Annotated in this window: 33 protein-coding genes and 1 pseudogene; 18 read left to right on the top strand and 16 right to left on the bottom strand. The window is 58.7% G+C overall.

Annotation, left to right across the window (positions count from 1 at the left end; translation table 11 throughout):
- Positions 1-78: 78 nt before the first annotated feature.
- The 5 genes from KYK83_RS12700 to KYK83_RS12680 form a co-directional block, all read right to left on the bottom strand.
- Positions 79-2,811, bottom strand: coding sequence for a TonB-dependent receptor (locus KYK83_RS12700; RefSeq protein WP_067506369.1), 2,733 nt, complete (start codon positions 2,809-2,811; stop codon positions 79-81).
- Positions 2,812-2,977: 166 nt separating this feature from the next.
- Entirely contained in the window at positions 2,978-4,048 is a 1,071-nt protein-coding gene (locus tag KYK83_RS12695; protein ID WP_006834193.1) for an acyl-CoA dehydrogenase family protein, read from the bottom strand.
- 18 nt (positions 4,049-4,066) lie between these two features.
- Complete coding sequence (locus KYK83_RS12690; protein ID WP_063511641.1) at positions 4,067-5,278, bottom strand: acyl-CoA dehydrogenase family protein; 1,212 nt, start codon at positions 5,276-5,278, stop codon at positions 4,067-4,069.
- A 68-nt stretch (positions 5,279-5,346) separates the two neighbouring features.
- On the bottom strand, positions 5,347-5,673 hold the full coding sequence (locus KYK83_RS12685) for a 2Fe-2S iron-sulfur cluster-binding protein (protein ID WP_006834191.1): 327 nt from the start codon (positions 5,671-5,673) through the stop codon (positions 5,347-5,349).
- A gap of 28 nt (positions 5,674-5,701) precedes the next feature.
- The gene (locus KYK83_RS12680) at positions 5,702-6,964 is read right to left on the bottom strand and encodes a cytochrome P450 (RefSeq protein WP_063511642.1); all 1,263 of its coding nucleotides are present in this window, start codon (positions 6,962-6,964) and stop codon (positions 5,702-5,704) included.
- 210 nt (positions 6,965-7,174) lie between these two features.
- On the opposite strand from KYK83_RS12680, the gene KYK83_RS12675 reads away from it, so the two are divergent.
- From KYK83_RS12675 to KYK83_RS12625, 11 genes are all read left to right on the top strand, one after another.
- A complete protein-coding gene (locus tag KYK83_RS12675) occupies positions 7,175-7,894 on the top strand; it encodes a FadR/GntR family transcriptional regulator (RefSeq protein ID WP_225982198.1) in 720 nt (239 codons plus the stop codon).
- A gap of 50 nt (positions 7,895-7,944) precedes the next feature.
- Positions 7,945-9,087 carry an NAD(P)H-dependent flavin oxidoreductase gene (locus KYK83_RS12670; protein ID WP_063511644.1) on the top strand — a complete coding sequence of 381 codons (1,143 nt, stop codon included), beginning with the start codon at positions 7,945-7,947 and terminating at the stop codon, positions 9,085-9,087.
- Between the two features lie 80 nt (positions 9,088-9,167).
- Entirely contained in the window at positions 9,168-9,860 is a 693-nt protein-coding gene (locus tag KYK83_RS12665) for a Coq4 family protein (protein WP_063511645.1), read from the top strand.
- Positions 9,857-11,029 (top strand): thiolase C-terminal domain-containing protein, encoded by a 1,173-nt coding sequence (locus tag KYK83_RS12660; RefSeq protein WP_050599565.1) that lies wholly within the window; start codon positions 9,857-9,859, stop codon positions 11,027-11,029. The genes KYK83_RS12665 and KYK83_RS12660 overlap by 4 nt, the downstream gene beginning before the upstream one ends.
- A complete protein-coding gene (locus KYK83_RS12655) occupies positions 11,026-11,502 on the top strand; it encodes a Zn-ribbon domain-containing OB-fold protein (protein ID WP_006834185.1) in 477 nt (158 codons plus the stop codon). The genes KYK83_RS12660 and KYK83_RS12655 overlap by 4 nt, the downstream gene beginning before the upstream one ends.
- A 6-nt stretch (positions 11,503-11,508) precedes the next feature.
- Positions 11,509-12,759: an acyl-CoA dehydrogenase family protein gene (locus KYK83_RS12650; protein WP_151884730.1), complete on the top strand. Its 1,251-nt coding sequence runs from the start codon at positions 11,509-11,511 to the stop codon at positions 12,757-12,759.
- Complete coding sequence (locus tag KYK83_RS12645) at positions 12,759-13,850, top strand: acyl-CoA dehydrogenase family protein (protein ID WP_151884729.1); 1,092 nt, start codon at positions 12,759-12,761, stop codon at positions 13,848-13,850. The genes KYK83_RS12650 and KYK83_RS12645 overlap by 1 nt, the downstream gene beginning before the upstream one ends.
- Before the next feature lie 63 nt (positions 13,851-13,913).
- Entirely contained in the window at positions 13,914-15,524 is a 1,611-nt protein-coding gene (locus KYK83_RS12640; RefSeq protein ID WP_196847576.1) for an acyl-CoA synthetase, read from the top strand.
- The gene (locus KYK83_RS12635; protein WP_067505813.1) at positions 15,521-17,158 is read left to right on the top strand and encodes a flavin-containing monooxygenase; all 1,638 of its coding nucleotides are present in this window, start codon (positions 15,521-15,523) and stop codon (positions 17,156-17,158) included. The genes KYK83_RS12640 and KYK83_RS12635 overlap by 4 nt, the downstream gene beginning before the upstream one ends.
- Entirely contained in the window at positions 17,155-18,126 is a 972-nt protein-coding gene (locus KYK83_RS12630; RefSeq protein ID WP_050599570.1) for an alpha/beta fold hydrolase, read from the top strand. The genes KYK83_RS12635 and KYK83_RS12630 overlap by 4 nt, the downstream gene beginning before the upstream one ends.
- Positions 18,127-18,545: 419 nt before the next feature.
- On the top strand, positions 18,546-21,482 hold the full coding sequence (locus KYK83_RS12625; RefSeq protein WP_067506363.1) for a TonB-dependent receptor: 2,937 nt from the start codon (positions 18,546-18,548) through the stop codon (positions 21,480-21,482).
- A 440-nt stretch (positions 21,483-21,922) separates the two neighbouring features.
- Here the strand turns inward: KYK83_RS12625 and KYK83_RS12620 are convergent, their stop codons facing one another.
- From KYK83_RS12620 to KYK83_RS12610, 3 genes are read right to left on the bottom strand one after another with little or no spacing between them, the layout of a single operon-like run.
- Positions 21,923-23,410: an efflux transporter outer membrane subunit gene (locus tag KYK83_RS12620; protein ID WP_067506500.1), complete on the bottom strand. Its 1,488-nt coding sequence runs from the start codon at positions 23,408-23,410 to the stop codon at positions 21,923-21,925.
- Between the two features lie 37 nt (positions 23,411-23,447).
- Positions 23,448-25,001: a DHA2 family efflux MFS transporter permease subunit gene (locus KYK83_RS12615; protein ID WP_063511168.1), complete on the bottom strand. Its 1,554-nt coding sequence runs from the start codon at positions 24,999-25,001 to the stop codon at positions 23,448-23,450.
- 3 nt (positions 25,002-25,004) lie between these two features.
- Positions 25,005-26,132 (bottom strand): HlyD family secretion protein, encoded by a 1,128-nt coding sequence (locus tag KYK83_RS12610; protein WP_063511170.1) that lies wholly within the window; start codon positions 26,130-26,132, stop codon positions 25,005-25,007.
- A gap of 108 nt (positions 26,133-26,240) precedes the next feature.
- Here KYK83_RS12610 and KYK83_RS17625 point away from each other — a divergent pair, with 108 nt between their 5' ends.
- From KYK83_RS17625 to KYK83_RS12595, 3 genes are all read left to right on the top strand, one after another.
- Complete coding sequence (locus KYK83_RS17625; protein ID WP_119511589.1) at positions 26,241-26,786, top strand: MarR family winged helix-turn-helix transcriptional regulator; 546 nt, start codon at positions 26,241-26,243, stop codon at positions 26,784-26,786.
- Entirely contained in the window at positions 26,759-27,709 is a 951-nt protein-coding gene (locus KYK83_RS12600; protein ID WP_082837520.1) for an MlaD family protein, read from the top strand. Before KYK83_RS17625 ends, KYK83_RS12600 begins: the two co-directional genes overlap by 28 nt.
- A 539-nt stretch (positions 27,710-28,248) precedes the next feature.
- Positions 28,249-28,992 (top strand): Crp/Fnr family transcriptional regulator, encoded by a 744-nt coding sequence (locus tag KYK83_RS12595; protein WP_222828500.1) that lies wholly within the window; start codon positions 28,249-28,251, stop codon positions 28,990-28,992.
- On the opposite strand, the gene KYK83_RS12590 is transcribed toward KYK83_RS12595, so the two are convergent.
- Complete coding sequence (locus KYK83_RS12590) at positions 28,989-30,002, bottom strand: glycosyltransferase family 4 protein (RefSeq protein WP_346729467.1); 1,014 nt, start codon at positions 30,000-30,002, stop codon at positions 28,989-28,991. The two genes, KYK83_RS12595 and KYK83_RS12590, sit on opposite strands and share 4 nt — an antisense overlap.
- Before the next feature lie 102 nt (positions 30,003-30,104).
- Between KYK83_RS12590 and KYK83_RS12585 the strand changes: the two are divergent.
- Both KYK83_RS12585 and KYK83_RS12580 read left to right on the top strand, forming a co-directional pair.
- Positions 30,105-32,150, top strand: a pseudogene (locus KYK83_RS12585) (HAD-IIB family hydrolase).
- A complete protein-coding gene (locus tag KYK83_RS12580; protein ID WP_222828498.1) occupies positions 32,147-33,034 on the top strand; it encodes a glycosyltransferase family 2 protein in 888 nt (295 codons plus the stop codon). Before KYK83_RS12585 ends, KYK83_RS12580 begins: the two are co-directional and overlap by 4 nt.
- Here the strand turns inward: KYK83_RS12580 and KYK83_RS12575 are convergent.
- A complete protein-coding gene (locus KYK83_RS12575) occupies positions 33,027-34,127 on the bottom strand; it encodes a glycosyltransferase (protein ID WP_222828497.1) in 1,101 nt (366 codons plus the stop codon). The genes KYK83_RS12580 and KYK83_RS12575 overlap by 8 nt on opposite strands.
- Entirely contained in the window at positions 34,124-34,372 is a 249-nt protein-coding gene (locus KYK83_RS12570; RefSeq protein ID WP_222828496.1) for a hypothetical protein, read from the bottom strand. Before KYK83_RS12570 ends, KYK83_RS12575 begins: the two co-directional genes overlap by 4 nt.
- A gap of 243 nt (positions 34,373-34,615) precedes the next feature.
- Here KYK83_RS12570 and KYK83_RS12565 point away from each other — a divergent pair, with 243 nt between their 5' ends.
- Entirely contained in the window at positions 34,616-34,990 is a 375-nt protein-coding gene (locus tag KYK83_RS12565) for a YidH family protein (RefSeq protein ID WP_221597184.1), read from the top strand.
- Between the two features lie 63 nt (positions 34,991-35,053).
- Here the strand turns inward: KYK83_RS12565 and KYK83_RS12560 are convergent, their stop codons facing one another.
- From KYK83_RS12560 to KYK83_RS12540, 5 genes are all read right to left on the bottom strand, one after another.
- Positions 35,054-35,782, bottom strand: a complete 729-nt coding sequence (locus tag KYK83_RS12560; protein WP_222828495.1) for a PP2C family protein-serine/threonine phosphatase — start codon at positions 35,780-35,782, stop codon at positions 35,054-35,056.
- The gene (gene tagH / locus KYK83_RS12555; protein WP_222828494.1) at positions 35,773-36,783 is read right to left on the bottom strand and encodes a type VI secretion system-associated FHA domain protein TagH; all 1,011 of its coding nucleotides are present in this window, start codon (positions 36,781-36,783) and stop codon (positions 35,773-35,775) included. Before tagH ends, KYK83_RS12560 begins: the two co-directional genes overlap by 10 nt.
- A gap of 10 nt (positions 36,784-36,793) precedes the next feature.
- Positions 36,794-38,443: a protein kinase domain-containing protein gene (locus KYK83_RS12550; RefSeq protein ID WP_248284445.1), complete on the bottom strand. Its 1,650-nt coding sequence runs from the start codon at positions 38,441-38,443 to the stop codon at positions 36,794-36,796.
- A gap of 76 nt (positions 38,444-38,519) precedes the next feature.
- Entirely contained in the window at positions 38,520-39,263 is a 744-nt protein-coding gene (locus tag KYK83_RS12545; RefSeq protein ID WP_222828493.1) for a LysM peptidoglycan-binding domain-containing protein, read from the bottom strand.
- Positions 39,260-40,774, bottom strand: a complete 1,515-nt coding sequence (locus tag KYK83_RS12540; protein ID WP_222828492.1) for a putative bifunctional diguanylate cyclase/phosphodiesterase — start codon at positions 40,772-40,774, stop codon at positions 39,260-39,262. Before KYK83_RS12540 ends, KYK83_RS12545 begins: the two co-directional genes overlap by 4 nt.
- 344 nt (positions 40,775-41,118) lie before the next feature.
- Here KYK83_RS12540 and KYK83_RS12535 point away from each other — a divergent pair, with 344 nt between their 5' ends.
- The gene (locus tag KYK83_RS12535) at positions 41,119-42,795 is read left to right on the top strand and encodes a BCCT family transporter (protein ID WP_222828491.1); all 1,677 of its coding nucleotides are present in this window, start codon (positions 41,119-41,121) and stop codon (positions 42,793-42,795) included.
- Positions 42,796-42,864: the final 69 nt, after the last annotated feature.

Genomic DNA, 42,864 nt, shown 5'->3' with positions numbered 1-42,864 from the left:
GTCGTGAGCAAATAAAAGTTCGAAAAAGAGGGCTCGACACAGCGAAGCGCCGAACCCTCTTGCAATTAGCGAGTAAGTTTAAAACTTGCCGCGCACGGTGATGCCGTAAGTCCGGGGTTCCGCAAGAAAAGCGGAGAACGTTTGTTGCGGAGCCACGAAAGGCGTGTTGAAGGCCACCTGCGTATACCCAACGTCAAACAAATTATTGACCCATCCCTCGATCGCGAAGCGATCCGCAATATTGGTCAGACCCACACGCCCGTTCACTACGACGAAGCTGTCCTGTTCCTTGCCGAAGAGCAGGTCGGAGCCGGTGTTGTAATCACCAGCCATACGAGCGTTCACGAAGACCAGGCCTTCGAGCCCACTGTCGCCGATTGGCGGCGTCCACGTAAGCGACGATGTTGCCACGATCTCTGGTGCATTCGACAGGTTGTCGCCTGGCAGCAAGCGTAGTGCGGGGTCGAGCGGTGCCCCGGTATCGTCCCCGATAAGATTGTCTTCAAAGCTCGTATCAGAATAGGTGACGCCAAGGGTAATATCCAAATCACGAGCGGGCCGTAGATAGGTTTCGATCTCGACACCTTGAGCGATCAGACCTGGTGCAACTTCATCGGAAGAGCATGCACCGGTTGTCGCGCTTGCGTCTCTGTCGGCCCCGCCGAGATCGCTATCGCAACTATTGACCGTCTGCACAATGTAGAACGCCCCATTGAACGTGTTCAACTGGAAGTTACTGAACTCTTGCCGGAAGCCTGCAATGCTAACCCCGAACTCGCGTGTCGAGTATTTGAGGCCGATCTCATATGCATCGACTGTTTCTTCATCGAACTGCAGCGCGGCTGCCGAGATATTGGCCGGATCGAACGCAAGCGGATTTGACAGTGCAGACCTGTCGAGGTTGAAACCGCCCGCCTTGTAGCCGCGTGAATACGAACCGTAGACTAGCAGATCGGGAGTTGGCTTCCAGCTCAGGATAGCCGTGCCGGTAAACTCCTCTTCTTCGCGCGAGTCTTCGAGAGAAACTCCATCGAGCTCCGATGTCGAATTGCCTTGGCAGGAAAGGCTGATGATACCACCGGCCAGAGGTGCCAAAGTCGGAACACCCAGAAAGCCTCCGAGCAGATTGCGGTTTGTCGGACAAACCGTGTTGTCGTTGCGGAAAGTTGCGTCGAAGTCCTTGGTTTCGTTTGTATAACGAAGCCCCAGCGTCAAATCGAGCGTATCCGTGATCGCAAAGATATTATGCGTGAAGAACGCGAAGTTCTCACTCGTCTGATTGTAGACCTCGCTGACCGTTCCCAAATCGCTGATGCTTGCAAGGTTGTTGATACCTGCGAGGATCGCCGGGGTTGCAGCGCCGAATGCCGGGCTTCCGGTCAGCGTACCGTCCAATGCCGCCACGTTGGCACCCAGGCAATTGGAAGCCCCCGGATTGACCAAAGCCGGGTTGATCGCGATAGCGATGCGGCACGCTACGAAATTGCCGTACTGGGTGCCGAACCGCAGATTGTCACGCACCTGCAGTTCTTCATTGGCGTAATACGCGCCGATCAACCAATCGAGTTTGCCATCGAAGGCCTCACCGGTAAGGCGCAGTTCCTGAGTGAATGTTTCAAAGTCTCGAGCAAGAGCATTCTCGGTCGGAGCGCGGTAGAGAATATCGACAGTAGTGTAATCGGTGTCAGATCCCTGGCTGTTGGCATATTCACGGTAGCCCGTGATAGACGTCAACGTGACGTTCCCGAAATCCCAATTGATCTCAGCCGAAATACCGTAGTCTTCGGTTTCGCCTTCATAGCTTCTGCCCGGCGTAGGGTACAGGTCGCGGTTGAATGTATCCTGGGTGAGGGCACGCGGATCCTGCCCAAGCGCAAGCAACACGGGAACGATCGGATTTGCGGTACTCGTCAGGGCGGCCCCATCCGATGGCCTCGTAAAGGGATCAAATCCAGCGCTGATCCGTGCAAGCGGAGCAAACTCGGGCTGGACGAACGTCGCGGCACAGCACGCTTCGTCCTTTTTGGAATAATCCCCGACAAGGCGAATGGACAGGTCGTCATTGGGTTCGAACAGGAGCTGACCGCGGACCAGATAACGATCGCGATTGTTGATCGTCCCGCCGTTGGTAATATCGTTGTAGAAGCCGTCGCGCTCAAAGTAAACGCCGTCCACACGCGCAGCTACGGTGTCGCCAAGCGGAGCGTTTATGCCACCTTCGACGCGGATCGCATCATAGTTGCCATAAGTGAAGGCCCCGTATGCGCTGAAATCGAACTCGGGCGGTGCGGTGTAGATATTGATCAGGCCTGCCGATGAGTTCCGCCCGCCCAGAGTACCTTGGGGACCGCGAAGGATTTCGACCCTGTCGATAGGGCCGAGCTCACTCAGGGCGCTTCCCGAACGAGAGCGATAGACTCCATCGACAAAAACCGCGACCGAACTTTCCAGACCAGGGTTGTCGCCGACCGTGCCGATACCGCGAATACGCGCGGAACCGTTAGCTTCGTTGCCGGTGGAAGACACCAGCAGGGACGGTGCAACCTGGTTCAGCTCACGTATGTCGCTGGCGCCCGAATTCTGGAGGGTTTCTCCGGAAACAGCTGACACGGCGACTGGAACATCCGCCAAGACCTGCGATCGCCCTTGCGCGGTAACAATGATTACGTTTTGGTCTTCGACATCGGCCCCTTCAACCAGATCCGCATCGGGTTCGCCAACATCCTGGGCGAAGGCGGCTGTCGGTGTGAAGGCAAGTGCCGCTGCCAATGCACCAAGGGCGCAATGGTGGCGTGATGGAAATCTTTTCATGTGCCTCTCCTCTAAGAATGTGCCCCATCCTAGGCACTAGTCGATGTTAGAAACGATGCCGATAAGCGCGTTTCATTTCAAGACTTGGTAGATGAATTGACGGATTATTTCACATTGTCGACAAGCATGTGGCAAAAATGCCATGCAGGTCACTACATGCAGGTTTCTAGTAGCCAGACAGCTTGGAAAATCGGTCCTTTAACCAGCTCGACGAACCGAAGCTCTGCTCCAGCACGCGGGCGCGCTTGAGATAGAAGCCGACGTCGTACTCATCGGTCATGCCGATCCCGCCGTGCAGCTGGATGCCCTCGTTTGCCATGGTGTGCATAACGCGGTTGGCTTCCGCCTTGGCGATGGTCGCCGCGCGCGCCACGCCGAAGCCGGCATCGACGGCTTGCAGGCCCGCCTCGACCGCGCTGCGCATCTGGGCGAGATCGGCGAAGAGGTCCGCCATGCGGTGTTGCAGCGCCTGGAAGCTCGCCAGCACCTGGTTGAACTGCACGCGCTGCTTCAGATAGTCGAGCGTGTCGTCGAACACTTGCTGCGCCATGCCGAGCATTTCGGCTGCGGTGAGCACGCGCGCGCGGTCGAGCACGTCATCGAGCAGGTTGTCGCCGCCATTGGCGAGCTTCTCCGCCGCCGCGCCGTCGAAGGTGACGTCGGCATGGCTGCGCTGGTCGGTCAGCTTGCGGGTGGTGAGCGCGACGCCGTCGCCTTTCTCGACCAGGTAAAGCCCGTCCTTCGCCGCGACGACGAACAGGTCCGCACCATGCGCTTCATGGACGAAGGCCTTGGTGCCGCTCAGCTTGCCGTCGGACACACTGGTCTCGATCTTCGCAGGATCGTGGCTCGGCCCTTCGTCGACGGCGAGGGTGGCGATGGCCTCGCCGCTCGCCAGCCTGGGCAGCCACCTGGCCTTCTGCTCGTCGCTGCCGCCAAGAACGATCGCCGAGGCGGCGACGGTGTTCATCACCAGCGGGCTGGCGGTGAGCGTCTTGCCGAGTTCCTCGACGACGAGGCCCGCGGACAGGAAGCCGAAGTCCGACCCGCCATGCTCTTCGGGGATGATGACCCCGGCCCAGCCCATCTGCGCCATCGTCGCATAGGCGTCGCGGTTGAAGGCTTCGGGCTCGCCGCTGGCGCGGACCTTGCGGAATTCGGTGACCGGGCTTTCGTTGACGGTCCATTCGCGCGCCATGTCGCGCAGCATTTCCTGTTCTTCGTTGAGAACGGCCATTGTCCTTGCTCCCCTCTCTTACTGGTGGTCGAGCATGCCGAGCACGCGCTTGGCGATGATGTTGTTCTGGATTTCGGTCGAGCCGCCATAGATGGTGGTCGCCTTGCCGAAGAGCCACGCGCGCACGGCCTCCAGCTCGCCGTCCGAAAAGCCGTCGCCTTCCCAGCCGAGGCCCTGCAACCCGCGGATTTCGATCAGCAATTCGCTGCGTTCCTGGCTCAGCTTGGTGCCGAGCTTCTTGAGCACAGAGCTGATTTCGGAGACGCCGCCAGCTGCCTTGCTCTCTTCCATCGCGCGGCGCGCGGTGAGCAGGAAGCTGTTCCAGCGGATTTCGAAATCAGCGATCTTGTCGCGCAGCACCGCATCGGCGAGTTCGCCGTCGGCGCCCGTCGGCTGGTACTTCTTGGCGATATCGCCAAGGCTCTGGCCCATGAGACGGGCGAGGCTGCCGCCGCCCGAGATATTGGTGCGCTCGTGCTGCAGCAGGCGCTTGCCGATGGTCCAGCCCTGGCCTTCCTCGCCGACGAGGTTTTCCTTGGGCACCTTCACGTCGGTGAAAAAGGTTTCGCAGAACGGGCTGGTCCCGCTGATCATGGTGATCGGGCGAACTTCGACACCGGGCTTGTCCATGTCGATCAGCATGAAGCTGATGCCCTTGTGCTTGTCGCTCTTGTCGGTTCGCACAATTGCAAAGCACTTGTCGGCCCATTGGCCGCCGCTGGTCCAGGTCTTCTGGCCGTTGACGAGGTAGTGGTCCCCCTTGTCCTCGGCAAAGGTCTGGAGGTTGGCAAGGTCGGAGCCGGCATTGGGTTCCGAATAGCCCTGGCACCAGCGGATCTCGCCGCGGGTGATCGGCGGGATGTGTTCCTTTTTCTGCGCCTCGTTCCCGTATTCGAGCAGCGTCGGCCCGAACATCATGACGCCCATGCCGCCGATCGGGTTGTAGGCACCCGCCTTGGCGAATTCCTGGTCGATGATCTTGGCCTGCGCCTTGGTGAGGCCGCCGCCGCCGTATTCCTTCGGCCAGGTGGGGGTGCCCCAGCCGCGCGCGCCCACGGCTTCGCGCCACTTGGTCTGCGCCGGCGTTTCATTGGTGGGGCCGTCCACGCCGGCCAGCGCGTTCGACTGGCCCTTGAGTTCGGCGGGAAAATTGTCCGCCAGAAACTGCTGCACTTCCGCGCGGAAGGCGTCTTCGTCGGTCTGGGTTGCGGGCTCGATTTGTGTGGCCATGGGTGTTTTCTCGAAGAATCAAGGAAAGACAGATAAGAATGTAGGCTACGGGGACGAGGATCCCTCCGTCAGTATTGTTGTTCGGGTAGGTGAAGAACCAATCCATCCAGCATCGGCTTCATCGGAATCTGACAGGCAAGGCGACTGTATTCAGTGGTGCCTTCGGCGAACTGCAAGAGGTCGGCCTCCATTCCATCATGCATAAGCCGACCCACCTTGTCGATCCATTCGGGATCGACATGCACATGACAGGTCGCGCAAGCACATACCCCTCCGCAATCGCCATCGATACCCGGCACGTCATTGTATAGCGCCGCTTCCCTGGCTGTCTCGCCTTCTTCTATTTCGACCTCCCGTCGCTCACCATCGCTAGCCACGAACGTAATTTTGATCATCTTGAACTCCGCATTTCGATCTCGAGAGTCAGCGGGCGCGGAGCCGCACCGGCAGCCTGGTGATTCCGCGGACGAGGTTTGAAAAAAGACGCTCTGGTTCACCTGTAACCTCGACCCGGGAAAAGCGCTTGTGAATTTCTTCCCAGATGATCCGCAGCTGCAGTTCCGCGAGCCGGTTTCCCATGCAGCGGTGAATGCCATAGCCGAATGAGAGGTGATGGCGCGGATTTTTGCGGTCGATGATGAACTGGTCCGCGCGCTCGATAGCACTCTCGTCGCGGTTGCCTGACAGGTACCACATCACCACCTTGTCGCCCTTCTTGATCTGTTTGCCGCCGATCTCCCAATCTTCCAGCGCGGTGCGGCGCATATGAGTGAGGGGGGTCTGCCAACGGATGATTTCCGGAACCATTTTGCTAATGAGCGAAGGATCCGCGTCGAGTTTCGCGTACTCGTCCGGGCTTTGGTTCAAGGCGAGCACGCCGCCGCTGATGGAATTGCGTGTTGTGTCGTTTCCACCGACGATCAGCAGCATAAGATTGCCGAGAAACTCGAGGAACGGCATGTCGCGCGTGGCGGGAGAATGAGCCATCATCGAGATGAGGTCGTTCTTCGGCTCCTCGTTTATCCGTTCGTCCCACAGAGTCTTGAAATACATCGCGCAACCGATGAGTTCTTCGCGCCGCGCCTCGTAGGATTCGACGATCCCGGTTTCAGGTGCCGCAGTTGCTACATCGGACCAGCGCGTCAGCTTGCGCCGCTCCTCCCAAGGGAAATCAAACAAGGTTGCCAGCGTCATCGTCGTCAACTCGATCGCAACCTTATCCACCCAGTCGAAATCTTCGCCAATCGGGAGTTCATCGAGAATCTCTCCCGCGCGCTTGCGGATGATCGGCTCGAGCAGTTGCAGGTTGGACGGAGCCACTGCCGGAGTCACCGCCTTGCGCTGCTGATCGTGCTTGGGCGGGTCCATCGCTATGAACATTTCAAGTTCGAGCGCGCCTTCCACCGAATGCATGTCCTGGATTGCAATTCCGCCTAGCTTCGCTTCCGAAGAGAAGACCTTATGATTGGTGTCCACCGACATGATGTCGTCGAACTTGGTAATGGACCAGTAAGGGCCGACATAGCTCTCGCGGCAGTAGTGGACAGGTTCTTCGGCGCGCAACCTGTCAAAAAATAGACCGATGGTATCGTTCTGAAACAGGCTTGGCCGGGCCACGTCGATTTCCTCGATCGGAATTGACGCGATCCTCGCCGCGGCATCCGGCTCGGCGATCTGGCTGTCCATAAGAACTATTCCTTCTACATCTCAGGCCTGATCGGCCTTCAGTCATCCTTAAGGGAGACATCTCGTGCAGTCAATAAATCGTATACTCTTTTAGTCCCTTGCAGACACCAATCCCATCGGATAGTGTGCCGATCCAGCGAAGGTTTGCTAATATCCTTATACTGTTTATTCGAGAGGTGCGGGTGTGCTGATGAGTGGCGGATGCCGGCGATGAAGAAGGCCAAGCGTGCCCTTTCTCTTGCGCAAAGCATCGTGCGGGACATCGAGGCGGGTCGCCATAACCCGGGTGACAGGCTTCCGCGCGAGGATGAAATGCTCGCGCGTTACGAGGTTGCGCGCGCAACTTTGCGGGAGGCTTTGCGGTTCCTGGAATTGCAAGGGGTCATCCATCTCCAGCTCGGCCGTGGTGGAGGTCCCGTCGTAGCCCGTCCGCAGACCGGCGATTTTGCAAGCAGTTTGTCATTGATTCTGCATTTCATGGAAGCCGATTTGCGTGGTTTGCTTGAATTGCGCGAAGCAATTGCTCCCGATGTCGCAGGGTATGCAGCCCAGCGTGCAACTACCGCTGATCTCAGCGCGTTGGCAGGGTGTCTGGCGGAATTGAGGCATCATGAAGCCTCTGATCAATTCGAGGAACTTAATCGCAGATTTCACGACTTGTTGGGTTGGGCGAGCGGCAATCCGCTGTTCGGTTTGCTGACCTCTGCGATGCATCTGTTGACCCGCGAGTTTTCCCATTCGCTGGGATATTCGGCACAGGAACGGGCGGTGCAGATGAAGTTTCTGGTGCGGGTGCTCGAGGCAGTGCGGACTGGCGACAGCGCCGCGGCCCGTCAAGCAATGAGCCGGTTGGTGGCCGGCTCTGCCGTCTATCTTTCGGAGCGCAGTCCCGAGCTGGTCTCGCAGCGGGTGCGGTGGGGGCAGCTGTAGAATTTTCAATAGTTTGAGTGTGCGTTTAGGCAAGTGGCTGGAGAGGAAGAATGGCGTTGAAGAGCCGAATATGCGAAATGCTGGGGATCCGGTACCCGATCCTGCTTGCCGGGATGGGCGGAGCGAGCGTTCCGGCGCTGGCGGCTGCGGTTTCGAATGCCGGCGGGCTCGGGGTCCTGGGTGCCGCGGCGTGTTCGCCCGATCAGTTGCGTGACTGGATTCGCCAGACCCGGGAATTGACCGACAAACCTTTCGGTGTCGATACGCTGCTCCCCGCGTCGGTCAGGCGCGGCTCTGCCCCTCAAAGCGGTGCTGCACCCCAAAATCCCATGGATCTGATGGGTGAATATCAGCAGTTCGCGCGCGACTTCATGGATCGTGAAGAGCTTCCGGAGGTCGATGCTGCCGCCGCCATGCGGGCGGCGGGCGCGCCTGAAATGGGCAAGGGCGGCCCGCAGTTGTTCTCGAAGGAATTCTTTGAGGCGCAGATGGAAGTGGTGATCGAGGAAAAGGTGCCGGTTTATGCTGCCGGCCTTGGCAATCCTGAACCCTGGATGGATCGGCTCCATGCCAATGGCACCAAGGTCATGGCGGTGATCGGCAAGGTCAAGCACGCCGAACAGGTCGTCGGGTCGGGCATCGACATGATCGTCGCGCAAGGGCACGATGGCGGAGGTCACAACTCGCCGATCGGGACTATTTCCTTGATTCCCCAGGTGGTCGACGCCGTTGGCGATCGTGTTCCTGTCCTTGGGGCCGGCGGTATCTCGGATGGCCGGGGTGTTGCCGCTGCGATGATGCTGGGGGCAGAGGGCGCGTGGGTCGGCACGGCATTTCTCGCGACCGAGGAAGCGGGCATCGAGCGCTTCCAGAAAGAGGCGATCACCGAAAGCGGCGATACCGATACGGTCGTTAGTCGATCGCTTACCGGCAAACCGGCGCGCATGATCCGGAACAAATGGGCCGACGCCTGGGTGCAGGCCGGAAAGGAACCTCTGCCGATGCCCTATCAGTCGATGATCTCCGGCCCGGTCATGGCCTCCGGGATCAAGGCCGAGCGCAAGGATGTCATCCCCGGCTTCGCGGGGCAAGGCATCGGCCTGATCGATTCGATCCGGCCTGCCGCCGAAGTGATGCGCGACCTGGTCGATGGAGCCGAGAAGGCGTTGGCGTCCGCTGGTATCTACAAGTGAAGCGCAGGAGGCAAGAAGATGGCTTACGCCAAAGGTCATGAATTGCGCCGCCCCGTAGAGCCTCTCAGAGCGCTGGGGCAATGAGGCAGTTGATTGCCGACAAGGAGGATACGGCGCAGGTGTTCCGTATCGTCAAGGCATTGTCGGGCAATTCCTATTATCGGAATTTCAATCGCTTCATGAAGTCGAGCGATGGGCGGCGTATCGCTTCCGACCGGGCCGACCTACTTGAAACCTTGTGCGATCGCAAACGCCTTGCGACCTGTGCGTCTGGCACGCTTGGCCGAGCCTACCTCGATTTTGTTTACGGGGAGGGTCTGACAGCAGAAGGTCTGGCGGAAGCCAGCGAGGCCGGAGGTCTGGAGGACCTCGGCGACCCCGATGTTTCCCTCTATCGTCGGCGCCTTCGCGATTCGCATGACCTGTTTCATGTCGTCACCGGATACGGCAGGGACGCACTGGGCGAATTGTGCGTGCTGTCCTTCGGAAACGCGCAATTCTATAATCACGGGATCGCTTTCATCGTGGGCGTCGGCATTCCCAAGATGAAACTGGAAGCTGCCCAGTTGCCAGTGGCGCGCGCTGCATTTGAAGCGTGGCGCCGGGGCCGGGCTGCAGCCGATCTGACCACCTTCTACTGGGAAGAAAATCTCGATCGTCCGTTGGAGGATGTCCGCCGCGAGTTGCGACTGCGTCCGCCGGAGACCTATCAGAGGGTGCGCGCTCTTTCCGAACAGCTCGAACGCGATTACCAGGCGGTCAGGCAGGCATGAGCTTAAGCGACAAATCGGCCATCACCGGAGTGGGCGAAACCGCTTTCGTGAAAGGCACCGAGAAAACCGCGGTCGACATGATGCTGGAAGCATCGCGCAAAGCCATAGCAGATGCAGGGCTGAAGCCGTCGGATATCGACGGCATGGTTCCTCCGCCGATCTACACCACCTCGGAAGAGATGGCGGCTAACCTCGGTATCGAAGTTCTGCGCTATGCCTCTACGGTCCACATGGGCGGGGCGAGCCCTACCACGGCACTCCAGAACGCCGCGATGGCAATTGCCAGCGGCTTATGCGACCATGTGCTGGTGACGCTCGGGTGGAACGGTTATTCCGCCTTGCGGCCCAAGCCTGGCGCACCGCCGACGCGGCCGATGAACATGAACACCCTGACGAATACGATCCAAGGCTATTACATTCCGTATGGCGTGTTCCTGCCGGTGCAGATGTATGCCTGGCTCGCCACCCGGCACTCCCGAATTTACGATATCGGCCCGGAAGCGATGGCGGCCGTTGCACTGGCGTGCCGTCGCCATGCGCAGATGAATCCGCAGGCCTTCACTTATGGCCGGGAACTGGATGCCGAAACCTACCATTCCGCGCGCTGGATATCCGAACCCTTTCGCCTCTACGATTGCTGTCTGGAGACTGACGGGGCATGCGCAGTCGTGGTTTCGCGAATGGACCGCGCCAGGGACATGCCGCATGTTCCCGTGAGCATCGCCGGTGCGGCTGAAGGGCATCCTTACCCCGCCGACGATATCCCTTCGCGTCCCGACCCCTTCAAGATCGGCCTGAGCTACGCCGCGCCGCGCGCGTTCGAAATGGCGGGGGTCGATCGCGAAGACATGGATTTTCTGCAGATCTACGACTGCTTCACCTACGTGGTTCTCCTGCAGCTGGAGGCCCTGGGCTATTGCGAACCAGGTGGACAGGCAGAGTTCGTCGCGAATGGCCAGATCGAGCTGGGCGGGCGCTATCCCGTCAACACCCATGGCGGCCTGCTGAGCGAGGCCCATGTTTGGGGACTGAACCATGTCGTCGAGGCGGTGCGTCAGTTGCGCCACGATTGTGGGGAGCGGCAGGTCGAAGGCGCCCAGACCGGCCTGGTGACCGGCTGGGGCGATCTGGGTGACGGCAGTATAGCGATTTTGAGGAGGTTTGCGTGAGCGACGAGAAAGATCTGCCGCCCAAGATGCGCCCCTCGGCGCAGGCCGCACCAGCCAAGCCAAAGCCGCGCCCGCAGGATCCGGTGGAGCAGGAATTCTGGAACCGGTGTCAGGACGGCAACCTTTACTTCCAGCAGTGCGAAGGATGCGGCAGTTTTCGGCATTTGCCGCGCTATATGTGCGCCCGATGCGGTTCTCCTGAGTGGTCGTGGGAGCGTAGCACCGGCAATGGCACGCTGTTTTCCTGGACGGTGACCCATCAGGCACTGCATCCCGCCTTCGCCGGCGAGATTCCCTTCATCGCTGCGGTGGTGGAACTGGAGGAGGGAGTGCGCATGGCAACCCGGCTGGTCGATTGCGCGCTCGACGAGCTTGAGCTCGATCTGCCGGTCACGCTGGATTTCGAGCCGATCTCCGAAGATTTTCGCCTGCCAGTATTCCGACCCGTCGCGATCGCGCGCGCAGAAGGATAGACCAAGATGGATCTCGACTACGGACCCCAGTATGACGTGTTTCGCGAGGAAGTGCGCCAGTTCCTGCAAACCCACGGTCACCGCGCACCCGATGGCCAAGGCCGTGCCGCGCGCCCTTCCCCCGAAGCCGTCGAATGGCAAAAGCTGTTGATCCTGCATGGTTACACGGCGCGTACGATTCCCAAAGAATACGGCGGATACGGAGCCGAGCCGGACATCCTGAAATCGCGGATCATTGCCGAGGAATTTTCGCGCGCTGGCATCCCCGCAGGCCTTGCGAACCAGGGCATTTCCATGCTCGTTCCCACGCTGCTGGAACTCGGAACCGAAGCCCAGAAACGGCAATGGATCGAGCCGACCCTTAATGGCGAGATAGTCTGGTGTCAGGGATATTCGGAACCTGGAGCGGGATCGGACCTCGCCGCGCTCAAGACCAGCGCCCGCGTCGAAAATGGCGACTTTGTCATCAACGGACAGAAGATCTGGACCAGCACGGCCAAGCAGGCGGACATGATCTTTTGCCTTGTTCGGACCGAACCGGACGCGCCCAAGCACGGCGGCATCTCCTACTTGATCTTCTCGATGGACACACCAGGGATCGAGGTCCGACCACTCAAGACCATGACCGGTCATGCCGAGTTCAATGAAACGTTCTTTACCGACTTGCGGGTTCCCCTGGATCAGATCGTCGGGCAGCGCGGGCAGGGGTGGTACGTGGCCAATGCCACACTGGGCCATGAACGTGGCATGCTGGGCGACCCCGATGCACTGGAAAACCGGCTCCAGGCGCTGGTCAGGCTGATGCAAAAAGAACGCATCGGCCAGGGTTGCGCAATGGACAACGCCGTTCTGCGTGACCGGCTGGTTGCATTGCAAGCCGAAGTCGCGGCGATGAAATTCAACGGCATGCGCATCCTGTCGAACAGCCTTAGGGGGGATGCCGGCGGCATGGCGAAACTTGTCGTGAAGCTGCAGAGCTGTGAGCTCGCCCATCAGATTTCCGCGCTCGCGATCGACGCAATGGGCGAGATGGGCATACTCTATCACGGAAGCGAGCGCGAGCGCGAAGACGGTGCCTGGCAGTGGAACTACATGTTCCAGCTTGGTCTGATCATCGGTGGAGGCACCGCCCAGATCCAGAAGAACATCATCGCCGAACGCGGGCTGGAAATGCCGCGCGAACCCAAGTTCGCAACGCCTCCCGCGGCCGAACAGGCGACGGCCGTTGCAAGCGGGCAGAATAAGGGAGCCGCCTGATGGATTTCGGACTTTCGCAAGACCAGGAGATGCTCTGCGACGCGATCAGCCGCACTCTTGCTGATACTTGTCCGCTCGATCATGTGCGCGAATGCGCGGAGGGCTCGGTTCCCTTCAGCGACAACGTGCGTTCGGCGCTGGGCGAAATCGGCATTTGGGGAATGATGGTTCCCGAGCAACATGACGGGCTCGGGATGACAATGCTCGATGCCGCCGTTGTGGCCGAGCAGCTCGGCTATGCCGTCGCGCCGGTGCCTTTTATCGGTGCCCATGTACTGGCACCCCTTGCGCTGGCACAGGGCGGTAGCGAGGAGTTGAAGGCGCACTGGCTGCCGAGGATAGCGAAGGGCGAGGCGCAAATCGCCGTCGCGATCGCGGAAACGGTGGAGATCCGGGACCGGGCAGGCGTGGACTTCGACGGCGCAAAGCTCGACGGAACGGCTTTGTTCGCGCTCGACTTCCTGGAAGCCGACGCGTTTCTGGTAGCCGATACCGCCGGTCGTATGCACTTCGTAGCTGGCGATGCTGCGGGTCTGGAGAAGGTTGCTCTCAAAACGATCGACCGCACCCGGAGCGTAGGGGAGCTGCGGTTTTCTGGCGTAGCGGGCGAGGCTCTCGCGGACGATGGTGGGGCCACAGTCAGGCGCCTGCGGGACGCCGGCCGGGTGCTCTTGGCCGCCGATAGCCTCGGTGCGGGCCAGGCTATGATCGAAAAAGCGGTCGACTATGCCGGGCAGCGCGAACAGTTCGGACGAGTGATCGGCAGCTTCCAGGCGGTCAAGCATATGTGCGCGGAAATGGCTGCCCGCCATGAACCATGCCGTTCGCTGGTCTGGTATGCCGCCCATGCGTTCGATGCGACGCCCGACGAGGCTTCGCTGGTGGCATGCCATGCCAAATCACATACGGGCGAAGTCCACCGTTTTGTCGCCCGAACCTCAACCGAGGTGCATGGGGGGATGGGTTTTACCGATCTCCTAGGTCTGCATTTCTGGTTCAAGCGAATCGGTTTCGACCGCCAGGTTCTGGGAGGTCCCGAAGCGGTCCGGGCCGAAGCAGCGGCCTTGCAGGGGTGGACGCAGGTCGCATGAGACGATGAATTAGGCGCACGCTACCGACAAAATCGTGGCCACCAAGGAGAGAGGAATTAATACGTGATCGACTGGAACCTTGGCGACATCCTTGATGCAATCGAGCCTGCGGTCCCAGAAGATGCTCCGGCGCTGATTCACGGCGACCGGATCATTAGCTGGCCCGAAATGTCGAAGCGTTCGAACAATTTGGCGCGCAATCTGCGCGCGCAAGGTGCAGGCGACGGGGCGAAGATAGCCTTCTACATGCGCAACCGTCCCGAATACGGGGAATTGATGGCCGCGTGCTTCAAGGGCCGCCTCACGCACGTGAACATCAATTATCGTTACCGTCCCGAGGAGGTTTTCTACATCTTCGACGATTCCGATAGCGAGGTAATTGTTTACAGTTCCGAGTTCCGCGACTGCATTCTTGAACTGAAGGAACGGTTGACCAAGGTTCATACATTTGTAGAAATCGGCGATGCTTCGCAGATCGCTTCCTTCGCGCTTCCTTACGAAAAACTTGTAGAAGGTAACGGCGCGCCTCTCGATATCGAGCGTTCCCCCGATGACCTGCTGTTCATATATACAGGCGGTACCACCGGCATGCCCAAGGGCGTGATGTGGCGACACGATGATATGCGCAATGCTCAGCTCGACGCGCAAAAGCTGCTGGGTCCGGTTCCCCAGACCATGGAGGAAATGGTGGCCCTGGTGAAGCAGGGCGAGCTTGCGCGCATCACTTTGCCGGCGTGCCCGCTGATGCATGGAACCGGGTTCATTACTGCTATCGGCACGCTCATGTCGGGCGGGGCCATCGTCACGCTGTCCGATCCATCCTTCGACGCGGAAGAATTGTGGGATGCGGTGGACCAGCACAAGGTGCAGAGCATCGCCATTGTCGGTGACGCTTTTGCCAAACCCATGCTGCAGGCGCTGGACGCCCACCCGAAGCGCTGGGACACGAGCAGCCTGATTTCGATCATCTCGTCCGGCGTCATGTGGAGTAAACAGGTAAAGGCGGGCCTGTGCAAACATATCCCCCAGGTCATCCTCATGGACAGTTTTGGCGCTTCGGAAGGGCTGGGCTACGGCTTGTCGGTGACGACCGCACAGGGCGGCACCAACACCGCGAAATTCGGGATCGGGGAATTTTGCGACGTATTCGACGAGAACGACCGGAAGGTCGAGGCGGGGAGCGGCGTGCCCGGCTTTATTGCCCGCAAGGGCGCAATCCCCACAGGATACTACAAGGACCCGGAAAAGTCGGCCAAGACTTTCAGGACGATCGATGGCGTGCGTTACTCCATCCCGGGCGACTGGTGCCGGGTGGAATCCGATGGAAGCCTGACCTTGCTGGGCCGCGGCAGCGTCTGCATCAACACCGCAGGTGAAAAGGTTTACCCCGAGGAGGTGGAGGAAGTGCTCAAAACCCATCCCGCCATTGCCGACGCGCTTGTCGTCGGGGTGCCTGACGAAAAATGGGGCGAAGCGGTGACCGCTGTGGTGCATTTGACCCAGGATGCGGACTTCGACGCGCAAGCGATCAAGGATCACGTGCGCCAGCAACTGGCAGGTTACAAAACGCCCAAGGCGATTTGCCCAACGCAAACCGCCTTGCGCGCGTCAAACGGCAAGGCGGATTATACTACGGCTAAAGACATCGCGAAAGCGGGTGCCGGGGCCTCGTGAGCCATTCGCCCCCTCCTGACTATGATGTCGTAATCGTCGGGGCCGGGTTCAGCGGAATATACCTGCTTTACAAGCTGCGTCAGGCGGGGTTCGATGTTCTGCTGGTAGACGCAGCGGAGCAGCCGGGCGGAATCTGGTACTGGAACCGCTATCCGGGAGCACGGGTCGATTCCCAGGTTCCACTTTACGAATTTTCCATTGCGGAAGTATGGAAAAGCTGGACGTGGAGCGAACGATTTCCAGGCTGGGAAGAACTGCGCGCCTATTTCCTCCACGTCTGCGATACGCTCGACCTCTGGCCGGCAATGCGAATGAAAACACGGGTCGAAAGCGCGCCGTTCGATGAAGACACCGCCTGCTGGCGATTGAAGCTCGACGATGGCGGAAAAGTAAGCGCGCGTTTCCTCTTGCCGGCGCTGGGGTTCGCCTCGAAACCCTACATTCCCGATATCCCGGGCCTTAGCGATTTCGAAGGCGAATGGTGCCATACCGCCCGCTGGCCGCAGGAAGGCATCGACCTTTCCGGCCGCCGGATCGCCCTGATCGGCACGGGTGCCAGCGGCGTACAGGTGGCGCAGGAGGCGGCAAGCTGTGCGGAGCAGCTGACGCTTTTTCAGCGAACCCCGATTCTCGCCCTTCCCATGCGGCAGGAAAAACTGGACGCTGATCGTCAGCTTCGCGAAAAATCCGAATATCCCGCTGTCTTCCAGAAAAGGCTTACGACAAGTGGCGGTTTCGAATGCCAATCGCTGGACATCTCGGCCCTGGCTGTGACCGAGGAAGAGCGGACTACGCATTTCGAGGATTTGTGGCAGCGAGGAGGGTTGCGCTTCTGGTATCATAATTTCGCTGACATACTGACGAACGAGGACGCCAATCGCCACGCCTACGAGTTCTGGCGTGACGAGGTGCGCGAGCGGATCTGCGACCCGACCATTGCCGAGAAGCTCGCTCCCGATGAGCCGCCACATCCCTTCGGGACCAAGCGACCATCGCTCGAACAGAATTATTACGAGATCTTCGCACAAGACAATGTGACGCTGGTCGATCTGAACGACACCGCGATCACTCGCGTCACCGAGGCCGGGATAGAAACAGCCACTGGCATGATCCCGTGCGATCTCATTGTCTTCGCGACCGGCTTCGATGCCGGTCGTGGCGGGCTCATCGACATGAACATCACCGGCCGCGGTGGGCTGGCGCTGGCAGAAGCATGGAAGAGTGAGATCAAAGCCTATCTGGGCATGGCCGTCGCCCAATTTCCGAACATGCTGTTCGCCTACGGCCCGCTCAGCCCTTCAGGCTTTTCCAACGGTCCGACAAGCGCCGAAATCCAGGGTGACTGGATCTGCGATTTCCTGATCTGGCTGCGCGATAACAGGATCGGCCTTTTCGAAGCCGATGCGCTGGCCGAGCGAAGCTGGACCGATATGGTCGCCCAAGTAGGGTCGATGACGCTCTTCCCCAAGGCTGAATCGTGGTACATGGGCGCCAATATTCCCGGCAAACCCCGACAACTGATCAATTTCCCCAGCGTATCTGGTTACGCCGATCTATGCCACGATGTCGCACGGCACGATTATCGTGGTTTTATCAGGAATACACTATCCGGTATGGAGACTGCGCCGAAATGAATGAAATGAAACCAATCCACGACGGGTCAACAGATATTGATCCCGTATGGGCCGGCGACGGGGCGGATATACCCGAATGGTTCGCCTGGGCGCTGAGCGTGCCCCGTGAGGAAGGCTTCGTAGAGGTTGGTGGCGCGCGGGTGCATTATCTTCGCTGGGGCAGGCGTGACCGGCCCAAATTGCTCATGACTCACGGTTTTCTCGCCCATGCCCGCTGCTTTGCCTTCATCGCACCGTACCTTGCCGAAGACTACGACGTGGTGGCGTTCGATCTGGCCGGTATGGGCGATAGCGAGATGCGCGGCGTGGCCGATATAGCTGCGCGGGGAAAGGAATTTGTCGAGATCAGCGAAGCGCTCGATTTGTTTGCGGATGGAAGCAGACCGACGATCATCGCCCATAGCTTCGGCTCGGGTGCAGCGCTGACCGCCGTTTCCCAATCGCCGGATGCCTTCGCCGGCGTTATTGTCTGCGATCTCATGGTGATGCGGCCCGAAAAGCTGGAGAAATACTGGACCATGGGCAGATCGAGCCCCGGGTCGGGTAATCCTGACAAACCGGTGCGACGCTACCCCACCTACGAAGCGGCGCGCGAGAGGTATATCCTGTCGCCGCCGCAGGCAGTTGGTGAGCCGTTCCTGATGGATTACATGGCCTATCACTCTCTCCGCCGCGATGGCGAGGAGTGGACATGGAAGTTTTCTCCCGAAGTGTTCCGGCGCAGCAACAAGCCCGACGAATGGCTGACAGTAGGCCAGAGGCTGGTCGATGCGCCCGGGCGCAAAGCGATTGTGTACGGCGAGAAAAGTCAGCTCTTTGATCGCGATTCCGCCCGCTATATCCGGGAACTGGGAGGGGGAAAGATACCAATTGTTGCAGTGCCCGATGCACGCCATCATCTCATGCTGGATCAGCCGCTCGCGTTCGTCGCTGCGCTTCGGGCGGTACTGGCCTTTTGGAGCCTCTGAGATCCCCCATACTAAGAGGCTGGTTCCTGGTCAGAGGCCAGCGAGATGGGGGCAAAGGGCGTTCATATTCATCTTGTACTATATCCGAACCATTGTCGCCGTCGGCACGACGAACGCTTCGTTGGTCTCGATGCCAGCTGGGGCAAAAGCTTTATCGGGAGCAACTCGCTTAGCGCGCCAACCATTGCTGATCTTTAGCAAACGTTCACTCCGCGTGCGATCTGGATCGTGGCCCATGGGGTCAAAAGATAAGGCGCTTTACTAATATCACGCGGACGTATATGCCCATGGACGGGGATTGGGCTAATTCTTTCCCTCTCCTCTCCACAGACTAAGGGGCGACCCTCGAGGTCGCCCCATTTTGCAGTAAGCGGCGGAGCCAATTATCGTCGCACTGAAGAGATGGGAAGGGATGCTATATGACACTGAGAGCGATGGTGCTCGCCACTTCGGCCATCTTGGCTTGGCCGCAGATGGCTTTAGCGCAGGATTCCACAACTGATGAGGCGGAACCCCAAGGATCCGTAATCATCGTGACGGCCCAACGCCAATCTCAAAGTCTGCAAGAGGTGCCGATCGCGGTCAGTGCCTTCGATGCTACGGCTCTCGAAAGCCAGCAGATCGAAAACGCTGCTGACCTTCAATTGACGCTCCCGAACGTCTCATTTTCGAAGGGCAACTTCACCGGGTCGTCCTTCACCATCCGTGGTATCGGCGATCTTTGTGTTGGTGTGACGTGTGACGCAGCGACGGCTATCCATATCAATGGTTCCCCTCTTTTTGGTACCCGGCTGTTCGAAACAGAATATTTTGACCTTGAGCGAATTGAGGTCCTACGGGGGCCGCAGGGCACCCTCTTCGGCCGCAACGCTACCTCGGGTGTTGTCAACCTTGTGACAGCCAAGCCTGACCTCGGTTCTTTCGGCGCGGCCGGAGAGTTCGAGTATGGGAATTACAACAGCATCAAGGCCGAGGGGGTGGTCAATGTCCCGATCGGCGATTCTATCGGCGTTCGGGTAGCCGGATTCTTTCTGAATCGCGACGGTTACACCACAAACCTTTTCGACAATTCGGATGTCGACGACCGAGACATGTACGCTGTTCGTGGTTCTCTTCGTTTTGAACCCGGTGCCGATACCACTCTCGACTTCATGGCATATTATTTCAGGGAAGATGACACCCGTTTACGTAATCAAAAGCAGGCCTGCCAGCGTGACCCGCTCGGCGTGCTGGGTTGTCTGAACAATCGCCGCGACTTTGACATCACCAATGCCAATTCCACAGTCGGCGCAACGCTCAGTTCGCAAGAGTTCTTCGCTATTCAGGGAATTCCCTCAGTACTGGGATTGGGAAGCCTGTACGGCCCCGATGCATTTGCAGGATTCGATAAGCCCGACGATGTGCGCACGGTAAACACGGCGTATACTCCATTCTATTTTGCCGATGAAGTGCAGCTACAGGCCCGTCTCGAGCAGCGCATCGGAGCTATGACACTGACTGCAACCGGTCTTTATCAGGACACCGAAGTCGATTCCCGGCAGGACTACTTTCTGGGCATTCAGGATCGTACCGCCTTTGCTACGGCCTTGAACGTGTTGTCCGGCTTCGCGGCCAACGGTTTGCCTACCGGCCTCCCCGCACCTGCACCGGCGTTCGTGCCAGGTTCGTCGGCGTATTTTACCCCGATTGTGGAGGCTCTCATCCCCAATGGCCCAGGGGGCGTATTGTGCACCTCCGATAACGATGATGGGAACAGGGGCGCGTTCGAAGGTAATGTATTGTGCGGCGAAACGCCGCTATCCTTCGACAGGTCTTCAGAGCAACGCGAATCCTGGAGCGGCGAAATCCTCCTTTCCAGTGATTTCGACGGAGCATTCAATTTCCTGCTCGGAGGGATCTATGCAAAGTCCAAGACTACCGACAACAGTTACTATGTAAACTCATTCGCGCTTGACTACGCCAGTGCCATTCTGGGATCGTTTGGTACTTTGGCAGGCGGTGCACCGCCATCCTACTTCGCAACATCCATGTACCGCAACAATTCTCTCGAGGCTAATCTTGAGAGCTTCGGTGTGTTCGGGGAGATCTACGTCGACCTGACCGAGCGTCTGACCTTCACCGGAGGTTTGCGGTATAACGACGACAAGAAAGACGTGACTGCGCGCACGACCTTGATTAGCTTCCTCAATCCTTACGCGAATGACGGGGAGCCGTTCGACAGCCCGATCACTCCCTTAACCGGTCCCTCTGGTCTTTTTGATGCCGATCCTGGTACGCCAGGTGAGCAGCTGACGCAATTTAGAGAAGTAGGTTTCGATGAAATAACCGGGCGTGCGGTGCTCGACTACGAAGTTACGCCTGACAATTCGATTTACGCATCTTATGCCAGGGGCTATAAATCCGGGGGTATCAACCCGCCCCTTTCGCCCGTTTTCGATGTGGCTGAAAGCTTCGGATCAGAAACCATCGACGCATTTGAAATCGGATCGAAAAATACCTTTGCGAATGGCGCACTGCAATTAAACGCTACTGCATTCTACTATAAGTATAGCGGGTTGCAGCTTAGCCGCATCGTCGCCCGTACCTCAGTTAATGATACTATCGATGCCGATATCTGGGGTGTGGAACTAGAGTCCGTTATCCGGCCCGATCCCGATTGGCTTGTCAACTTGACGTTCAGTTATCTCAACGCGGAAGTTGCCGGCGACCAGTTCTTCTCCAATCCGCGCGACCCGGGTGGCGGCGATCCTGATGCCGTCATCATCAAGGATATCAGCAACGGTGCTAATTGTGCCGTAACCGGGCCAGCCCCCGGCGTGGCCGACGCATTCGTCGCCGGAGTGAACGCAGCTCTGGGTCTTCGTGGTCCCGAAGAATTTCCTAACGACGGCAATCTTGCGTCAAGCGGCGCATTCAGCATTTGCGATGTCTTGGCCGGAGCCGTTCCGGCGGGCAGCGGCCTTGCGGTATTAAGCCCTGGCGTAGAGGTCAACTTAAAAGGGAACAAGTTGCCGCAGGCCCCCGAAATGAAGGTTTCGATGGGTGTGCAGTACACCGCCACTTTCGACAATGGCATGACTCTGGTTCCTCGCGTGGACGTAGCGCTGACTGGTGAGCAATACGGCAATATCTTTAACGGCAGGGTCAACCGGATCGAGCCATTCGTGCAAGCCAACGCGATCGTGCAGTTGAACAGTGCGGATGAGCGTTGGTTCGTGCGCGGATTTGTTCAGAACATTTTCGACAGCAGCTCGGTGACAGGCTTGTACTTGACCGACGCATCCTCGGGGAATTTTACCAATATCTACACTTTGGATCCTCGTAGATATGGTGTTGCTTTGGGGTTCAGTTTCTAACAGGTCCAGATCGTGTTGGCGGGGAGATTGGTGGTCCTCCCAACGACCCGAACGGACAGTGCCAGCTAGTTCGTATTTCGACCCATGACTTTATAGCTTTTCCAGAGCGGCGTAATGCTCGATGACCGCCTCGTAAGCCTACCGACAAGGCGGTCATCGAACCGGCCAAATGCGAGCTGCACTCGAAATGCTTTTACGATCGCTCGTTGATGTCGCTACGAGATGCTCGCGGAAAGCTTAAGGCCTTACATAGATACGACAATGAAGAGTCACCGAATAGTGCAATCGGGATATCCGATGGTGATACTGGCAAACGCACTCTGCGAAAGGCGGAAACATGCTGACCCCTATGATCCAAGATTGGGTCAAAGTGCACGAGGTGCTGACGCGTTAGGAAAAGTTGGAAGGGGCTGCGGGGCAGACTTCTGAGAAAACTTATCCTAACTCTGTTCAGGTTTCATAACTGATTTTCGATCGACCGGAGCAGGCTCAACCGACGTGCGATTGTCGCGAGACAATTCGACCCATCCCAACCCAAGCGACTTCTGGATCGCGATCCAGCCATTTGTCATGGCGGCGATCGCCCGATCGAGATTTGCTCTGGCCTGTTCGCGCTTGCGGATCGAAGTGTTGAGTTCGCCTTGCGAGATTACCCCCGCGGCGCGGCGTTGCTCGTTAAGCTCCGCAGCCGTGTCGGCCTGTCGACTGATCTGCGCCAGCGCGGCTACGTTGGCTCTTTGTTGCCCGAACCGGGCAAGCGATTGTTCGGCGTCGCGCAGTGCGCCAAGGACCACTTCAACATAACGCGCTTCGGCCTCGTCGCGCGCACTCTCGGCCTGATCGATCGATGCTGCCGTGCGGCCGAAATCAAGCAGGTTCCACTGTAGCCGCGGCAAAGCGATTGCCGATAAGTTGCCCGGGTCCAGGATGTCGTCGGGCTCCGATCCGCCCAAACCGAGAATCCCCATGAAGGAAATCTTGGGGAAGCGAGCAGCCTCTGCCACGCCAATCCGCGCATTCGCCGCGGCCAGCATGCGTTCGGCGGCTCGAACATCCGGCCGCCGCGCTATTAGCGCTGCGGGATCGCCCACCGCGACCCGTTCGGGGGGAAGCGGAATTTCGGCCTGAGCCGCCAGGAGCCCGTCGAGTGCGCCGGGCGCTTCGCCCGTCAGCACCGCGAGCGTGTCTTTGAATACATCGATGTCCGCTTGAGCTTCCGCGATCTGCGACTTGAGCAGTTCGAGCTCGGCGTTCGCGTTACCGACCGGGAACAGCGCGAGAGCGCCCTGTGTATAGCGCTGATAGGTCAATTCGAGAATTTGCTGCTGCAAGTCGCGCTCTCGCTGGACAAGCTCGAGCCGCCCTTGCGCTTCTCGCAGGCTCACATACGCCCGCGCGATTTCGGCGGCGAGCTGGACTTTCGCATCCTCGGCGTTCGCCACCGAGGCCGCAGCCTGAGCGTTAATGGCCTCGACACGCCGTGCCTGCCCCCCAGCGAAATCGATCTCCCAGTTTGCGTTGAGCCCGAGGTTGTAGACGCTGAGGCTGTCCTGCTCTTCGGTGTCTGCAGGAGCGCCGGGCGATCCCGGGGGCGGGCCGCTGCCGATATCTAGCCCTGGGATATTCGCCTGGACCGCAGTCGCCTGCGCAGCCACGGCGGGTAGCCGGTTGGCGCGCTCCTGGCGGACAGAAGCCCTTGCCTGTTCGATGCGAGCGCGCGCTGCGGCCACGCCCGGATTGCCGGCCAGCGCACGCGCCTCAAGTTCATTGAGAACCGGATCGCCGAGCAGCGTCCACCAGTCGCCGGCAATCGGCGCCAACGGATCGATTTCGGGGCCGGCCCGTACGAACGCATTGCCTGCGTCGGTCGCAAGTTGCGGGGGGCCGGCATAGTCGGGACCGGACATGCAACCCGCGAGGAGCGCCATGGGAGCGAGGAGGGTTAGGGTCTTGCGCATAGAGTTCTCAGTGCATCGAAAGGGATAAGTTCTTCGGGAGAGGCTTGAGGAACAGTACCAGCGGCACCGTGACCAGGGTAATCGCGCCCATGGCGAAAAAGACATCGTTGTAGGTCATCACGAACGCATCGCGCTGAATGATGCCGGAAAGCATCTCCAGCGCGGCCTGTGGATTGCCCAACGACGCCGTCATGGTGTCCAGGTATTCCTGTAGCCGGGGACTGTTGGCGTTGAGAGTTTCTTCCATCCGCCGACTATGATGCCACAGGCGCTGGTCCTGGAACGAAGCAAGCCCGGCGAGCGCGAAAGAGCCCCCTAGGTTTCGCGCCGCGTTGAAGATGCCCGAAGCATCGCCGGCATCCTCCTTGGCAACCGAAGCTACCGTCGCCTGGTTGAGGAACATCATCGTGAGGATCATGCCGATGCCGCGCAGGAACTGGCTTTCGGTGAACACTCCACCTCCCGATTCCGCTGTCAGATTTATGCTGACGAAACAGCTTAGCGCCATGATGAACATGCCCGCGCCGACCGCAATGCGGATGTGAATCCTGCGGATCATGAACGGGAGAACGGGCATCAACAGGAAAGCCGGAACGCCCATCCAGAAGATCACAAGTCCGGTCTGCAAGGCATTATAATCGGAAATTATCGCGAGAAATTGCGGGATCACGTAGGTCGAGCCATACATGACCATGCCAAGCGCCAGTGCCATCACCACGACGCTGGCAAACTGCCTGCTGAGCATCAGGCGCAATTTGAGCACGGGTTTGCGCGCGTAAAGCTGTCCGTAGGTCAGAAGTGCAAAACCCACGACCGTCATCAGTGTGAGCTGGACGATCAGCGTGGAATCGAACCACTCCTCACGGTGGCCTTCTTCCAGAACGATGGTCAGCCCACCCAACCCAAGGATCATACCAGCTATTCCCGCCCAATCAGCCTCGCGCAGGTAAACCCAGTCGGGCTTTTCATGGGGTAACCCGATGAATAGTAAAGCAAGGAGCAACGCGCAGACGGGCACGTTGACGAAGAAGGCGTAGTGCCAGCTCAGGTTCTCGGTAAGCCAGCCCCCCACCAACGGGCCCATTACCGGCCCAAGAACCACGGTCATTCCGAAGAGCGCCATGCCAATCGGCTGTTGCGATGGAGGCAGTCGCTTTGCGACGATGGTCATGGCGGTTGGAATAAGCGCGCCGCCCATGAACCCTTGACCGGTGCGACCGATGATCATCGTCGTCAGATCGGTGGCAATGCCGCACAACACCGAAAAGGCCGTGAAGGCAGAAACCGCGACGATGAGCAGCGTGCGAAGGCCGAGCAGTCTTTCCAGCCACGCGCTCAGAGGGATGATGATGATCTCGGCAACAAGGAAGGCTGTCGCGATCCAGGTGCCTTCGGTTCCGGTCGCGCCGATTTCCCCCTGGATCGTCGGCAGCGCCGAATTGACGATCGAGATGTCAAGCGTTGCCAGCATCGCCCCCAGCGCACCGGCGGCTACGGCGATCCAGGCCGTAGCATCGGCCTTTTCGACCGGCGGCGAAACCGCTGCAGCGGCGCCTGCCATCGGTCAGTCTCCGGCCGCGTTGCGGATCGAATCGAGTTGGTCTCTAGCGGCGCGCGTATCGACACTCGCGACAACAGACATGCCCGGCACCAGCAGACGCAGGATCTCGGGCGAAGCCTGAATGGATATGCGCACCGGGACGCGCTGAACGATCTTGGTGAAATTACCCGTCGCGTTCTGTGGCGGAAGGATTGAGAATTCTGCCCCGGTCCCGGGGGCGATGCTTTCCACTCTTCCTAATAGCTCGAGGTCCGGCAGCGCGTCGATTTCCAAGGTGACGGGTTGCCCCGGGCGGACAAGTCCGAGCTGCGTTTCCTTGAAATTTGCTGTCACGTAGAGGCGGTCGGTCGGTACGAGGCTCATAAGGCGTTGGCCAGGCTGGACAAATTGTCCAGGTCGGACCGTGAGGTCACCCACCCGCCCGGAAATACTGGCCTGGAGCGTGGTCGATGACAGGTTCAGACGGGCGGCCTCGAGTTGCGCACGAGCGGCGTTGGCTTGCGAATTGGCCTGGTCTATCTGCTCGCTAAGCGTGTTCTGTCGGCGCTGTGCCGCCGTGAGCGCGGCGCGCGCTGCCGCGACTTGAGCCTGCGCTTCTCTGGCCTGGGCCTCCAGCTGATCGAGCCTCTCGCGCGGCTCCGCTCCCGAAGCGGCAAGGGGGCGGTACCGGACAACCTGCTCAGCAGCGAGACCAGCCTGTGCAGATGCTGCTGCGAGCTGTGCACGGGCCTGGGCAATTGCCGCGTCCTGCTCTTGTTGCTGGGCGCGTACCGTATCTGCTCCGGCGAGCGACGCGGCGATCTGGGCTTCGACCTGGTTCGTTTGGGCACGATAATCTCGCACGTCCAGCTGGACAAGTGCATCGCCCGACGCGACCGTTTGATTCTCCGTCACTAATACGCGCTCGACGTAGCCCGCAATTTTGGGGGAGATGATGACGCTGTCGGCGGCAATATAAGCGTTGTCGGTGGACTGCTGGAATCTGCCGTACGTCTGATGATTGTAATACCAGTAGCTCCCGGCGAGCAGGACCAGAATGCCGGCGATCAGCAGACCCAGCCGGACCCGCGGACTGGACAACCCCGTCGGACGTGCGCCTTCATCGCTAGCCCCTGCTGTCTCGTCCGCCATGATTATTTCGCTCCTCGCCATCGTTTGAGCCGCTGCGCGAGCGATATAGCGGCCAAAACAAAATGCGAAAGTCCTTTACTATTTTTCTCCGATCGATAGGAATGTCTCATGCCAGAAGATGAGGGCACTCTCGCACTCGACAATGTCATCACCCACGATGATCGAGCGATCTTCATGATGGACCAGATCAGCCGCGCCGCGCGCAAGGCATTCGATGACCGAGCACAGCCGCTGAGCCTCAATCGTACGCAGTGGCGTGTGTTGGCGCAGCTCATCAGAGCTCCTGCCCTGAACCAGACGGACATCGCCAGGAGACTTGAAATCACATCCTCCAGCAGCGGCCTGGAAGACATGACGCCTTCGCGCTTGAGTGACCGGACGCGGCTTGCGCAAGTCATAGCAATATTCGGTCGCCACGGGCGGGGCGGCATCACGCCCGTGTTGGGACTAGGCCGATCTCAAACCAAAACACATTCGACGCGCCCGGATGCCCCGCTCGTGGCGATTGCGCCAGGGGACGAACCTCGGTCATGTTCTATAGCGGACAACCGAATGGAGCATGCGGGACGCGAACTTTCATTGCACCGGCCCTCTGCCGGACGAACAAACCGCTGGCGGCGTGCTAGATGGAAACTAACGCAAACTTCTCCCTAGTGGCGTGGATCGTTGGCATTCTGATGCTTACGACCATCGCTTTCGCGATGTGGCTAATCGATCCCAGACCAAATCAGGAAACATATCAGATCAAGTTTGATCGCTCCGTGGAAGGCCTTCAGTCGGGATCGACTGTAACACTATTGGGAGTCCCTGTGGGACAGGTAACATCGGTCCGTCTGGCGGAAAATGAACCGGAAAACGTGGTCGTTGTTCTGACTCTCGATCCTTCTGCGGCGAAAGTCCACGGCCTTGAAGCGACAATCAGCACGGATCTGATAACTGGAGAGGCTGCGCTCGTGCTCGAGGGCCGACGGGGTCGTGAGGGCATTTACACCGACAAGTCAGGAAAAAAGATCATTCCCGCCGCGGACGAAACCGGACTATTGGGGAGGGATGCGACCGCCACTGTAGAGACCGTGGCAAATAGCATTCGCGCTCTGAACGAAGGACTGGAGCCAGAAAAGCAACGGGTGATCACCTCCGATCTTGTCCGGCTTCGAGTCACGACGGCCGCACTCGCATCGGACGCCGAAGGTTGGGACGAACGATTGGCCTCAACAAAAGGAAGATTGTTAGACTTAGGGCAAAGGGTTGGTGGATGGGGAAATAATCTTCGAGATGCAGATCGGCGGATCTCAGGGCGGAGCGCTTCTGCTATCGCGCAACTACGCCTTCGCCAATTCAGGGAGGGGGTGCAGAACGCTGAAAACAAACTTTCCCAGATAAGGAGTGGCATTCCGGCGGTCGAAGATTCTTTGGTTGAAGGTGAAACGGACCTTCGCGAACTTAGTCGCGAACTTGCTCCTCTCAGTGAAAAAATCGAAGATATTCAGGTTGAGGGAATTACATCAAATCCTCCCCTCCCAGACTATCGGCCAAAAAGAAGAGAAGCTGGAACGAATATCGATGATTTAAAGTAAACCGAACGGATGACTGCTTCCGGGCAGAGCGCGCAGCCCGTAAAATAGCGGAGATTGGAGCGCAAAGCGGATAACGACCTACTCCGCGGTCAAGTTTGAAATTGAAATTCCGAGTCCTAAAAAAGGCATCGAACCAATACATTAGAGGGATTTTGCGGGCCTTTTGCGGGCTTTTCAGCTTGACCGAAATATCTAAACATCAGAAATTAAACGGAAAAGAAGTTCGAATGTGATGCCTCTTCTGGCACCATCTTTCGGAAACTAACGCAAAATAGCGATGTGAGCTTAGGCACCTAAGGCCGGGGTCATCTGAAGAAGGCTTCAGCAAGCTCGTTGTTCGGCGCTGCATGTCGCCGGTGCCACGTCCCGCCAGGCTGGCGCGGTGAAATCAGCTTCAGCTAATCGCATCGTGCTTGGTTATTCGAAGTGTTGATTGACCTTCTGCACAATTCTACCTTGCCTGACTTAAGTTAGTTGCTCCCGCTTTGACACCGGCCTGCCGGGCAGATAGCGAAGCGTGGAACAAACAGGGACTATCTGTGCGCACCGAACTATTCCTCAAAGGCAGGCTTCGACACGATCTCAGCGCGGATGAGAAGAGCGCTCTCGAGGATGCCGTTGTCGATGTCGTCAAACTCGATCCGCGCAAAACATTGGTTGAGCGGGGCGAGCGGATAGAGAATTCCTACTATATCATCGAAGGGACGATGCTCCGGCATATCGATGATCGCCGGGGCGAACGCCAACTGGTCGGTCTGAACGTCACGGGCGATTTCGTCGACCTGCACGGTTTTCCCATGAAACGGCTCGACCACAATGTGGCATCGCTCGATACTGTAACCTTGGCCAAAGTGCCGCACACGGCGATCGCCCGGCTGGTCGAGCGTTTCCCGCATCTGGCCCGGGCGATGTGGTTTTCGACCTTGCTCGACGCGGCCATGCATCGGGAATGGATATTCCGTCTGGGGCGTCTCAATGCCGAGGGGCGGATAGCGCATCTGGTTTCGGAGATAATCGAGCGGCTCAAATTCGTCGGGCGTTTTGATGGCACCAATCTACCGGTTCCGCTGTTGCAGCGCGATTATGCAGAAGCGTGTGGTATTACCTCGGTCCACGCCAATCGCAGCTTCAGAAACCTTCGTGAGCGCGGAATTCTCGATCCACAAGGCGATGGCAGGATTGTCATCCAAGACGAGGCGGCATTGAACAAGCTGGGCGAGTTCGATGGCGACTATCTGTATGGCGACGGCGACCTGGCGCTGGACACACTGGACGACCGTTAGGCGCCAAACTGGCGGTAGAGGTCCGTTATTTCGCGGGCCATTCTGTCGGCCGAAAACCGTTGCTCGAACGTCTTGCGGATGATGGCAGGGTCGAGGTTGCGAATTTCCGGCAGACGATCGAGCGCCTCCTCAACCGAATTGACGATAATACCCGTTACCCCATCATCGACGATTTCGCGGACACTACCCTCATCCCATCCGATAACCGGAGTTCCGCATGCCATGGCTTCGATCATGACGAGGCCGAACGGTTCAGGCCAGTCGATCGGGAACATCAGGGCCAGTGCGTTCGACAGAAAACCTTGCTTCTGATCGTCCGTGACATTGCCCACGTGCTGAATAGCGGCATCAAGATGCGGTTTAACGACGTCGTCGAAGTATGTTGGATTGCCGGGGTCTACCGGCCCCGCAAGTTTTAGGGTCAGACCGCTCTGCCTGGCGAGCGCGATGGCGCGATCGGGACGTTTCTGGTCAGTCATTCGCCCGAGGAAGGCGAGGTAGTCAGTGCCGCTGCCTCCGAAGGCGTACCGGTCAAGCGGTATGCCGTGATGCACCACTCCCGCCAAGTTGGCGCGAGGCACGTCCAAGGCTTGCCGCCGAGAAATTGCAATGACCCGTTCCTTCGGGAAGCTTTGAAAATGTCGCACGTGATCTGGTTCGTCCGCTCGCCAGTGAACCGTGCGAAATGTCGGAATTCCTAGTGCAGCACATACTCCGCTCGCATGAGCCGAGCCGTGGAGGTGTACGACGTCGAACTGCGCAGCGCGCGTTACGAGATCGGCGAGTTGTTCCGCCTCCAATTCTGCCGGGAAGCCGGGCGTCAATTTTCCATATGTGTCGGAAGATGCGGAGGCTGAGCGATAGCTCCCGACTATTTCGACGTCCGTTAGCCTACTGTCGCAAGGCGCGAACACAGTGACCTCATGCCCCGCTTTGGCCTGCGCCGAAGCAAGATCGGCGACGACACGCTCTGTCCCGCCATACGTCTTCGGCGGGACGGGATAAATCACGGGTGCGACATGAGCTATACGCATAGAACTAACATAGATTGCCTGCTATTTCAGGAACTTAGCATGTATAAATGAATCCTACCCTTTGGAAAGGGTCTTCACATGTTCATTTGTCACGTTGCGCTCCAAGGGTGTCTCACTTTGCAGGATGTTCCCTATGGGCTGACGGCGGACACCGGCGGTCACATCAAATATCTGCTGGAGCTTGCTGACGCGAGCGCAAAAGATCCGTCCGTTCACCGCATCGATCTCGTGACGCGAGGGTTCGTGGATTCACGACTGGGCGATAAATTTCGACCCGGTGAGAGCGAGCGTGATGACAAGGTGCGTCTCGTCCGGATTGCCGATGGCGAGGAAGCCTATCTTCCCAAGGAAGACCTGCGCCATCGCCATCGCGAGCTGTGCGATGCCTTCATCGCCTATCTTCGCGGTCTCCGTAGGAAACCTGATCTTATCCACGCGCACTACGCCGACGCTGGCATTCTGGCTCGCCGCGCGAAGGAGGTGTTTGGCATTCCCTATGTTTTCACAGGACATTCTCTGGGAGCGGTCAAACGCGAGGCCAACGGCCGAACCAATGACGAGCTGGAGCGGCGAATAGCTATTGAAGAAAGGGCGCTGGAAGCCGCCGACGCCGTGATCGCGAGTTCGCGCGACGAGGCTGAAGCCCAGTATGCGCATTACGGTTCGATCCCTGCGGGACGGATCCGGGTCATTCCCCCTGGCTGCGAATTGGAACGCTTCGAAGGAGCGACACCAGATGCGAAGGTGCAGCAAGAGGTTGAGCGCTTTTTACGAGATCCGAAAAAGCCCATCATTCTGGCCATCGCCCGTCCGGTTCGAAAGAAAAATCTGATTGGGCTTGTAGACGCATATGCGTCCAACCCGTCTCTTCAAGACCGTGCGAACCTGGTCATCGTTGCCGGTTGCCGGAGCAGGATTACCGATCTCGAGCCTGAATGTCGGTCGATCTGCGAGGAGCTTATCCGCGCGGTCGATTCGCACGATCTGTACGGGAAGGTCGCCTATCCCAAATCGCACGAGCCCGAAGACATCCCGGCCTATTATGCTCTTGCCCGGGAGAGTGGCGGCGTTTTCGTAAACCCGGCACTGAATGAGCCATTTGGTCTGACCCTGCTCGAAGCGGCTGCTGCGCGTCTGCCGGTAGTTGCTACCGATAGTGGAGGGCCCAACGATATCGTGGAGCGCTGCAAGAACGGTCTTCTGGTTTGTCCCAAAGATCCAGCGGCGATTGCCGGTGCCTGTCTCGAGATTATCTCCAATCGACGCGAATGGATTCGATACGCATCGGCGGGAGGCGATGCAGTCGCCGCCTACGACTGGGAAGCTCACACGCACATCTATCACAAGCTGATCCGCGAGCTGGTTGAGCCTCAGAAGCCGCGCAGCGAGCATCGACGGCTTCTTGTCTGCGACATCGACAATACCCTGCTGGGCGATCGGGCGGCGCTGCGCGAATTTCTCGAATGGCAAATTCAGAACTTATCCAAGATCGCGTTGGGAATTGCTACCGGGCGCAGCTTTCACAGCGCTCAGGCGATACTGGCAGCAGAAGGAGTTCCCACGCCGAACGTCATCATCAGCAGCGTGGGCAGCCAAATTCATTGGTATGATCCCGCGACGCGAAGCTATGCGGAAGACAGCGCATGAGCAAAGTACGTGGCGCGGGATTGGCGAGGTGAAGCAATAGAATGCTTGGCCAGAGACCTGGGCCTTCGCCCCCAGGCGCCACTCGAACAGCGCAAGGGCAAGGCGAGTTACTTCCTCGACGATCACGATCCGGAAGAAATCCGCCGAACCATGCACGACGCCGGTTTGGATATCGAGATCGTCGCCAGTCATGGCCGATATCTGGATATCCTGGCCAGAGGCGTGGGAAAACACGCCGCCGTTCTGCATGTTGCAGATGCGCTGGGCATGACTCAATCGCAGGTAGTCGTGGCAGGCGACAGCGGGAACGACCGGGCCATGCTCCGCGCATGTCCTCATCCCATCATCGTCGGCAACTGGAGTGACGGCCTCGGCGATGATCCCGCGCTCTCCCATGCCTATATGGCATCTGCTACCCACGCTGGGGGAGTGCTTGAGGGGGTCCGCCACTACAGCGAGGCCGGGCACTGGCAATGACGTACCGCTCGGTATCTGTGCTCACGCTGGTGCGGGGACGCCAAGTGCATCTGGATCATCTGATTGCCGGGCTATGCGCGCAGGCGAGAATGCCGGACGAACTGGTCGTCGCTTTCATGCAGGACCTAGCGCCTCGAGTTCCTCCAGACTGTCCGTTCCCTATTCGTCTGCTGCAAATCGATGGCGATGCCCTCCCGCTGGCCAAAGCGCGAAACCATGCGGCCGATCAGGCGGAAGGAGAAATTCTGGCCTTTCTAGATGTCGACTGCATCCCTGATCGAAACTTTGTGAAACGCGCGATCGAAGCCGTCGACCAACTTCCCGATGGCGTCTTTCTGCCCGAGGTCCGCTACCTTCCAGGTAATCCGGACGGCTGGCTGGACCACACGCAGCGCGCGCCTGATGTCACCAAACTCGAATGGGCAGGCAAGCGCCACCCGGCGAAACCCGACCTTTCCATGTGCGCAACCAGGGCTATTCAGGACTTTGGTGAAATCTGGGGTCTTGCCTTCATCCTTATAGGAAAGACGTGGGACAGCGCAGGAGGCATGGATGAACGATACGTCGGCTATGGCGCGGAAGAAACGGATTTCGGTCGCCGCCTCGAAAGAGCCGGAGCCGAACTTTACTGGCTGGGGGGTACGGTATGTTACCATCAGCATCACACAATCAACAAACCGCCTCTCCAGCATTTCGAGAGCATTGTCCGCAATGCGACGCTTTTCCACGATTGCTGGCATGAGTGGTGCATGGATTACTGGCTGGACGATTTCGCACGTCGCGGATTGATAGAGCGTGATGCGGATAAGCTGACCGTGATCCGCCATCCAACAGCGTCAGAGATTGCCAAGACAACGCAGGGGCCGGAAGTCCGTTTCAGTTAGCCCATAAACGGCGCGCTTCGCTTTCCAGCCATTGCGCCGCCTTCTGCGCAGCCTCCTCGTCGTGAAGGGTCGCGAGCCTCGAATCATCCAGCCCGTCCGTGTCTGCGAGCGCACGTTGCCAGTCTGGTATCGAAGCTGGCCAAGTGTTGAGGTGGATGGCGGCACCTACTCGGGCCAACTCGGCAGCCTTGGCCTGTTGTTCATCGAAGTATCGCCACTCTGGAATGCAGAGGAAAGGCTTGGCCGCTCTCGCGATCTCATGGACCGTATTGTCGCCGGCCGATGCAACGACCCGGTCTGCCGCACACAGAAACTCCGTCAGATTATCGATCCATCCGAGTTCGCGCAGGTTGCCGAAATCCGTTTCATGTCCTTCGCGGTGGACGGGGCCTGCAACGAGCCACAGACCTTCGGGTTCTGCCCGGGCAGCCACGGTTAACGGAGCGTATGGAGTACCCGATCCACCGCCGCCTGCGATCACCAACGTAATGGGCTTGTCGAGCGGCAGGTCCAGCCGTTTGCGGGCTTCGTCTCGCGTGAGGATTGGATCTTTCGTGGTGCAGAGGCCGCCAGTGTAAAAGGTGCGCGAGCGAGCCCAGTCAGGGTAGCTATCCTGTTCGATGGCGTCGTCGAACGGCGCGAGCATGCCCACACAGGCTTCGTATCCCGCGAGATGCCCAATGTCTGACCGATCGCCATGCATGCGGATCGTGACGGCTGGTACGCTCATGATGCGCGAAAGAAGTGCGATCTCCGCGGACACATCGATGACGAAAAGGGCCGGATCGATGGCCCGTAAGGTTTGGGCGATAATGCCCATATGATCGCGCATCTCGTCTACGCCGAGCGGAACGCAATGCAGAACGGATGGTGTCGCCTGGTCGTGCAAGGCTTTGGATCGCGATGGCGCGCCGATCATGTCCGGGAGCCGGACGAGCTCAGCCTCGCGAGGTAGGCTTTCAAACTGCCCCGGTTTCGCAGTCAAAATGGTGATAGGTCTTTCGGGAGGAATGTGTTTGGAGATCGCCATTATCCGGTTTGCGTGGCCCCGGCCCTGATGATGGGCGAAGAAGGCAATCGGTTTCTGGTTCAAGGGGTATAACCCTCCGGGGCAGCAAGACTGTCGGCGCCAGCTATCGAGTCCCTGCTACGACCTAGCGACCAGTTCTCCGCGACCCGCACCTTCGGGTTGGGTGCACACCAGATTTCGCCGCCCTCATCCAGGGCAGTCACCCATATCAGATTATGCTCCGCGCCATAATCGATCACTGCGAAAGCCAGCCCCGCGCCTTTGCCGATCACATGAACCGGAAGGGGCGTCTGCAATTGCGTGAACATTCAAGCAGTACCCTTTGCTGTAACGACATGGATTCTCACGAGCCTGGCGTATGATGCCGCGCTTACTGGTTCAAAACACGGATTGCGTCGATCGTAGCGACTGAGCGAATATCGCCTCCATCGGGTTCCTTCACACAACAAAGATCATGTGGAATTATCATCAGAACACCGAGACATACGTCTCGAAAGGAGGCGCAACTTATGTTGTGCGCAAAGCGGCGGCTGACGTGGCACTGAAGGCATATGACGAAATCGAGCGACACCGCCGAGCTTGCCGGAGAGCGTACCGATCTAGCTGAGGACCGCACCGTGCTAGCGAATGAAAGAACATTTGCGGGCTGGATGCGAACAGGTCTTGCAGCGGTTGGCATCGGATTGGGATTCAATGCCTTGTTTGGAAAGATGGAACCCTCTTGGTTGCCCAAGGCAATCGCATCCTGCTTCATCCTGTCTGGGATGGTGATATTCTACCTCGCGGAGCGTAATTCCTGCAGCGTTCTCGAGCGGCTGGACGCTCATTCTGTCCAGCCCCTGAGGCGGATGAACCTGCGGCTGGTCGCCAGTCTGATGGGAACCGGTTCGGTCGTTTTGCTGGGAGGTATGTGGTTCCTGCTGTGAGCTGTCCGGGGTTTTGGAGCATTTCCCCCGTTGATCTCACAACGTCGGTGGTATCGAGAACGCTTACGCTTTTACGAGCACGAAGGAGATGTTGTCGCGCCCGTCTCGCTCGAGTGCATTCCTGAGCAATCGATCAGCCATGGCATCGATCGGCTCCTCGTTGCGAAGATCGTCACTGACAAACGAGCGAGAAAGGCCGTCAGAGCACAAAAGCAACAGGTCGCCCGCACGCACTTCGATCTCCCGCACGTCGAGATCGATACTGCTGGCAATGCCGAGCGCACGAGTGATGACATTGGCCCGAGGGTGTCCTGCCGCTTCGTCGGCGGCAATTTCGCCCACTTCGACCAGTTCCTGTACAAGGCTATGGTCTCGGGTGAGAAGGTCCACTCTCCCGTCTCTCAAACGATAGGCGCGACTGTCGCCGGCCCACCAGATGCGCGCGCAGTCATGAAATATTTTCAGTGCGACGATTGTCGTCCCGCTTTTTCCGCCAGCCTGTTCAAGGATCGAGCCATTCGCCGCTTCGATGGCAGCGCGAATGGCCGCCGGTTCCTGTACCTGCGGCAAACCTCCAAGATGGGCAATGACGGTCTCTGCAGCGAGACTGCCGTTAACATGACCGCCCATGCCGTCGGCGATTGCCCATAACCGGGAATTCGGACGATCGAGGATGCGGTCCTCGTTAAGAGTGCGGAACCGCCCGACATGGCTGCGGCTTACGGATTGAATATCCGCCGATGCCAGCGGATCGCTCTCTTTCCGATGCCGGAAGAACCTGCTCAGTCGCATTTATCAGCAACCGTTTCCGCTTCGTCGTAGGCTACCACGAAGGCGCGGTCGAGCGCGCCCGGCACACCGTCCGCGATCTCGGAACAAAGTTCGGCATGACGCTCGCGTAGTTGTTCCAAGGCTGACTGAGAGCGCGTCTGAAGCAACGTCTTGCGTCGAGAACCCGACCCGTCCAGTCGATCGGGGTTCAAATGGTTGATCGCTGCGCGCAGGCTCCCGCGCATGCCTGCAAAGGTAGCGACGAGATGCCGTTTGACGTCGCGAAACGAAGCCTGGAGCGCTGTAGGACCGGACATGAAGCCGGTTGATTCTGCAAGCAGGAGGTCGACGGCGAGCCTTTGGGACGGTGCCCATTTGAAAGGATTGTTGTCTTGGCCCGACATGGTTGTCCGGTTGAGGCTGTATCTTTGCCGCGCAGCATTGCGTTCGGACATAAGGTCGCCAATTCCAAGGACCATCTGGCGGTAAAGAGCGCCCGCGCGGCGCATGATCTCATCGGGGTCTTCGCTGGACAATAGCGAGGCATCGAGTTGGGCGCCCTGACAGAAAGCTTCCAGAAGCGTTCCGCTGGCAGGTGTCGATTGATCTGTCGGTTCGTCCCATTCGCTGGGAACGTCGGTCGATGTGCCAAGCGGAGGAGTAAGAACCATCGTGCGATCTGCTGCGCCGGAAGGCGATGCGGCAAGGGGCGCAGGAGCGATGACGATGCGGAACCGTCCCAGCCTCAATGTTGCCGGCAGAGAGAGCACCAATTCGGCGTCGTCCGGATAACGGGCACCGCTGAAGTCGTCATAAACGCCGTTCGCTCCGCTGACATGGAGCGACAGGCCATTGTCCGAGATCCGAAGTTCGCAGTGATTGCGGGACACTTCGCAATTGGGGTCTGCAATACTCCAGTCGGCAGCAGCGTCGCGTCCGATCGTGAGGTTCCCCGTAGCAAACAGCCGTGCGTCGATCGGCTGGACTGCGTCGTCGATATCGAACAGTTGAAGCATGTACATTGCGATGCTCCTACGCCGCGATCCGGGTAGCAAGAACCGCGGTATCGGACGGTTTCGAGGTGCTGGCACTGCGCACCTCAGCGGTGGATGCTGCGCGGTTGAAGGCATCGAAAGCCTCGCCCACCTCGTCCCGGCGCTGATGTGAAATGCGAGTGGTGAGATCGCCCGCCGTCATTTCATCCAGCGCCTTTCGCAGGCGACGCAATGGACGCGCCACAAACGCGCCACTTAAATAACCAATGAGCAGGACTACGGCCATGACAGCGGCCGAAAGCCCTGCAAACAAAGCCTTCGATGTATAGAGGGCCGCATTGAGCGCGTCGCGTTTCAGCACCAGGTCTACTGTTCCGAACCGGACCCCGGCATAGTTCACCGGATGAACAAAGCGCATGCCACCGCCATCCGCTTCGGACACATTTGTGACGCGCCGATCCGGCTGTTCCAGGATCGCGCTCTCGGCGTCATGACTCTGATAGCGCCTGCCAATAAGTCGTGGGTTGCTGGACGCCCGGATGGTGCCATCTGCGTCGGCGACGATAATTCCGCGCATGGCGTCGTCTTGCGCGGCAGTGGTGACAAACGCCTGAAGAGCTGTCCAGTCCTGCTGCGCAGAGGGCATTCCGGCGTTCTCTGCAATCGTGACGGCAGCATTGCCGGTTATGAAGGCTGCAATGCTGTTGCCGGTCGCTGCCGCCATCGTTTCGAGTGCTTGCTGCTGGCGGTGAAGAATGACGCTGACGCAAGCCGCCAAGGCGAGGGCCGTGACTAGAAAGAGCGCGATTGGAACTTTGAACCGCAAAGAAAGGCCTCGCGAAACTGCGCCTCCTTCGCGTGCGTCGTTCACTTCGCGTTCGAGCACTTGGGCGAGGGCAGTGCCGTCCGCATAACGTTGCTCGGGTTTTTTCGCGAGAAGTCTGTCTATGACCGCGCGAAGTCCAGGTGGGCAATCAGTGGTGACCTCTCCGATCGGCGTGACTTTGCCCTGAGCGATCTGGATTGCGAGCACTGCCAGTTCTCCGCCAGGGAAAGCTGGTTTTCCGGTTGTCATTTCGTAGAAAACCGCCCCGAGTGAGAAGAGGTCGGAACGGGCGTCTACCGGCAGACCGAGCGCCTGTTCGGGGCTCATGTAGCGCGGTGTGCCGACAAGCTGGCCCACCTGCGTCCTCTCAAGCGCGGAGGGATCGGCATCGCCCATTCTCGCTACCCCGAAGTCGAGCAGTTTTACGGTCTTCCCATCTTCGGAGATCAAAATGTTGGATGGCTTCACGTCGCGATGCACGATCCCCATGCTATGCGCATAGCCGAGAGCCTGCGCGAGTTGCAGTGCTAGGTGGAGCGTTCGTTCGTGCGGAATCCTGCCATTGGCCGCAATCCAGCGGTCGAGCGGCCGTCCGTCCACCAACTCCATCGCGATGTAGGCAATTCCGTCGGCCTCACCTACGTCATAGATTGTCGCGATGTTGGCGTGGCTCAGGGCACCTGCGGCCCGCGCTTCGCGCAGGAAGCGACTACCAATGTCTGCATTGCTGGCGAATTCGGATTTGAGAACCTTGATGGCAACCGTACGACCGATTTCCGGATCGTGTGCACGGTAAACGTCCGCCATGGCGCCTTCGCCAAGCTTGCCCTCTATCCTGTAACGGTCGAGCCGTTCGATCATACTGTGCGCGTCCCTTCCAGCTCGATAGTCTAATCGGCAGGTGACGCGGCATTAAAGTAAAAGTCTTATCAACCAATTACTGTCGTGCCCTGACAGTTGCGGCAATCTGTTCCGCCCGGCGCAGATCAGCTGCAATTGCCTTGTTGTCTGGGTCGAGCGCAGCTGCGCGGCGGAGCAGCGAAACCGCTTGTTTCACATTGCCCTGATTGAGGGCAACAAGCCCCGCGGAGCGCGCACGACGGACAGCAGCATGATCGACAGTCTTGCGTGGCCCAGGGGCGGCTGCCGGCTTAGCTGGCTTTGCCACTTCCGTTTTTGGGCGGGCAGGTGCGGCTTTTTCCGCCTTTGGTGTCGATCGAGGGGTGCTCGCTGCATTGGGTGACTGTCCGGGTATCAGAAGTTCGCGCCCGACTTCCAATGCGTCCGGCACATCGATACCGTTATATTTCGCCAGTTGATAGGACTTGAGGCGGTTGCCAAGGAAGCGTTCAGCCAATTCCGTCATCGTTTCGCCAGAGCGGACGGTGTAGCTGAAGTTTTTCGGTCCCAGATCGGTTCGGGCGTCACCTTCGATCCCCTGTAGAAGGACTTGCAGGGAAGGGTTCATCGGATCCCGGTCCAAACCTTTCCGGAGTCGTTTCTCCGCGGATCGAACCTCTCCCCGGTCAAGCAAAGCTGCAATTTCTTCGACCTCATCAGGATCGACCTGCTGTATGGCCGAAGCGGGCACTATGCTCTTTGGTCCGGACGAGCATGCGCTCAGCACCAGAACACCAAGCAGGCCCATTCCTATGTTCACGCTCCGCAAAAGGGTCGTCATGCCCGCATCCTCTCAGAAATCAGTTGTGTGTCCGGCTGCAACAATTTGTTGAGCGTCTGTTCGTCTTTGACAAAAGTCAGGAAGTCCTCGCCCGAAAGCGGCCGGGCGAAATAGAAACCTTGGAAGAAACGACATCCATGATCGCGCAGCCATAGAAATTCTTCGGCTGTTTCGACGCCTTCAGCCAAGACGTTAATGCCAAGCCCCCGGCCAAGCGTAAGAATGCTGGAACAGATCGCCTGGCTTTCGCGTCGGGCATGAACGTCAGTTACGAATGCCCGGTCGATCTTTATCTTGTCGAAGGCGATGGCATTGAGCGCCGCGAAACTGGAATAACCGGTGCCGAAATCGTCGATTGCGATCCGGATGCCCCGCGACCGCAGAGCGTCGCTAAGGCGCGCGGCGCAGTCGCCTTCGGCAAGGGCAACAGTTTCTGTCAGTTCGATCTCCAGAGCTTCCCCACCGAGATCATGTCGTGCCAGTGTCCGTTCGATCAGGAGCGGCAGGTCTGCGCCATCCAACTGTCTACCGGACACGTTGACCGCAACACGCAAATCATGTCCACCGTCGCGCCATTGGCGTGCCTCTCGCGCCGCCCGGTTAAGAGCCCAAAGGCCAATTTCAGGCGACAGATCGGAAGCTTCCATGATCGGAATAAAGCGGGTCGGCGGGATCAGTCCTCGCGTGGGATGGTGCCAACGGAGCAATGCCTCTGCCCCCGACACCTGCCCTGTCGACGCGTCTATCAGAGGTTGAAACTGCATGCGCAGTTCGTCCCGTCCGACAGCCTGACGCAGATCCTGTTCTATCTGGAAGCGCTCGCGCGACTGGATCACCGGATCGATGCTCGATACGATCTCCCGCACGTCGGTGATCAGTGGAACCGAGAATGATGAAAGGGTTTGCGACAGCAAGGCTTCGGGAGCTCCGCTGTCGGACGTGAACTCTCCGGTACGGAATGCGATTTCGGGAAAAATTTCTCTTTCGCCGTCACACCAGCGATCGCCCAATGAGTAGGCGAGTGCTTCCACCTCGGTAGTCGCCGCCGCCAACTCCATGTCCGGGCCAATCCAGATAGCCAAATGGGAGCGATCAAGCTGTGCGACGAGCTGATCTCTTGGCACCATTGCCATCAAACGCTCGACCATGATCAGCAACAAGCGCTCTGCCGATTCTGGGTCGAAGGCGCACAAGCGATCGTAGTCTTTCAACGCCAGGATGCCGAGTGTACCCTTTCGATCGCTCTTCATCCGCGCAATCAAGGGTTCGCGCGTCGGCAAACCCGAAATCGCGTGAGATTGCGCACGCGGCGCTGAGCTTTGGAGCGCCTGCTCCATTGCCACGATTATTTGTGACGCCCGGGTCAGAAATCCGCCGGTATGCTTTACTCCGATCAGTCCTTCAGCGCGCTCTATGGCGCCGTGCAGTTGGATGAGTTGCGGCCTGAGCCAAACGGCCAGCGCTATGCCCACCATGCCGGCGACAGCGAGAGTGATGAGGATTGCGACCATTGCTTGGGCGAGGCTTCTCGAGGCGTGGTTAAGTGGAACTGAAGCATCGCGTTAGTATGGAAAGATTGAGAAAAGCTTGAAAAATCCAACCTTTGCCTAGTGCGCGCCGGTGAGAATGCTGGGTGCTTTGTGCGGGCTGGGCAAGGCGGTCGATGTTTTACCTGCCGCAATAGACGCCGCGTACCGCGGCCTGACATCGGGGGCCTGTTCCAATGTGCGCTGGGACAATAGCGCCGTGCTTAAGATGGCAGTGCCATTTGATCTCTTGACGATCGTCCGTATGATGCCAGCATCCTTACCCACTGTTCGCCGAACCTTGGGACAGCCAAGTCAGCGAGAGAACCATGTCATCCGATGAGCCCAAGGGGATAGCCCCGCCATTGGTCGAACTGCCGATCAGCACGGCCGATCGCGGCTTTTACGATGGCTTCAGCCGTCAGGTGACAATCCCAGCGAAGATCATAGTCACGCTCATCATCCTGTGGGCGATCTTCTTCCCAGTCAGCGCCAACGAGACCCTGTCGGCGGCCAATTCAACGATCATATCGTCCTTCGCCGGCTGGTATGTCTATCTTGTGGCGGCGCTCATAGCGATCTGTGCCATCCTGGCAATTTTCCCACAAACCGGCAGCCTCAGGATAGGATATGCCGGAGAAAAGCCTGAGTTCTCACGCCTCTCGTGGTTTGCCATGCTATTTGGCGCGGGCATCGGTATCGGGCTGCTCACCTATTCGACGGGTGAGCCCCTCTCCCATTTTTCTGAAAATCCAGACATCATCCGCGGCGCGGTCCAGGCGCAATCCTGGGACGCGGTGCGGCCTGCATTTGTCTATACGTTCCTCCACTGGGGCTTCGCGGCCTGGGGAACATATGCCCTTGTGGGGCTGGCGATCGGCTACGTTGCGTACAGGCGCGATCTTCCGCTGACGATCCGGTCCGCTCTGGTTCCTCTGTTCGGAAAGACCATGTCCGGATTTGGCGGCCACGTGGTCGATGTCGTCGCGGTCGTGGCAACCATACTCGGCGTTGCAGTGACCATGGGCCTCGGCGTAGAACAATTCGTTGTCGGTCTTTCGCGCGTTGGCCTGGGTGATTGGCTGCTCAATCCGGATGGGTCCTCTTCCCTGCCTGCCATTGCGCTTGCCCTAGCCATTCTGGTCGGTGCCTCTACCCTCAGTGCGCTGTCGGGCGTGGGAAAGGGTATCAAGTGGCTTTCCAACCTCAATCTTGGCCTGTCCTTTCTGCTGCTCTTGCTGTTCGCGATCATGGGCGCCGGCCTATTTGCCCTGAAACTGCTGGGCCAGGGAATCGCGGATTATATCGGGCATTTCATTCCCCTGTCGCTCACCCTGTTTTCCGATGAGAGCCCCGTAGGAGAGCAATTGGTAGCGTGGCAGCTGGACTGGTCGGTGTTCTACTGGGCGTGGTGGATCGCGTTCTCCCCTTTTGTCGGCATGTTCATCGCCCGCATTTCAAGAGGGCGGACGATCCGCGAGTATATCTTCGGCGTGGTTCTCGTCCCATCTTTGGTATGCTTCATCTGGATGACATTGCTTGGCGGCACCGCGATCGCCCTTGAACTCAATGGAAGTGCAGGTGGCACCATTGTGAATGCCACGATGGCCGACCAGCTTTATGCGACCTTAGCCGTCATCCTAGATCCTGGAACGGCGTTTGCCGTCTCGGGCATGATCGTGGTGCTTTTGATGACTTATCTGGTGACCTCCACCGACAGCGCGATCCTGATCGTAAATACGATCAACGGAGCAGGCGACACGGAAGGCGAACATCGAAAGCACATCCTGTTCTGGGGGGGCGCTCTCGCCGCAGTAGTCGGCAGCATGCTGGTTCTTGGGGGAATCGAGGCGATCCGGATCACGATGATCATTGGCGCACTCCCATTCTCGTTCGTCGTCGCCTTGATGGCGATTTCGATCGTGAAGGCGATCTGTTACGACTTGATCCGTAAACATCAGGGCGTGCCCACGACGGCGGTCGGGGTCGCAGCGGACAAGAAGTGATCAACAGCACAACTAAGTGACCGGCACTGCCGGGTGGCGGGATTAATTGTTGCATTGCAGCAACAGCCA

It is taken from the genome of Qipengyuania pacifica (assembly GCF_019857205.1).
Classification (GTDB): Bacteria; Pseudomonadota; Alphaproteobacteria; order Sphingomonadales; family Sphingomonadaceae; genus Qipengyuania; species Qipengyuania pacifica.
Note: the sequence above shows the minus strand (reverse complement) of the source record. Positions and strands in the feature narration are given on the sequence as shown.

What these genes read in the sequence shown, in the direction of transcription:
- KYK83_RS12685 (WP_006834191.1), bottom strand. Translation starts at nt 5,673, where the DNA reads ATGATCAAAATTACGTTCGTGGCTAGCGATGGTGAGCGACGGGAGGTC.
- KYK83_RS12675 (WP_225982198.1), top strand. Translation starts at nt 7,175, where the DNA reads ATGAAGAAGGCCAAGCGTGCCCTTTCTCTTGCGCAAAGCATCGTGCGG.
- KYK83_RS12550 (WP_248284445.1), bottom strand. Translation starts at nt 38,443, where the DNA reads ATGATCGAACGGCTCGACCGTTACAGGATAGAGGGCAAGCTTGGCGAA.
- KYK83_RS12690 (WP_063511641.1), bottom strand. Translation starts at nt 5,278, where the DNA reads ATGGCCACACAAATCGAGCCCGCAACCCAGACCGACGAAGACGCCTTC.
- KYK83_RS12615 (WP_063511168.1), bottom strand. Translation starts at nt 25,001, where the DNA reads ATGGCAGGCGCCGCTGCAGCGGTTTCGCCGCCGGTCGAAAAGGCCGAT.
- KYK83_RS12610 (WP_063511170.1), bottom strand. Translation starts at nt 26,132, where the DNA reads ATGGCGGACGAGACAGCAGGGGCTAGCGATGAAGGCGCACGTCCGACG.
- tagH (WP_222828494.1), bottom strand. Translation starts at nt 36,783, where the DNA reads ATGTACATGCTTCAACTGTTCGATATCGACGACGCAGTCCAGCCGATC.
- KYK83_RS12700 (WP_067506369.1), bottom strand. Translation starts at nt 2,811, where the DNA reads ATGAAAAGATTTCCATCACGCCACCATTGCGCCCTTGGTGCATTGGCA.
- KYK83_RS12660 (WP_050599565.1), top strand. Translation starts at nt 9,857, where the DNA reads ATGAGCTTAAGCGACAAATCGGCCATCACCGGAGTGGGCGAAACCGCT.
- KYK83_RS12645 (WP_151884729.1), top strand. Translation starts at nt 12,759, where the DNA reads ATGGATTTCGGACTTTCGCAAGACCAGGAGATGCTCTGCGACGCGATC.
- KYK83_RS12560 (WP_222828495.1), bottom strand. Translation starts at nt 35,782, where the DNA reads ATGCGACTGAGCAGGTTCTTCCGGCATCGGAAAGAGAGCGATCCGCTG.
- KYK83_RS12625 (WP_067506363.1), top strand. Translation starts at nt 18,546, where the DNA reads ATGACACTGAGAGCGATGGTGCTCGCCACTTCGGCCATCTTGGCTTGG.
- KYK83_RS17625 (WP_119511589.1), top strand. Translation starts at nt 26,241, where the DNA reads ATGCCAGAAGATGAGGGCACTCTCGCACTCGACAATGTCATCACCCAC.
- KYK83_RS12670 (WP_063511644.1), top strand. Translation starts at nt 7,945, where the DNA reads ATGGCGTTGAAGAGCCGAATATGCGAAATGCTGGGGATCCGGTACCCG.
- KYK83_RS12540 (WP_222828492.1), bottom strand. Translation starts at nt 40,774, where the DNA reads ATGGTCGCAATCCTCATCACTCTCGCTGTCGCCGGCATGGTGGGCATA.
- KYK83_RS12535 (WP_222828491.1), top strand. Translation starts at nt 41,119, where the DNA reads ATGTCATCCGATGAGCCCAAGGGGATAGCCCCGCCATTGGTCGAACTG.
- KYK83_RS12565 (WP_221597184.1), top strand. Translation starts at nt 34,616, where the DNA reads ATGACGAAATCGAGCGACACCGCCGAGCTTGCCGGAGAGCGTACCGAT.
- KYK83_RS12620 (WP_067506500.1), bottom strand. Translation starts at nt 23,410, where the DNA reads ATGGCGCTCCTCGCGGGTTGCATGTCCGGTCCCGACTATGCCGGCCCC.
- KYK83_RS12600 (WP_082837520.1), top strand. Translation starts at nt 26,759, where the DNA reads ATGGAAACTAACGCAAACTTCTCCCTAGTGGCGTGGATCGTTGGCATT.
- KYK83_RS12570 (WP_222828496.1), bottom strand. Translation starts at nt 34,372, where the DNA reads ATGTTCACGCAATTGCAGACGCCCCTTCCGGTTCATGTGATCGGCAAA.
- KYK83_RS12545 (WP_222828493.1), bottom strand. Translation starts at nt 39,263, where the DNA reads ATGACGACCCTTTTGCGGAGCGTGAACATAGGAATGGGCCTGCTTGGT.
- KYK83_RS12695 (WP_006834193.1), bottom strand. Translation starts at nt 4,048, where the DNA reads ATGGCCGTTCTCAACGAAGAACAGGAAATGCTGCGCGACATGGCGCGC.
- KYK83_RS12630 (WP_050599570.1), top strand. Translation starts at nt 17,155, where the DNA reads ATGAATGAAATGAAACCAATCCACGACGGGTCAACAGATATTGATCCC.
- KYK83_RS12665 (WP_063511645.1), top strand. Translation starts at nt 9,168, where the DNA reads ATGAGGCAGTTGATTGCCGACAAGGAGGATACGGCGCAGGTGTTCCGT.
- KYK83_RS12650 (WP_151884730.1), top strand. Translation starts at nt 11,509, where the DNA reads ATGGATCTCGACTACGGACCCCAGTATGACGTGTTTCGCGAGGAAGTG.
- KYK83_RS12680 (WP_063511642.1), bottom strand. Translation starts at nt 6,964, where the DNA reads ATGGACAGCCAGATCGCCGAGCCGGATGCCGCGGCGAGGATCGCGTCA.
- KYK83_RS12580 (WP_222828498.1), top strand. Translation starts at nt 32,147, where the DNA reads ATGACGTACCGCTCGGTATCTGTGCTCACGCTGGTGCGGGGACGCCAA.